Genomic DNA, 57,671 nt, shown 5'->3' with positions numbered 1-57,671 from the left:
TCATTCCGACCGTAACTACGGCGTTCCTGATCTTCTTTTTCCGTCAAAGCACCAAGATGTTTCCAAAGGATCTACTGGAAGCAGGTCGTATGGATGGATTATCCGAGCTGGGTCTGTTCTTCCGGGTGTATATGCCTACGATGAAAACAACCTATGCCGCTGCCGCAATCATCACATTCATGTCCAGCTGGAACAACTACCTCTGGCCTCTGATTGTGTTGCAAACGCCGGAGAATCAAACGATTCCGCTGTTGATCTCGAACCTTGGCTCCAGCTATGCACCGGATTACGGTGTCATCATGATCGCCATTGTCCTGTCCACACTGCCGACTGCACTGGTATTCTTCCTGATGCAGAAACACTTTGTAGCGGGCATGGTTGGTTCGGTAAAATAACAAATTACTGTGTAATATCTTCATTTCATTTTAAAAATAAGGAGTGTTCGCCTTGACCATCCATACCCCTAGTCTGGACTGGCTGACCGACGTAACCAAATTTGCTGTACATCGGCTGCCCGCCTATTCCGATCACAAATATTACGCTACGCTTCAAGAAGCGGAGCAGCAAGCTGATATGGCTTGGCGTCATAGCCTGAATGGGAGCTGGAAGTTTAACTATGCAACGAATCCAGCCAGCCGTCCGGTAGAGTTCTATACTCCTGGCTTTGAGTATGGCGGCTGGAGCGATATTCAGTTGCCGGGTCACATTCAGACGCAAGGCTTTGGCCAAATGCAGTACGTGAATACGATGTATCCATGGGACGGACATTCGGACGTTCGTCCACCCCATATTCCGGAGGACCACAACCCGGTCGGGAGCTATATCAAAAGCTTTGTTTTGCCGGAAAATATGGCTTCGGGCGCGCAGCCTGTGTTCATTTCTTTCCAAGGCGTCGAGTCGGCTTTCTATGTATGGCTGAACGGACAATTTGTCGGTTACAGCGAGGACAGCTTTACACCATCTGATTTTGAACTGACACCGTTCCTGCAAGCAGGCGAAAACAAGCTGGCAGTAGAGGTATATCAAAGAAGTACGGGAGCGTGGCTGGAGGATCAGGACTTTTGGCGTTTTTCCGGTATTTTCAGAGACGTATATCTCTATACCATCCCTACTCTTCACGTACGTGACCTACATGCCAAAGCGGATCTGGATGCTTCCTACACGCAGGGCCTTCTGGAGCTGAAATTGACCTTGGAAAAGCCGGCAACGGCCTATGCAACTGTCGATGTGAAAGATGCTGCCGGCCATGTTGTAGCTTCTTTGAAAGCTAACTTTACTGATGGCACAGCTTCGCTGTCAGCAGCCTTGGAGCAAGTGCAGCGCTGGAGCGCGGAGAAACCTTATTTGTACACGTTGTTCATTCAAATTTATGATGCCAGTGGATCGCTCGTGGAAGTCATTCCACAAAAAATCGGCTTCCGTAAATTTGAGCTGATCAACAAGGTCATGCATTTGAACGGCAAACGCATCGTCTTTAAAGGTGTGAACCGCCATGAATTTAACGCTCGCACCGGACGTGCGATTTCCCGTGAAGATATGCTGTGGGATATCCGGACGCTCAAGCAGAACAATATGAACGCTGTTCGCACCTCTCATTATCCAAATCAGACTCTGTGGTATGAGCTATGCGATGAGTACGGGGTCTATGTAATTGATGAAATGAACTTGGAAACACACGGTTCCTGGCAAAAACTCGGCGCCGTCGAGCCATCGTGGAATATTCCCGCCAATCTGCCTGAGTGGCAGGATATCGTCATGGATCGCGCCATTTCCATGCTGGAACGGGACAAAAACCATGCGTCCATTCTGATTTGGTCCTGCGGCAATGAGTCATATGCAGGTGAAGTGCTGCGCAATGTAGCCAACTATTTCCGAGCCACCGACCCGAGCCGTTTGGTACACTACGAAGGCGTGTTTCACAACCGTACGTACGATGATACCAGCGATATGGAGAGCCGGATGTACGCCAAACCCGCAGATATCGAGCAATATCTAAACGACAATCCGCAAAAGCCGTATATCAGTTGCGAATACATGCATGCGATGGGCAATTCCGTAGGCGGCATGCACAAGTATACAGAGCTGGAGAACAAATACGAGCTGTATCAGGGCGGTTTTATATGGGATTATATTGATCAGGCTGTTATGAAAAAAGATCGCTACGGACGCGAGTACCTCGCGATCGGCGGCGACTTTGACGACCGTGCCACAGACTATGGCTTCTGTACGGACGGAATTGTCTATGCGGACCGGAAGGTTTCGCCGAAGATGCAGGAGGTCAAATTCCTGTATCAAAATCTGAAGCTCACCCCGAATCGCAGCGGTGTAACCCTGCGCAATGAAAACCTGTTCGAGGGAACGGGCGACTATGAGCTAGTATACAGTCTACTGCATGAAGGCCAAGAAATCGTACGTAATGCCATTCATGTAGATGTGGCGGCTCAGACCGAAGCGTATATTCCATTGACGTTCCCAAGCACAGACAAGAAGCCTGGGGAATATGTCATTCACACGGCGCTCGTATTGAAGGAAGCGACGCTCTGGGCTGAGGCTGGGCATGAAGTAGCCTTCGGACAACATATTTTCATTGTGGAAGATCCAAATCCGCTGAAGATCCCTACGGGCGGTGCCTTACGAGTGGTGCATGGTGATGTTAACATTGGCGTTCACGGTGCAGATTTCAGTATGATGTTCTCCAAAGGAGCAGGCAGCCTGACTTCACTTCGCTACGCCGGACGTGAGATGATTGCCATGCCTCCTGCCCCATTGTTCTGGCGGGCGACCACAGACAATGATCGGGGAACTGCTCTGGGCTTCGAAGCCGGTGGCTGGTTCGCTGCAAGTCTGACACGTAAATGCGTGGACATTCAGGTCACGGAAGAGCAGACAGACCGTGTAACCGTTACATTCCGCTACACGCTTAGCATCCATGCAGACGTACAGGTAACGGTAGCCTACACCGTCTTAGCGGATGGCAGTCTGAACGTAAAATCGACTTATGAAGGCGTCTCAGGACTGCCTAATCTGCCGATCTTTGCCCTTTCGTTCAAGGTTCCGGCAGACTACCGCCATCTGGACTGGTACGCGATGGGACCGGAAGAGAATTACATCGACCGTGCCTTTGGCGCGAGACTAGGCGTATTCCGTAACGAAGCTGCGGATAACGTATCCGGGTATGTCGTACCGCAGGAATCCGGCAACCGTACAGGCGTGCGCCGTGTCGATATTACCGACGATTCTCAGCGTGGTATTCGCATTACTGCTCCTGCCACCGCACCTGTGGAATGCAATATTTCACCGTACACAGCGTTCGAGCTGGAAAGCGCCTACCATCAGTATGAGCTGCCAAACGTCTACTACACCGTTGTTACCGTAGCCGGCAAGCAAATGGGCGTAGGCGGCGACGATAGCTGGGGAGCTCCGGTACATGAAGAATACCAAATTACAGCCGATCAAAAGCTGGAATTCGAATTTACCGTGCAACGAGTATAAATAAGCACGCTCACTGTATAGACAAGTAGATATAACAAAAGCCCTTCCGCTGCTTCCCTCATGAGAAGCTAAAGCTGGAAGGGCTTTTGTATTTACGTATCTGCAGAATAGGCAGCGATGGCCATATCTATTTCAAAAAAACTTCAATATCACGTCCAGGATCGCTGTACTTGTAGATGCCAGGATTTAGTTCCAATTTTCCGTCTAATTCAATGTTTTTGTAACGGTCAACATTAACTCCTGTGGATACCATGCCCTTCGCAATGATCTCAGGCACTACTTCTTTGCCGTTAATTCGCATCGTTGTTTGGTTGACGCCTTTGAAGCCAGGGGAACCGGATTTCGATTCGACAATCAAGTCTTTTCCCTCTGTATAGTATGTGAAATCAATTTGATAACCGTCCGCATTAAGCTCAGCGAACTGTTTTTCTTCCTTAGGTTTATGAAGAGTGATCCAATTCTTAGACGTATCACGTTTCTCGATGACAGCATCTTTCAATATAAGTTTCATTGGAACATCAGACCAGTCCTTATACCACTCTGGAGATTCAAATTGATATAAGTGTTGATAATTTTCAGGACCAGCTCCTTTAATATTCCACCCTCCGTTAATTTTTTTATCACCTATAACCAGCTGAGCTGTTTTATAATGAACAATTCCCTTTTTAAGTAAATCACGCTCTGTTACTAGAATTTCAATATCCAAGGGGGTAATAACCAGTTGGTCTAAGGTAGTGCCTGTATTTTCTTGGAATTCAGCGCTGCTATGCAGTTTCTTGGAATAAATCGCTTCACTTGCTTTTTTTCCATCCGCTTCAAATTCGAACTTCCAAGTACCCTCAATTCTTTTTGCTTCCTCAATATAACAAAAATGAAGGTTTGCCTTTTTCCAATCTTGTGCAGTCATGTTGAATACCTGCTCAATATGCAAGTCTGGGCTGTCGCTAGGTAGAATGGTTGGGATTGCGTCTATCTCTTTGTCGCCCACTTTCATTACCAAATGCGGGTTCCCACGTCCTAAATCGGATGGAGCTGCAGCAACTCTAAAGCGGACAACAGTCTTGTTGTTGATTTGTCGAACGGATTCTATATAAATGTTAGGATACTGCTTGGTCCCGGTAACGAGGGTATCCCCGGGTTGATGATCCGTCTTTAAAGGAATATCCTGATTACGATAAAAAATTAGATTCTGAGCCTCAAGTGTGTAACCTTTTTTACGCTCCTTTAAAGTATCAATAGTTTCATAAATGCCAAGGAGTTTCTGGCTTTTAGGATCGTAATTTAAATATCCGTGTGCTTGTTCCTTGGTATCAGAATTGCTAGTTACCGTAGTTTTCTCTATAGCAAACCCAATATAACTGGTTGGATCGGTTCCTGGATCCAGAGAAATAAGCATTTTCATTTTTTCGCCATCCGTTACAACACCATTCAAATTCATCGTAATGCCTGCATTGGATGCTTTTAGATCATACCGTTGTCCAATACCGTTATTTAGCGCATTGGTTACACTACGTCCGCCTATTCTATCCCAATTGATAGTCACACTAGCGAATACAGGGATGGCGACGAGCAGAAAACATGAGAATACGATACTCGCTGGAACAATTTTTGCTCTATGCATAGGTGCTTCCTGTGACTGTTGCAGAGTTGCTTTTCGTTTGGTTGCTTCCTGTTCTATATTTACCCACATTGCATCATATTCAGGTTGAGGAATGTTCTGTTCTTTTTCAAAATACCGACTCACTGCTACTCATCTCCTTTACTTGGGATATCACCATTTTTTTTAGCAGTTTAAGCCCCCGATTTAATCTAGACTTAGCTGTTCCTTCGGGTATATTTATAACTCTAGATATCTCCGGCACAGTCAATTCGTTTACATAACGAAGGACCACGACCATTCGAATTTTATCTGGAAGCTTGTTATATAGCTTGTGTAGCTCTGTCTTAGTTTCTTGATGATATAAGCTCTCTTCCACCGGATTAAATGAATGAGGGCGTGACAATAAAAAAGTTCGTATTTCCTTCATCAGTCCAGTTTTCCGCCTTCTAAGCACATTGCTGCACTCATTAGAAGCAATTCGCAAAATCCATGATTTGAGATCTTGTACTCTGGACCTGTCGGCCAAAAGTGCTTTGACAAACACTTCCTGGCAAACATCTTCTGCATCTGCTTGATTTTGCATCAAATAATAACAAAAATAATATATCTGCTCCTTATATAGTTCAAACAGCTCTCGATCAGTCATATACGTGCACCTCCCTTGTTGTGGTCTCATCTATTAAGACTAATAACGGAGTACAATCGTTCATTTACATCGAAAAAAGGCGGCCCTGTATAGGACCACCTACAAACCTACTGTGCCATATGCTCAATTCACTGCTTTTATCAATCAAAAAACCACCCTGCTCTAACCGCCATCATTTGCCCTAAATCAGCATGAGTCTGCCGCACCGGGCTAGCTCGTAGCAAGATTGACATATGTCTTCGAGAAATCAAGGTTCTTCAAGTCTCTTTGATCGATCAAAAATTCCAAATACCCTGCGTCCCACCAGCACATACCAACCTCGTCCAAAGAAGAGACCGAGAGCAGAACATGCCAATTTTCCGAAGCTCGATCGTGCTTCTCTCGATTCGTCTGATATTCTTGCAGCTGAGGCAACACCTCGGATCGTAAATGCTCCGCATAATCCGTACTTCCCCTATGCAGAGCTTGCTCGATTTCCTTATGAATCTGACTCTCACTCTTATGCCAGTTAAACAGAAGACCCTCTAGCCCGTTTCGGCGTAGGTAAGCATCCCGCAGGGTGTTCCCGGCAAAAGATTGATGCTGACCCCACACCGTGTCACTTTGTTCACAAACAAGCTCATACAGCTCTTCATACTGATCTACAAGAACATCTCCTAGTTCACCCTCCGACCGCAGGGTAACAATCGGCTGAAAAGAAATTGCATAAGATGTGAAACCCCTGTTCTCAGCACATACTTCAACCTTCCCGGTCGGTGGCAAGGTTTTCTTCAAAGCGCTGCTGTCACCGTTATAGTAAAAGATTTTATGGTCAATATCATAGGCGGGCTCATCCAGCCCAAGAAAAAAGTAAAGTATGCCCTGATGAGGCAATCCCTCAAATGGTGAAAAAGGTAGCTCGCCCAAATTGATTTGAGCAATAAACGTATAATATTCTCCGTCTGAATCACACGGCCACTCGATCGAGGGCGGCAAATCCGGGTAGCCGGCGATCCGACTATTTCCAATGTGTTCGTAATTTTCCTCATGCTCCACATGGAATTGTATAGCAGCTTGAGCTTCCTGATGAATCTCTTCTTTTAATTCTTCATCCAGTGAATGCCCTTCCAGTATTCGAGTCAGTTCATCCTTTAATGGTGGTTGTAGCATCTCGCTCGCCCCTTTTTCATGAAGTAATAAAATAGCCTGCAACCATTTAAACCCTTACCTCAGATTACCAAATAAAAGCCTGACTATCTATTTTTCTAGCAGATATAAGTTGAATTAAAAAGTATATGTTTATATACCCTGAAACCATGTATAATTGTTATAACAGTTGAATAGTATAATAAGGAGGATAAAGAGATGGGTAAGGTGATTGGAATGGAACGTAAAATTACTAAATTCGGAAATAGCTTAGGGATTACTATGACAGAAGCCATTAAGCAGCTCGGACTGGGCCAAGGAGATACAGTTCAGGTTGAAGTAGATCACAAGAGCGGACAAATCATTATACAAAAATCGAACAAAATAACTCTGCCCTCAGGGTTAAGTGATGATTTTCTTGAAAATCTTTCTCAAGTAATGGATTCATATGACGAAACCCTTAAAGGACTTAAGGATAGATGAGCAGCATTCGTTTCTTAACCATTCAAGAAGTTATAGCTATTAATGTCGCTATGATTGAAAGATACAGCAAAGGCGAACAAATCGGCGTCAAAGATACCAGTCTACTTGAGTCTGCTGTTCTACGTCCTCAATTATCAGCTTTTAGTGAAGATGCGTACCCCACAATATTCAGCAAAGCCGCTGCATTATTCGAATCCCTAGGGCAAAACCATCCTTTTCACAATGCAAACAAGCGAACAGCTTTTACTGCATTACTCATTTTTTTGCGCTACAATGGCTTTCAATTTAAAATGGATCAGAAAGCAGCCGAAGACCTTACTGTAGATATGGTTAATCATAAATTTTCGTTGAATCAGCTGGCTTTATTAATCGAGCTCCACTCTTCCAAACTACATGTGTGAACCTAAAAAAGAGATCACGAATGATCTCTTTTTTAGGTTCAATGGTAATCATTGCTCTTGACTGCAAGCACCTGACGGGCGATTAGCATAAAGGCATCAAAGGAGTGGCAATGCTTTAATCGTTCCAGCGTCTCTTCCTGGCGGATCAGTTCTACAAACAAATCATAAATCCCCATGGCCTGTTCGTAGTCCTCTTTGCAGATTGAAAGCAGGAATACCACATGAACCTCATGGTTGGCATCCCAAGGAATCGGATTTTCCAGCAAGCACACGCTTACGACCGTTCGGTTAGAGCTTAGCTCCAGGGGATGGGGAATGGCCATCCCTCGATCTAGGGCAGTAGAGCCCAACTTCTCTCTTTCTTTGACTGCTGGCAAAAACTTGTCGGTCACCACTCCTTTTTGCTTTAAAATACCACTCATTTCTTCAATTAGTGTATCTTTGCTCGGCTGATCGGATCGGGTCATAAACCATTGCTTGTCAAAATACCGTAGCAGTGAAGTTTCCTGTTCCTCATCGCTGGCCCGTACCATCCGCGTCATTGTCTCCATATCCCGTTCCGAAGGAATCGGGCTAATCACCGCGGACGGTTTATCCTTACGCTGCTGTAAGTGAATGGTCGAAACGACGAGGTCCTCCTCGACGGTGGACATCTCCTCGTATTCCCGAAGTGAAACCACTCGGGATACATCCAGCTCAGCGAACAGCGAACGCAGCCTGGATTCTAGAATCCGGGCGGTTCCGTAGCCGGAGCCGCACACCAGCAACACGGTTTTGCGACGCCGATGAGGGATATTGTATTTGCGTTCCAATGCAGCCCCGATATGAAGTGCCAAATAACCGATTTCGTTATCGTTGATGTCGTACGGAAACGATTTTTGTAGTTCTTTTACCGCACCAACTGTGATTTCATAGGCAAGCGGATAATACTTGCGAATATGTCCAAGCAGTGGATTACGCATGTTCATACCATGCTCCAGCCGGGTCAGCATTGGCTTCAAATGTACAAATAAATCCTTGGACAGCCGTTCATCGTCACGCAAGTCATAGGTAAAGCGTTCGTAGACGAATGCCAACATCCCGCGCACTGCCAAAAAGAGACGGTCAGATTGGAGGCGCTCCCACTCGGTTTCGGCCATCTTTTTGCTGACGACATGCAGCAGAACATAATCGAACTCTCCTTCTGGACAGGTGATGCCAAAGGCCTCTTCCATCTCCCTCAGCATGGCGCTAGCCAATTCAATATCCCGCGGACTGCCCACCACCGCCTCAAAGCGTTCTAAACCATGTCCTTCCTTCACTCGCAGCACCATGACCGCCAAATGAGTGATGAGATCTTTCAGCGCCAAATCAGCCATTTTGGTCCCAACGCTCCGCAAATGCTTTAGAATAATTGTCCGGATCTGCGGTAGATCCAATCCTTGAAACAGCTGTTGTTGTTCCAAGGGCATGTCGCTGCGTTGTCCCTCTTCATCGCGGACGTCAGCATATTCAGCCAGGCAGTAACGAATACTCTTTTCTTCCCCAATCACCTTTACACCATGTCCCGGCTTGGTGCGCAGAGTAAGGCTATAATCCTCCAGAATCCGACGGATGATTTTAGAATCATTATTCATCGTGGCCCGGCTAATATATAGCTCATCGGCGAGATCTTCCATCTTCACGTATTCCCTCGCATTCAGCAGCTTGAACAGCTCATACCGTATGCGCTCTTCTGGAGCCCCCGGTAGCTGCTGACTTACTTCTGTTTCTTCCTGACTTTCATCCGCAAAAAAATGGTATTTCTCACGGTCATCAACCCTAATCGTATAGCCGCTACCCCTCTTGGATTCCAGATATGCTCCATATTCATTCAGCATACTGTCCAGCTTCTTAAGATCATCGCGGATGGTCCGCTCTGTTACCTCCAGCCGCTCAGCGAGCGCTTTGGTGGTCCAAGACCAGCCTTGATCATTTCCACTGACGAGCTGGTACAGCTTTTTCAAGCGTTTGTAGGGAAAAATCATGTAGATATAAGACCTCCTTTCCGATAAACCGTATTTTACTTCCACGTTAGTTCAATTCCGGGGTTACCAGTACCGTTAACAGCTTGCAATGCTGCAATTCCGGCAATTGTGCACCTTTCGTATCGGACGAAACCAATGTTTCTCCCTTCGAACGCTCATCCAGCGAAACCAACTCGTAATGGGCCGATTCGCTGTATGTGATATGTGCAGTCGCATTTTTCTCTAAATAAGGATTAAATACACGGACGATATAACCATCACTATGCTCTGCTTTCTTGAATGCACTCAAGATTACATTGGAATCCTTGCTAAAAGATAACAGGCTATAGTTTTGCTCAAATATTCTTTCTTCGTCTCGGAAGGCAAAAATTAAACGGCCGTTCAGAAAATCAGACAGCTGGTAGCTGGACAATGGTGTTAAATATTCCTTGGCCGCTTGAGCAATGCCCGCCTCATCAAACCCGGACTCGTGGACATGTAGAGCAAACGTAAATGTAAGCTCACCGAGCAGCTGTGCATCTGGCGTTTCTACGATCTTTTCTCCTGAGGCACGACCCGGGCGGTATAGCAGATTCTCCTTGCCCATATAACCAAAAGTGCGGAATAACGTCAGCGCTATTGTATCATGTTCATGCCCAATGACTTCATATTCCCTTACTCCTTCAGTCATCACGGCTACTCCACGGGAGCCATCATTTAACGCAACATAGCTTTGCATAGCTTCAATGGTGATTGGCTTTTCCGTCCACTGCTCCCGTTCCCATACCTTTACTTCCTCCAGCGTAGTTGGACGGGCAATGACTCCGAACGGCTGATCTGCAATAGATAGCTTAGAGGCAATCCCAGTATCAAATAGCACCCGCAGACGGTGACTCAGCACTCGGTTGTCCACATCCACCGAGAAGCGTATCAGCCGTTCACCTTTCCGCAAGGACACCGATGCCTGGAGTGGCAACTCAGCTGAAGTCCCAGCAGCGGAACGCTCATTTAAATCATACGGAACCTTCAGTTTCATCCGAAGGGACAATTCTTCGGATACCGTACTTTTGGATGTTATTGTCTCCACATCAGCACCCAGCGAAGAAACTGTAAGATCACGTTCCGGTGGAGAATAGTTGTAGGAATCTCCGTCATCTCCGTTTTCCTCGAACACCATCTGATCTGAGTACACACGTCCCGAAATTTTATCCGTGATGCTTAATGCCCCGTTCTCCTGTACGGCTATGCTATAGAATTCATTTTCAATATGTTTTCCGTTGCTACGTTCTACTGTTGTATCCCCTGTTGCACTAAAATCAAATATAATTTGTGTGTACCCCATAGCAGGTACTTCCTGAAGCTCCACCAACAGCTTGGCACGGAATACACGCTCAGGCAGGTACACCTTTTTGCTCGGATTCAGATCAATATGCTGACCGAGCACGTAGTCTGTTTGTTCCACTTTCTCGGTAATCGTATACAAAAGCTGCTGACCGTTCGTATCCCGAATGACAAAGCTTCCTTCCGGCAAGTAAGCATCAATTTCTGTCACTCCCTTGCGCGGGTAAGGCAACGTATTAAAGATGGTGAAGGCAAAAGTCTCCTCCTGCTTAATCTTCGACGCGATCAGTCGCTTGTGCAGCTCCAATACATTCTCCGCGATATCCCGCGCCTGTTTATAACGAAAAGCCACATCCCGATTCGTCGTATCACTATTGCATCCACCAATGCTGTCGTGGGCTGCATTTTCAAACAAGAGCTTCCATATATCCTTCACGATATAATGTGGATATTCATGCCCAAGTGCATGGCTGATCGACAGTACAGGCTCCAGCGTGTTCACGATTAAATGTTCAATCTCGTTATTTTGCTGCTTAAGGTCAGCTCGTGTGGAAAAAATCGACTTATGAATACGCATATGCTTGGCTTCCATAAGCTCTCCTTCCAGTACAGGAAGGTCGTTGCTGTCCTTTTCAATCTCTTCAAGGAAACGTTCCGGCTCATTCATCACATATTCCCGTTCCGGGTCCAGCTCGTTGAATGTGCGAATCAATTCTGGCAAGTTCAGGCGGATAGGTGCTTGGTCGAAGCCGTTGGGAAAATAAACATGGCGGGTAGACGCTTTTTCTTCCAGCGCACCGATCTGGCTGTCGAGATACGCCTCAAGTTCTCCCGCTTCCTCTGGAATATTCCCACCATAGTAGTAGCCAAACGGCATCTGTACCGCAAACACCTGACTGCCATCCGACCCCTTCCACAAAAACTCGGTTTTAGGATTCGTATTATCGGCTACCCCGCGCCAGAATAGAAAATGCCGAATACCGAACTCCTGATAAATCTGCGGCATCTGCGCCGACTGGCCGAAGGCATCCGGCACATAACCGACCTTCATGGCATGACCATATTTCTGCGCCGTTTCCATACCGTAATACAGATTACGGACCATCGATTCACCGGAAATCACCAATTGATCCGTCTGCGTATACCACGGCCCGGTCATCAGGCGTTTATCGCTTACCAGACGGCGAATGCGCTCTTCATCCTCCGGGCACCAGCGGGTATAATCGTCAAGCAAGGACCCTTGGGCATCCAAAAGATAGTATTTAAAACCGTCCCCATTCTCCAACGCATCCAATACTTCTTTCACATGCTTCACCAAGTAGACTTTGGATCTGGAAGTGGTAAAATACCATTCTCGATCCCAGTGAGTATGTGGTATGACATGCACTTTCGTACGGCTCATATCTCGTTCTCCCTCCATGCTGTCTATTCTTTATCTAGTGATATTTAGTCAAATACAAGCTCAATGTCTTCTCCATTTTTCTTAACAGAGGCCTCTTTCGTTTCAGCCTGCTGCTGTTCTTCCTCACGGAAATTGACGAGCAAGGTTCCTGCCACAATGATTAATGCGCCTGTAACCCCTCCAGCCAGATATGCAAACGGAGTACCTACGGAGATGGCGCCATACAAACCGCCAATTGGAGGCATGATGACATGTGCGCCCAGCAAAGCCGTCAATGCTGCACCTGCTGCGCAGGCAATCATATTCAATGGAATCAGCTTGGCAGGGTTACGCAGTGTAAACGGGATAGCCCCTTCCGTAATTCCGATAATGCCCATGATCACGGAGCCTTTTCCAGCTTCCCGATATGTTTTGGAAAAGCGATGTTTCAGAATTAGGGTTGCAATTCCATAGCCTAGCGGTGGAATACAGATGGCAATGTTTACGAAAATATTGGGTAAATACACACCCGACAGGAATAACGCATTTCCCGCCATCCAGGCAGCTTTATTGACGGGACCCCCAAGATCGAACCCAATCATGGCTCCCAAAATTAAGGCTAGCGCCAAGGTGCTGGTTCCGCTCTCACTCATATGCTTAATCCAGTTGACCAGTCCTTCATTAATCGCGCTCAACGGCCCACCCAGGATGACGGACATGAGAATCCCGGTTAAGCCTACCGTAATGAGCGGCAAAATAATTAGCGGAACAGAACCTGCGGCCGGACCTGTGATTTTCACTTTGTTTTTCACCCAGAGGGTGACATACCCCGCGAAAAAACCTGCAACAAGAGCGCCCAAGAATCCCGCATTCGTCTCCTGTGCCAGCACGCCGCCAATCAGCCCTGCAGCAAGTGCAGGCTTGTCGGCAATTGAATAGGCGATATACCCAGCCAGAACCATGTTTAGCAGTCCAATTCCGCGCCAGCCTACATTTTCGACTAAGTATAAAATATGAAGAAATCCACTTTTGTCAGCATATGGACCAAAGTCAGTGACACCCATTGTCAGACCGATAATTTTACACACGGCAACAATCAAGGAGCCTGCAATAATAACCGGAAGCAGGTAAGAAATACCTGTCATCAGATGCTTTTTAGCTTCACTCAGCCATTTTTTCATCATGTTCTCCCCCATCATGAATACTACTGTTATTCAAAGGCTCATCGGATATCATTCAGATCATCTACGCTGCTGATTGTCCGTGTTGCCTCCCTAATCTTATTTTTGAGCAGAGATGGCCTCCACCGCTTTGGTAAGAACCGCTTCCGCATTGTTGACCGCATGACCGATTTTAACGCGAACGATTCTTTTATCTTCAAAACGCTCTGCATCCTTCACTGTCTGATCCGAGGCAATCAGTACAAAATCCGCCGCTGCAATGTCTTCCTCCGTAAGTTTGTTCACTTGGCCTAGTGCGCCTTGCTGCTCCACTTTAATATGGTGACCGAGCTGTGCCGCTGCTTTTTCCAGTGCTTTTGCCGCCATTGGAGTATGAGCCAACCCTGCGATACAGGATGTAACGCTTACAATTTTCATTATGACACCAACCCTTCTGTATACTGTTCCAGCAAATGATACACGTCGCCGCTGCTATTGGCACCCGCTACCGCCTCTTTAAAGGAATCCTCTAAGAGCAGGGTTGCGAGCGAGGAAATAATTTGTAAATGGGATACATCCACGGACCCTTTAGGCACCAAAATACTAAAAATATACTGGACAGGCTTGCCATCATGAGAGGCCCAGTCAATGCTATGTTCCAATCGGATCACGAGGACTGCTGGTCTGGTGACCACTTCGCTCTGCGTATGAGGTATGGCAAACTGATCCTGAAGCCCTGTCGAATATACTTTTTCCCTCTCCCACAAATCCTGCACCAGTTGCTCCCTATGGACGGTGACACCCAGCTTTTCAGCCTCTTGGGCAATAAACTCAAACACAGCCGATTTGGTCTCCAGCTTCTCATCCAAATAAATCTGTTCTCTAGTAATCATGGTGGATGTCTCTCCTCCCTTCTATCTATAGGTGAAACGCTTACAAGTTTATTTTAGCCGACTCTTCCTCCATGTTTTATCTATAAAATTTCCCTATCCAAGCGGAAATGCACTAGACATTGTTCATAAATGTTTTGTGATAGGCATTCCGGTATTGGGAAGGAGTCATATGGACTCTCTTTTTGAACAAACGCATAAAATATTTCTCATCGGTATATCCTGCCTCTTCGGCAACCTGCTTAATGCTCATATCTGTACGGGAAATCAACTCTTTGGCTTTGTTGATACGAATACTATGAATGAACTCCAGGGGACGCATGCCTGTATTTTGCTTAAACAAACGAGAGATATAATCCTTGTTGTAATTGAATTTTCGAGCTAAATCCGTCACGGTCAGCGGCTCTTCAGCATGAATTCGGGTCCACTCGATAATTTTGTTAAAACTCACATTCCCCTGTGAACTGACAGGATTGGAAAGCAAGCGGCTAAGTGCCAGTTCCGATATTTCGATCAGCAGCGAGGTGAACAAATAATTTGCACTGTGATACGTAAGGTAATGTGAGTTGGCTACATGCAAAATCTGATTGACGATAATATGAATCCGATCTCCGTTGTCTGCCTGTACACATTGCGGTAAATAGATATCACGCATCACACCGTGACGCTGCAAAAGCCCATCCATAGCACTTGTTTCCTGCTTCATTTCTTCATTAGATAATACATTCGGGGTCGTGGGAACATCGAAATGAAACCAATAAAATTTCACGCCTGGCAATGACTCCCGATATCCTTTATGCGTACGACCGGGGTAAAGCAATAGAATATCTCCCTCGCCTACTTCAAAATCTTCCCGTTCCTCCCGTATATATACCGTCTCTTGGACACCCAGGATCAGTTCAAAATTCTCAATGGAACGACTCATATGCTTCCAAGGTACCTCGTTAACAAACTCGCCTGCCGAGATCAGTTGAATCGGAGCATCTACATTTACTTTTAGATAGGTCATGTTATCGCCTCTTTAGGTTCATGTTCGGATTTGTCCACCCATTGTATGGTTAAGCTACTGACATACCGCGATTCCAATGCTAATGTAGTGGAGAAATATACACTTTCATCTTAGCTAAGGAGCGATGATTTTGAAAGCTAAAGCTTTTGACTTGCATAAAGTAAGAATTGATTCCGGCCCACTTTTACATGCGATGGAACTGAATACGGCCTATCTGCTGAGTTTGGAACCCGACCGTTTATTATCACGCTTTCGTGAATATGCGGGACTGGAGCCCAAAGCGGCTCACTATGAAGGCTGGGAAGCGCGTGGCATCAGCGGACATACACTCGGTCACTACCTGTCCGGCTGTGCACTGATGTTTGCCTCCACAGGCGACGAAAGACTGTTGGAACGCGTGAACTATGTAGTCGACGAACTGGAAATATGCCAAAACAGTCATGGAAACGGATACATTTCCGGCATTCCACGTGGGAAAGAGATTTTTGAGGAAGTAAAAGCCGGAGATATCCGCTCCCAGGGCTTCGATCTAAACGGCGGCTGGGTGCCGCTATATACCATGCACAAACTTTTTGCTGGCTTGCGTGATGCACATCTGCTGGCGCATCATCCCAAGGCCCTGTCTATAGAAATCAAACTCGGCAACTGGCTGGAGGATGTACTTCAAGGGCTGGACGATGATCAGGTGCAGCAGGTGCTGCATTGCGAGTTTGGCGGTATGAACGAGGTGCTGACCGATCTGGCGGAACATTCGGGAGAAGAACGCTTTTTGAGCCTTGCGGAACGCTTTTATCACGGAGAGGTGCTCAATGATCTCGCAGATAGCCAAGATACGCTGGCAGGGCGACATGCCAATACGCAAATTCCCAAAATCATTGGCGCTGCACGGCAATTTGAAATGACGGGCAAACCGCAATATGCGGACCTGTCTCGCTTTTTCTGGGATCGGGTTGTTCACAAGCATTCCTACGTGATCGGCGGCAATAGCTATAATGAACATTTTGGTGAACCCGGGAAGCTGAATGACCGCTTGGGCGAAGGTACCTGTGAAACTTGTAACACCTACAATATGCTGAAATTAACAAGACATATGTTCGAGTGGGACGCCTATGCAGCCTATGCCGACTACTATGAACGAGCGATGTTCAATCATATCCTGGCTTCACAGCAGCCTGTAGATGGACGTGTGTGCTATTTTGTATCGCTGGAAATGGGAGGACACAAGTCCTTTAATTCTCAATATGAGGATTTTACATGCTGTGTCGGTTCCGGTATGGAAAGCCACTCCATGTACGGCACTGCGATTTATTTTCACACGCCAGAAACGATCTATGTCAATCAATATGTCCCTTCTACCGTGATATGGAACGAGATGGGCGTACAGCTCAAACAAGATACTCTCTTTCCGCAAAATGGACGGGGAACGCTGCGCGTCATCAGCAAGGAGCCCAAATCCTTCGCGATCAAGCTAAGATGCCCGCATTGGGCGGAGCAAGGGATGATGATTAAAATCAACGGGGAAGAGTACGTCACAGAGGCTTGTCCTACCAGCTACGTTGTAATTGAACGGGAATGGAACAATGGGGATACGATCGAGTACGACATTCCAATGACCGTGAGAGTCGAGGAAATGCCGGATAATCCACGCCGAATTGCTTTTATGTATGGGCCGCTAGTGCTGGCTGGGGACCTTGGTCCTGTTGAGCAGGAATCCAACGAAGAACGTCTGCTTGCGTCTGTTCTGATCGGATCGGCCGACTCATTAACAACGAAGCTGATTGCTGACCGGAACGAGCCCAATACATTCCATACGACCGACTTAGGCTATATCGGAGACTTGAAGCTTCGTCCGTTTTATCAGATGTATGATCGTTCATATACCGTCTATTGGGATCTCTTTTCCCAGGAGGAATGGGCAGCAACAGAAGCAGAATATCGTACCGCGTTAGCGTATCAGCTAGAGCTGGAACGACTTACAGTGGACGTTGTGCAGCCTGCCGAAATGCAGCCTGAACGGGATCATGCCTTTACTGGAGAGCATGTAGGTCTGGGGTCCATCTATAACCGCAAATATCGCGACACCTGGCCTGGGGGCTGGTTCTCTTTTGTCATGAAGGTGCTTTCGGATGAGCCTGTCCAATTGGCCGTCACTTATTTGAAGGACTTGAGCCGTCCTCATAGTGACTTTGACATCACTGCGGATGGTCAGATTTTAGGAGAAGGCAAGCTGGAGTCTGAGGAAATGAATAAATTCGAAACGTTCGCCTATGAGCTTCCTCTATCTGTGACGAACCACAAGAATGAAGTGACGATTCAATTCAAAGCCCACCCACAAGGTAAAGTGGCGAAAGTCGCCGGATTACGAGTGATCAGACATTCTATTGTATGATCAAATTATCTATATAAATCTACTATTCCGCCTACTCCGTTTTAATTGTTGATTTTTTAAAATAAGCCTATAAAACAACAAGCAGACGCTTCTATAAGCTGTCTGCTTGTTCTGCTTACTGCCTTATAACTTCGATTCATCGTTATTGCTCCATGTTCACTTCACAGCATGTTCATTTCACGGAAGCTGTCTCTAATCTTGCGTAGCTCTTGCTGTGCCCTGCTGTATCGGGAAGCGTAGGTCCAGGCAAGCACCTGATGATAATGTGAAGGCGTTTCAATCGTAGTCACGTTATACATGATCGGAGTCCCGTCTATTTCTCCTTTTAGGGTAAACTCAATGGCTGGGTATCCATTCACCACCAAGTCGGAGGCAATCCCCAATTCAGGGTCCGTAATTCCTGACACCAAATGTTCCTCAATGATTCCTTTATATTCTTGAAGAGTCATACTGCTGTCAAAATCGCTTTTCGGTTCAGATAATACAATCAAATATCTTTCGGTCAATTCATTTTTAATGGAAATATCCGCTTCCTCATTAATCATATTATCTCGTGACCAATTCCACGGAGCCGTAACCGCAAACTGGCTATCCTTACTGGTAAATACCTCAGGCTTCACGATTTGAGTAATGAGCGTAGTAATTAAAGATACAGCAAAGACAATCGAAATGATCGTCATCAGGATGATTGCTCCTACAAAAATCCCGGTTTTCTTTCTGCCGGCCTTTCCCAAATCCCTTACCTTAACCACATATGTACTCGCAGCCATATCGCCAATCCGTTGTTTCCGAGGTGTCACCAGCACACATAACCCCGCGGGCAGTCCCAGAAAAAACAGCGGATTCGTATCTACCAGCTGTATGAGGGTGCGGATCAAGGATTTAACCATGCCTGGCGGCCTTCCTTCTCCATTCACGACCTGAATACGAAGTACAAACTTGCCCAGCGTATAGCCCGTAAGTCCTTCCAGTAACAGATAATAGCAGAAGGAGCCAATCAGGAAAAGCATCACTACCAGGCCCATATTTGGGGTTTCCGCTTCAGATACTTTTTTCGCTGTAAAATAAACCAGCCCTCCATACCCGAAGACGATAAGAATGAAGTCGATCATCCAAGCCGCCCATCTTCTGAAAAAAATAGAGGCTCCGTATGTTTCTGATAATACTGCCATCCTATCCGGTTCTCGTCGATGATAGCCGCCATTCGTCGCATATGGTCCCGGAGCGACTGTAGATGGATTGTTCGTTACACCATGTTCCTCCAAATGATACACCTCTGCTGTCAATTTAATCCCGGTTAAGTATAGCATCCTTTTTCATCCAGTGAAGCAAGCCTGACAGTGCACTGGAGTAAACCGAATCCCGCCGATGAACAAACCACACCTCTAATTTGCGATATTTTTTGGGCAAACGATGAGAAACAATACTTCCTGCCTCCTCTGCCTTTGCAATCGACGATTGTGTCAACATGGACACCCCCAGACCAGAGGCTACACCACCCAAAATGACTTCCAATGTTCCGAACTCCATAACCTGATAAGCATCCACACCTTCTTCGCTCAGAAAGCTTTCTGCTCTTGTACGATGCGTGCAGCCTACGTCGAAGAACAGCATAGGCTTGGCAAGCAACTCACCCATGTCCCTTTTCCCTGGTTCCGAGATGAGCACCAACTCCTCCTCAAAAGCTGCAACATACTCTATATGCGGATCATCGACGGGGCCATAGACGAACGCTCCATCTAATTCGTAATTTAATACCTTTTGTACGAGATCATGGGTGCTGCCTGTCATAAGCGATAGATGGACATCAGGATATTGAGCGTGATATTCCGTCAATAAAGAAGTCAGATGCGTAACCGCCGCCGTCTCAATCGACCCCAGTCGCAAAGGTCCCGCAGGCTGGTCTGAATATTGAGTGGACTTTTCAGCCTCGTCCAGCAAGGTCAGTATGGTATCCGCATATTCCAGCAGATTCTCTCCTGCTGGCGTTAGCGCCATTCCCCGGTTAGATCGGCGAAATAGCGGTACGTTCAATTGTGCCTCAAGCTGCTGAATCCGCGAGGTCACATTGGACTGTACATAGTTCAAGGCTTGCGCAGCCTTCGTGATACTGCCCTCGCGAGCGACGGCCCGAAAAATTTTCAAATCACTGCTTTCCATGTATACGTCACCTGCTTGGTATGATCATTTGTGATACTCACGTTCGATTTTGTTCATTTTACCGGATGCTTGCCGCTCTGTACAATTCAATATACATGCAATTGCATCTAAATTCGCACCACGGGAGGTTTTAAAATGAAAGCCATAATACATGCCAGCAAAAATGGCCCTGAGGGTCTGATGTATACAGACGTTACGGACAGACAGCCAGGGCACGATGAGGTGAGAGTAAAACTCAAAGCCGCAGGCTTGAACCATCGGGACCTATTCCTCATGGCAGATCGAGCTGCCAACGATGCTCCACTCATTCTCGGATCGGATGGAGCAGGTGTGATTGAGGCTGTGGGTGCTAGTGTCCCAACCTCGCTGGTAGGCACTGATGTAATTATCAATCCCTGTATCGGATGGGAGAATACGCATCATGTTCCCTTGGTTCCAGCCATTCTGGGCGGACCTTCGGACGGGACATTCGCTGAATCGGTTATCATCCCCGTCCAAAATGCCGTCAGCAAGCCAGCATACCTTTCATGGGAAGAAGCAGGGGTACTGCCTTTGTCTGCTTTGACCGCTTATCGCGCGCTCTTCACAAGAGGCCAGTTACAGCAGGGTGAGCACGTCCTCATTCCCGGTATTGGCGGTGGTGTAGCCACGTATGCCATGCTTATGGCTTTAGCGGCAGGTGCACGGGTCACCGTCACATCACGCAGCGAAGCCAAGAGTCAGGCTGCCCTCGCCCATGGCGCTAATCATGCATTCGACAGCCATAGTGAATGGAAAGAAAGTATGAACGGAGACACTGTGGATCTGGTTCTTGACAGTATCGGTCCTGCTACATTCGATAAATATTTTGATATCCTCAAGCCGAACGGTCGGATCGTTACATTTGGCGCAAGCTCAGGAGATCGAGTAGAGATTCCGCTGCGGTCTATATTTTTCCCTCAAATCAGCATCATCGGCACCTCTATGGGCAGTGGCGAAGAATTCGCAGCTATGCTTCAGTTTATGGAGCGCCATGCACTCCATCCGATTATAGATAGCGTATTTCCTCTACAAGACACACCGCAAGCCTTCCACCGTATGCAGCAGGGAGCGCAGTTAGGCAATATAGGAATCAGGATAGGGTAAGGGGTCTGAACGAAGTATAGGAATAGAAAAAAATCCACTACCGTAAAATGCCTTCATCCAGAAGTCAATTTTATGGTAGTGGACCTATTCAGTCGATCAAACGATGCTGGACCCATTTGTTGCCGCGGAAGCGCCAAAGGAAAACGATCCCTCGCACGCCCCATTCAATATCCATAGCCAACCAGACACCAACAATCCCCAGATTGAACACTATGCCCAAAATATATCCAAGCACCACCCGACATAACCACATGGACAGCATCGAGGTGAGGGACGTAAATTTTGAATCACCTGCTGCCCTTAGTGCAGAGGGTGTAATAAAGGCAATGGACCAGAGCGGAATCTGGGCCAACGTATTAATCAGAATGACAACAAAAATGTCATCTACGATTTCGGCAGGCGGATGAAATAGCCCCACCATCGGCTCAAACAAAGGCATCAGGATTAATCCCATTACAATAAATGAACAAGACGACAGCCAAATAAACGATTTGGTAAACTTCCGGGCATCCGCGACATTTCGACGCCCCATGCATTGACCGACCACAGTTACAATCGTAAGAGCCAAAGCATTTGCAGGGATTTGGAACACATTAGCTAGGGATGAGCAAATGGCATTCGTCGCCAACGCATTTGTCCCCAGGCTCACAATGAAAATTTGGGTTAAAATTTTGCCCCCATTAAAAAACATCTGTTCCGCTGCAAAGGGAAGCCCGATAAACAGAATCTTTTTAAGCATAGCCAGATTAAAATAAAGCATATCTCTAAGCTGAACACGCAAGTCATCATCTACCCTGACCAAATAGATCAGCGCGCATACTGCTCCTGCATATCTGGACACATTGACGGCAATCGTCATGCCCAGCACACCCATATCCAATACATTAATGAATACCACATTAAGAAGCACATACGAGAGGTTCATGATGAGCGAAAGAGCCAGCGATGCCCTCGTCTTCCCAATGCCCCTCAGCGCCCCACACACTGCCTCAACGATTGCAATCCCCACAAAAGACATACAGCTTCCCAGCAGATATACCTTACCGTTAGCTAATACATCAGGCGAGGCCGAACCAAACAGAACACTTAAAATCGGATTGTACAAAACCATCATAAACAAACTGATACATAAGGCCAGCAAGGAAACGGAGGAAATGGTGCCGGAAGCAGCTTTAGAGACCATGAGGTCGTTACCGCTCCCCTTATACTGTGCCACGACAACCGTTCCCCCGGTAGACACTGCAACAAACACATTAATCAGAAAAATATTCAAAGAATCGATCATATTTACAGCACTGACTGCCGCCATCCCCGACGAGCTAATCATTGCCGTGTTTACCAAATTAAGACCCACAATAAAAGCCTGATCAATCAGAAGCGGGATAAACAGCGCAATAATCTGTCGATAATCGATAGACTCTCCTGAAAAATGCTTATTCAGAAAGCCATGTGTTCTCATCCTTACACTCAGTTGACTCATATCATCACATTCTTTTTCTCAAATTGAAAAAAACCCTTCAACAGAAGAGCCTTCATGGCGAAAAAATGTATAAAGTTGCAAGGCTAGATGTGTCTAGTTCTTGATTCTGTACACTTTTCTCTACATAGAAGTATTGCTCCAAAAGAAAATCCTGTCAATGGCTTTACTCACATTTGAATAGAAAAAAACAAAAAAACCTGCTCAGCTCAGCGAACAGGTTTTGGAGCAGCATTATAATGTTTTAATATATCATTAAACCCTTGTTAAAAGAATGTCTATGATCTTCTCGCAATTAAATCTTGTTGAATAGAAGCTTCATTCTTTTCGAATTTTTTATAAAAAAACATAGGAATGATTCCGATCAAGAAGACGATAAATGGCAGCCAGATAAAGCTAAACTGAATGCCGGACAACGCCGTAGGGGTTTGAACTTTCCCAGCGATGTAACCAGTGCTGCCCATGATCCATGCTGGCAATAATCCGCCGATTCCGCTACCTGCTTTAATACAGAATGCGCTTCCAATCGAGGTCAGGAAACCACTTGCCCGAATACCATTTTTCCATTCCCCATAATCGACTGTATCTGACAACATCGCAAACGGCATAGAACATGCAAAGCCTGATCCTAACGCACCAATAATCCAGCCGATAATAATGAGGGTTAAGTCTGTACTGCCCATTAAAATCACGACTTGACCCAGCGCAGCTAATATCAATCCGATAATCATAATCGCATTTTTACTTAATTTTCTGGCGAAAAACGGAATCAGAACCATCGAGATCAACTGCAGGGAGGTCAGTCCATTGATTAAAGGTACTAAGTCCTTACTGTCCAGATTGTACTGCAGATAAAAGATTAGCGTTGCTGAACGAATATTCAAACCAATCCAGTAACACAAGTTGGCAGCTACAACGAGCATCCAGGGCCAGTTTCGTTTGATGGCTGTAAAGCTTTTAGCAATGGGAACGGATTTCGTTTTCACTGCTGCATTTTCTCGCAAATCGGCAAACGCTATGAAAAACATAATAATCGCCATGATTCCAAATAAAACGAGCGTTAAGGAAAATCCTTTTTGATCATTCCCCTGTCCAAAGAAAGCGACCAAAGGTAACGTAAACGTCGTGGCGATGAAGAAACCCACATTCCCCCCGACCATGCGGAAGGAGTTCAAGACTACGCGTTCATTAGAATTGGTGCTCAGATTAGGCAGAATAGACGTAATCGGCGTACTGATTCCGGTATAAAGGATACCTGCTATGATATACGTAATGGCGGCATATGCAATTTTGCCCGACTCACTCCAATTGGGTGTCGTAAACGTAAGGACCATGAACACAGCGAACGGAATAGCTAACCATAGAAAATAGGGTCTGCTCTGGCCGTATTTCGACTTGGTTCGGTCAATCAGGATGCCCCAAATCGGGGCATCAATGGCATCGATAAAACGGGTGATAAATAGTAATGTCCCGGCAATCCCGATAGAAAGTCCGAATACATCTGTATAAAAATACAATAGATAACTGGAAATAACACAGTATAGTAAATTGCCTGCCGTATCCGTTAATGAATAGCTGATTTTACGATGAAAAGGAACGGTACTTGCTGCCTTTTCCGGTGGTTCCGTACTCACAATTCTCGTACTCATGATCTTTCCTCTCCCCATGCGAATGAATTATGATTCATAAACCCATACACGCATTTCCCCTTTTGCCCGATTGCACCAGGCATAGTAAGGAATGGCGGTAATTTGTTGAGGAACAAATTCAGGAGGCTCCGAGCTATATAATGCGTTCGAATTTTTTACCCGGTATCCCTCTATAGTCAACTTTACAATGCCACCCAGCAGGTTTTCGCTAAACTCTTCCGTAATGAGGCTATCCTTCGTCAATCTTAATCCTGCCAAATTCGCTCCATTATCCACTTCTTCCAGACAGAACACGACTGGGCCGCGTTGGAGAGCAATTTGCTGCTGGTTCATGGAGACAAGTGGATTGCTCCGAATGCGCTCAACTGGCATAGCCAAATGCAGAGTTACCACATCTCCGTCCTTCCAAGTACGCTGAATCTCGATATAGCCATTTTCCAGATGGTCTAATGATATAGCTTCTCCATTCACCTTCACCTCTGCCTGCTTGCACCAACCCGGAATCCGTAGTGCCCATTTGAAGGAAGTCGGCTCTGTTACGTGGATCGAAAAGGTTAGATCCGCATCCCATGGATAATGATGAGTTTGTGTAATTTCAACCTCATGACCAGATAAAGTCATGTTCACCTTGCTGGCAATATACAGATGCGTATACAACGTATCATCCGTTTGGGTGTACATATTGTCCTCAACCGATGCAATCATTCGTGCCAAATTGGGCGGACAGCAGGCGCAGAAGAACCATTTTTGCCGTTCTGTTTTTACATGCTCCTGATCTTTTCTGGATTTTTGAAAAGGATTAACCTCCAGCGGATTCACGTAGAAAAACCGTTTTCCGTCCAGGTCCATCCCACTAATCGTTCCGTTGTATAGCGCACGCTCCAAAACATCGGCATATTTCCGGTCTGGCGCTAAGCGCAGCATACGATTGGCCCAAAAGGCCAGCCCTACAGAGGCGCAGGTCTCACAGTACATGCTGTCATTGGGAAGATCGTGATGGCAAGTGAACGCTTCCGCGTTTACAGTAGAACCGATCCCTGCGGTGATGTACATTTTATGATTCGTTACATCATCCCACAGCGTTTCACAGGCTTGTAACAGGGAAGCATCCCCTGTTTTCGCGGCCAAGTCCGCCATCGCAATATACAGATACACCGCTCTCACCGCATGGCCGACTGCCTCTTTTTGTTCCCGCACAGGTTGGTGTGCTTGCTGGTATTCGAAGCCTAAGCCAAAATTAATGTTGTTATCATCATTCCAGGTGGGCTCTGTTTGAATATGTTTTCTCTTTTCTTGTTCCTCTGCAAAGTAAATAGGATGCTGTCCCCGCTGTTCAATAAAATATTGCGCTAATTTGAGATATTGATCCTTTGCAGTTACGTCGTATAATTTGATCAAGGCTAACTCAATTTCTTCATGTCCCGGGTAGCCTTTCCGTTTCCCTTCTTCCGTACCAAAAACCTGCTGAATCAGGTCTACGTATTTCTCCATAATGTGAAGAAACTTCGTTTTGCCCGTCGTTTCATAATAAGCAACAGCCGCTTCTATAAAATGCCCTGCACAATACAGCTCATGATTATCTCTTAAGTTGGTCCAGCGATTATTGGGTTCCTTCAGCAGATAGTACGTATTCAGATACCCATCCTCAGCTTGAGCTCTTCCCAACAATTCAATTACTTCATCAGCCCGCTCTTCAAGCGCAGGATTCGGATGATCCCTTAAGCTAAAGGCAACTGTCTCCAGCCATTTGGCAATGTCACTGTCCTGGAAAACGGTTCCATAATACTCCCCACTGGATTCCCCGGCTGCAATCCTAAAGTTCTCAATCGCATGACTGGGTTCTGTATCTGGTAATTCATCATTTAATGCTTTCCACTGATAAGGAATAACCTCTTCCGCCACAACCTGCTTATACTTTTTCCAAAATAAATCATCAACGATGACATGCTTAACTGGCTTTGCCGTTTTCATTGGATAAACATCCCTTCCTGGAAATAGAACGCTTTCATTTTTGAAAAAATAAGGATAAAGTAATGATAATATCGTACAAGCTAACCTGAGTTCCCCTTGCTACGTCCTTATTTTATCAACCTGAATTTATAAAAAAAATCGCGATCTTTAACTAAAACTTATACGATTTCACACACAAAGGAGCTGGCTTCCATGAGCAAAACAGACTTTCTATCATTCCTTGTCCCTCCGCTGCCTTATTTCATTGAGGGGAATTTTACTACATATCAAAAAGGGGATTGGCACCCGAATAGGTATAATCTGGGTTATTTTGACGTAATAATCATTAAAGAAGGATTGCTGCACATTGGCGAAGAGGACGAAGTGTGGAAGGTAACTGAAAATTACGCTCTCATTCTTGAACCGGATAAACATCATTTTCCCATTGAGGCATGTACAGAACAAACCTCCTTTTACTGGTTCCATTTTCAAACCAATAGCATGTGGTGCGCACAATCCTCGCCCAATCCTATTATACCCAGCACCCCCATTCCCGAGCTGCATTTTCATTCAGAACATACGACCATTCATTTGCCCAAAATTCAAAAAGTGGTGAATCCGCATGAGCTATTTTCGAAATTAGACTATTTACTAGCCTCTACTTTAAAACCTAGAAAGCTGGCACTATGGGAGGCCCAACAGACGTTTGTGAATGTTTTTCAGAGTTTGGAGTATGATCAGAATAATAAAGACAGCTCCTCTAAGTTGGCGGAACAGATCGAAATATACCTAAAACAGAATTACAAAAATACAATCACCAATAAGGATTTGGAGACCCATTTTCACGTACATCAGAACTATCTCGCCAGATGCATGAAGGTCGCCTTCCAGTGCACACCACTTGAGTATTTAATGGATTATCGACTGGATCAAGGGCGTAGTCTTTTGCTGCAAACCGACTGGTCCGTCCAACAAATTACCGAGGAAACAGGATTCTCCCAAGCAAGCTATTTCTCCAAATGCTTTAAAGAAAAGTTCGGAATGTCTCCAAAGAATTACAGACAACAATACTGGAAGCCAGTCCATTGAATGCTTACACCGCCTTTACATTCCTTTTACATTTTCATTGTATCCTTTTGATATTCTCGCTTTATACTGAGTCGGTTATATCATTTTCACTTCAGAAAAGGGGCATACATATGAAGTCAACTAAACTAGCATTATTAGCCATTTTAACGGGGGTTCTGGTATCACCAGAACTGACCCATGCGGCAGACATTCAGCCATCCGGGTATGCATCACTACGAACACAGGCAGATAAAATGGGGGCCACAATTACATGGGACAGTGATGACCACTCTGTTTTGGTCAAACTGAAAAATGGCATTGTCGGGACCTTTACAGTGGGTGAGAAGCAATATCGTCTAGCTGGACTAAGCGGAAAAGCGGACCGGGAAATTAAGATGATGAATGGAAATGTATATCTTCCTACAAAACTTCTTACAGCGCTTGAAGCAGAGAACAGCAAATATGCAGATCCAAAGGATGCAGTCCCCACCTATAAAGTGATCCCTTCTGCTGAAACAGAAGCTGTGGAGGATGGAGAAGACGCAGCCGACGACCCTGCAATCTGGCTCAACCCGGTCGAGCCAGAGAAAAGTAGAATTTTAGCAACCAATAAAGGCGGCGGGATTTTAGTCTATGATCTGGAAGGCAAGCAACTGCAAAACATGAAGGTCGGAAAAATGAATAACGTGGACCTTCGTTACGGTTTCACATTGGGCGGCAAAAAAATTGATATCGCAGGGGCAACCAATCGAACCAACAACACGATTGATATCTTTGCCATTGACGGTGCATCAGGAAAGCTGACCAACGTGGTTGGCAAACCCATTAAAGCATCTATGAAAGAAGTGTACGGATTCAGCTTATACCATAGCCTCAAGACAGATAAATTTTACGCGCTCGTGTTGGGCAAAGAGGGTGAATTTGAGCAATATGAGCTGACTGACGACGGAAGCGGCAAAATTGCAGGTAAGCTTGTCCGCCAGTTCAAGCTGAATACGCAATCCGAAGGCATGGTTGCTGATGATGAATATGGTACGATCTACATCGCTGAAGAGGATTACGCCATTTGGAAGTATAGTGCCGAGCCAGACGGTTCATCCGAGCCGCTGCGACGTGTTGATATTGCAGATGGGCGCAGACTTCACGATGACATAGAAGGACTTACATTGTATTACGGTAAAGATGGCAAGGGGTATCTCATGGCCTCCAGTCAAGGAAACAGTAGCTATGCGATCTATGAACGACAAGGCGACAATGCATATATAAGCAACTTTACGATCAGCGCGAGCCCTACCGTTGACGGTACGTCTGTCACAGACGGTATTGATGTTCTTGGCTACGGATTAGGCAAGAATTTCCCTCATGGTATCTTCGTTGCACAAGATGACGAAAATCTTCAAAACGGCAAAAAGTTAAATCAGAACTTTAAAATGGTGCCTTGGGAGCGAATCGCTACGGGAGCCCCTACTCCGCTAACGATAGACGATGGCATCAACCCGCGTGAATTGGTAAACAGAAGCACGCAGTAATGCCCTTCGGGGAAATCAACTCAACATTCCGACTCTATTCATAGAAAAAAGGGGTGTCCCAAAAGCCATAAAACAGCTGCTTGGGACACCCCTTGTTGCTTTTAAGCAGGATCGACTTGGGTACTCCGTATGGACGCTCCGTCCTCTCCGCTAATTTTAGTGTGAGTTATAACATCAAATGAGACTAAAACGTGCTTAGAAATGGTTGTTTTTATATCAATAATCGAAGATATTTATAACATCCAGTAAGATAAAAGTATTTTTTCTATAAGATACAGTGAGATAATATTATTAGCTGGTAGTTTCGTCGGAATTCCTTGCTTCACTCCTTAAGAGACAGAAAGATCCCAACACACCTATATGAGCAACACCGGAAAGCAATAAAGCTAAGGAACTTAACGACAGAACATGAACGTTTTATAAAGCTGTCCAAAGAATTCATCCAATGTAAAAGAAGAATATACCCGTTCTCAGTTTGATAGGAAACAATCGTCCGGGCACATCTCATGGCCTGTTCCCCAGCTTCCTTCGCCAATTCTGTAAGGCCGCTTGACTTAAAAAGTTTTTCAAGGGCAACGTATGCCGCCCAACATTTGCTTGCCAAGTACAGATTGGGACGGGTCTGGCACAGACACGACAGGCGAGTAGATGGAAACCATAAGGTCGCCCTCTTTACAAGTATCCGTAGACAACTTAAATTTACGCTGGATGCGATCTTTGGAAATTCGGCCAATTAAATTCATCATGTCTTGAATCATTTGGGCGTGTTCAATATCATAACGCTTAGCTTCATCTTCGCTATGTCCGAAAACGGGAGCGCTTCATACTTTCCTGGTACTTCCGTCTCCATAACAATAAAAATGTTCTTTGCCGGCGATTGACCAAGCTCCAAATCCAAACCGCCATTTGCACCTGGAAAGCCCAACGTGAAACTCGCGAATGCTCCGATCGGAGAGTGATGTGCGTTAAAAAACGCGTTATGGTTCATTTAGATTTCCCAAAAAATTTATTTCATGTTCAATTGCCACCCTAGCCTTCAAAATAACATTGCAGACTGCATGCTCCTTTTGGGGAGACGACTTTAGAAGAAATCCCGCTCTTTTCCCAACTACGATGATGGTGTGTCATCCCATCATACTCGCGAAACAATTGATAAAAATAGTTCATATCATGGCATTTATCCCCGATCACCAAATCAAACTTGTCCTTAAAATAGCGTTTGAACTAGTCACTTGCGAAACTCAAAGGAAACAGAGCTGTTGGATCTTAGGGACTCACCAGAATAGCTGTTTTTGTCCTTTTTTTAGCCCGTCACAGCGGGGCAGCACATATACCCGGTTTCATCTTTGTCCAGACTAGCCACCCCTTATATTGTCCCCCGAACAACACGATTTTCGTTCTGCATTTCCTCCAGAAAATTTGGTTGACCCAATCCGTGCTTTGAAAAATCGGGCGTTCAGGGAAATACTAGTTCTATTTTGACACAACGATTATTCAGGAACTTCTTCCCGTCTTTTCTTTAAGTCATCCAGAATGCCAACGTACTGCTTCTCTAGTGAGTAGAAAAACAACAAAATAGCCATGCAAATATAAGTGAATAATGGCAAATAAATATTCATAACGATGATCATCGATTTTGCAGTATCTGTCTGTATTAATGCGCCCTCCTGATAATGCCCGAAAGCAAGCAACCAGCCAATGAGTGCCGTTCCAAGCGCCGTACCGATTTTACCACCGAAGGAGTTCACACTATTCGTCAACCCAATAATCCGTTGCCCATGCTTCCATTCGCCGTATTCAATCGTACTCGTCATAAGCGGTCCCAGCACAATCATCAGAGGAATCACACCAAACCCTTGCAGTACGGAGCCAGCCAGGCCAATCGGGATGCTGTTAAGATCAATGAATCGAATGAGAGAGCCCAGGATCCCAACTGCCAATCCAAAGATGGCAGTATTTCGCTGGCCCCATCGCTTGATGACAGGCCCGGAGACAGCAAAAACGAGTACCATCGGGATAAAAGAGAGCGCTCCCATGATCCCTACCAAATTAAGATTGCCCCAGATATACTTGGCGTAATACATCCCGGCTGAAGCGGATACAGCAAAATTAATATTCGAGATTAGTGCGATAAAAAAAATAATAAGCCAATATTTGTTCGTAAAAAGCAATTTAAGACCTTTTCTCATCGTATAGTTTTTCTTTATCTCACCAACATCTTTCAATTGTTGGGTATTATATCTTTCTTTAGAATAACGGAAGGTCAAAAAGATTCCAAGAGAAGCGATTAACCCCAGGATTGCTGTTAAAAGCGTCCATTCTTTCTTGCCTCCTCCAAGAGCATTGACAGCCGGAATGAAAGCCATGACGATGATGGCTCCTGTGAAATAATTAGAAGAGGCTCGTAATATCCCCATTAAGGTTCGATCCTGCTGGCTTCTTGTCGTTAAAGCCATTAGGCTCTGATAAGGAATCGATGTAGGAGTAAACACAAAAATATAAAATATGATGTTAGTTATAACAGCGTAAGTTATTTTTGCCCCTGGGCTTAGATCGGGAACGCTGAACAGCAGCAAAATGGATACAAATATCGGGATGATCATTCTTAGCAGCCAAGGGCGGGCTTGACCGTGCTTAGAACGAGTTCGGTCTAGAAGTACCCCCATTCCGATATCTGCGCCAGCGTCTAGAAGCTTGGTAAATAACAAGGCTGTACCTACAACACCAGCCGAAACTCCAACAATGTCGGTGTAGTAGAATGTCATCAGACCTAATAGGGCTGTCATGATACTTAAAGCAATTGAACCTGCCGAATCACCGATTAATTCTTTAGTCGTAAGTTCCCGTTCCATCCAAAATTCAACTCCTTCGGTTAACATCCAAATATACGACAAAAGATTCAGAGAAGAAACTCTTCTCACGCACCACAGTCGCCTTGTCTCATGCTGTCATATTGAATTTGGAGCTCGCGCGGATACCGAGGAGGAATCGATGAATCACTTACCTCACCGAGTTATTTTCTTCGACATCTCACAGTATCCAAGCGGAACGGGATATTTATCCGCAACATTCTAATTGAAAGTCATCCAGTATAGATTCAACACCCTGGTTCTGGTGGTATCCACCGGGCCATTCACAAGACGGGCACAGTTAAGCTACCTTCTCTTTCAATGTCATGCTTGCCAATAAATCTTCCATTCTTTAATCCACGTTCAATTCGGCGTTCTTACATGCAATCAACATATTTCATCCCTGAACCTACTCATGCAACTTGTAAACATCATTCGGTATCCGCATACAACTAGCTATCGAACGGGTTCCAGAAGTCAGCTTGGCCCATTCTGAGTGATATGGATTAACTGCGATTACAACGTCAGCCCACCGTCAACCACGACGACCGAGCCGGTCATATAGCTGGATTTGCCTGAGGCTAGAAACACGACCATCTCGGCAACTTCAGCCGGATCGGAGAATCGTCCCATCCTCATGGAAGGGAATTCCTCCGGCATATAGCCACTCTCTTGCATCATGGCTGGGACTGTCTGTGTCAGCGCCGTATCGACGCCGCCAGGGCAAATAGCGTTGACCCGAACGCCTTTTCTTACGTATTCTATCGCTGCAGATTTCGTCAAGCCAATCACAGCATGCTTGCTTGCGGAATAGACGGCCATACTGTGTTCGGAGCGAATACCCGCGGTCGAAGCAGTATTGATGATCGAGCCATAACCCTGCTTGCCCATAACCTTCAGCACATGCTTCAAGCCAAGGAAGACGCCACGGACGTTGACGTTGATGACTCGCTCGAACTCGGACAGTTCGATGTTCTCCAGCAAATTGAATTGTTGCAGAACTCCTGCGTTATTAAAGAAAGCGTCGATTCGTCCGTATTCGTCGATGGTTGCCTTCACGTACCGTTCGACATCTTCGTTTTTTGAGACGTCGGCTTGCACAAAAAGACCCTCACCGCCTTGTTCACGAACAAGGCGTAACGTTTCTCCACCCGTCTCCGCATTGAAGTCGACGACAACAACGTTGAATCCAGCCTTGGAAAGCTGAAGCGAGGCGGCACGACCAATGCCACTGCCTCCCCCAGTGATGATGGCGACGGAACCAATCAGTACGGTTCTATCAAGAAGTTCATCAGTTTTAGTCTCGTTTGCCGGGCTTCTCTCATGAGGCTTCGTTTGAACGCCTTCTTCTCCGATGCCAGTCAGATCGGAAACGATAGCCGTGATCAACTCTTGGGGCATATTGGCTTGCGGGATGGCGGCCAGTTGCTTAAGCGACATGCCCTTCCCCATGCTCGCCATCGGATTGGTCGAGATTCCGGGCAAATGCTTCTCCAGCACCGTGGTCGCAGCTTTGTTCGCCAGCAATTCGCTTAATTTCGAGTTTTCGTTAAAGGCCATTTGTGATTCCTCCACTCTTTGTTTTTTTCAGCGTCTGCGTCTGTCATCGAACGCAGCCCAACCTTGCATTGATTCGTAAACGGCATGGAACGAAGCGATGAGCTACGGTTCATTACAATAAATGAAATTAAAGCAGATCATTTTTCCAGTTTAGCGGTATTAATACTGATTTGGCAGCCACCCCTGCTCAATGCTTTTTCCCATATCCTGTTCCAATTTGGTAACATACCACCCTTTATAATTCTGTCTGGAAACCCAAACCACTGCATGAAAAATGCTCCATACAGAATCCGGTGTATAAATGCATACGTCCGTCATCATCCACTAATACGCTTGGATCAAATTGAAAGGTATCTCCCTCTTTATCGCCCAGCAATGTGCCATCGACATAATGGACATGTCCGTAAAATTCATACTTGCCAGCAGGAGTATCACTTACAGCAACGGCAATTACTCCTAGTAAATCAAAAGCATAATAAAAATAATATCTTCCATCCGGTCCCACTTGAACGTCTGCTGCATATAACATCCGCTTCTCGGGATCATTGCACATCGGATCTTGCGTTTTCTCGTAAATGACTCCTTCGTACTTCCAGTTCCCCAAGTCATTACATCCGCAGACCAACATATATAATTGTTCTCAAAAAACGCTATACCATTAAACTTATCATGACTGCCATATATAAACTCTGTCACCAAAGACATATGGCTCACCATCCGGTACATATTCATATCTGGGCAAAAATGGATTTATTGCTTGTTTCGTCATTCTGCTGTCTCCCTGATAGCTTCCCTTTGAGTAGAGTCATATATTACATTGAAAAATCTCGTACCCAAAGAGTTAACTCACATCCTGATGGAAAGTCCGAATTCCACTATAGTGCGTTAATTGTAACGGATTGCGGAGTACAGCCTTCAGCAGTGACTGTCAAGGTGATGACGCCTGCGCCGGTTGGACGCACAACCGCCAATGCTTTGCCGTCGAAGGTGGTATTCTCCTTCTCGAAGTAATTCTCTTCGGTTGCGGGGTTGGCACTGCCAAAGCCCTGAATCAAGCCAGGCCCATCAATCATCACAGAAACCTTCCGGTCCATGGTGTTAAACAGATTACCTTGCTCGTCTTCCAGGCTAATCATTACGAAAGCCAGGTCACTGTCGGATGCGGCAATCTCTGTTCGGTCCGCTTCTACTGTGAGCATGACGGCACCGCTTGCCGAATGGAGTGCCATCCTGCCGGTTTCTTGTCCGCTAACGTAAGCCACCGCCGTAATTTCGCCCGCTTCATAGATGGTGTCGAATTCCGCTATAAAGCGTTGTCCTTCGCCCGCTTCAGCTCTTCCGACCGAACGCCCGTTTACCAGCAACTCGACTTCTTCTGCATCGGCATAAACTTCTACTTTAATTGGCTTACTCTCATATCCGCACCATGACCAGCTAGAGACAGAATCGCTCCAGCTCCATTTCGACAGAGAGGCTTTTTTAGAATAATGTTCAGGCCGCTGTACAGCGATATACGGAGCCGTGCGAAGACTGAATACGATCTCACGGTAATAGGATACGGGTCTCCGGTTGCCAAGAATATCAATGTCGCCGCACCAGCCTGTAATCCACGGGTACATGCCTTGATTTGAGGGGGATGAGCTATCCACATCATATTGGACTCTTCCTATCCCCGCTTCCCCCAGGTAATCCCATCCCGTCCAGGTAAAATCTCCAATGATCTGGCTAAGCTCTTTCACGAATTTCCAGTTAACATCGATTTTTTTCGGAAAAGTCTCGCTCCCGACGATAATCCGGTTAGGAAACTGTTCTATATCCTTAAGGTATCGTGATTCTGCATAATTGTAGCCCGCAATATCCACACATGCGAACGATTCTGCCGTTTGCGTCGTGCATAATTCGCTATTAACAATCGCCGAGAGGATGTCACCTAAATTGTTCATCGTTGTATTGATGCCGGAGTCTTCACTGATGTTAAAGTGTCCAGCAGTAGCCATTTTAGGCAATTCCTTCATTACGGCCAGCAAGAAATTAACCGAGTTCGTGGTAAAGCGGGTAGGATCAAGGGAGTGAATCTTCTCCGCGATCTTGCGTCCCCACATTGAACCGATGGAGCTGCCCGTTTCCGGAATTTCGTTACCGATGGAATACATAATTACGCTTGGGTGGTTAAAATCTTTATCCACCATCGCTTGTACATCCTTTTCCCACCAAACGGGGAAGCTCAGCGCATAATCATATTCGGTTTTGGTAGAACTCCACATATCAAAGCTCTCGTCCATAACCAGCATGCCAAGACGGTCGCATGCATCGAGCAGCGCTTTGCTCATCGGATGATGCGCGCTACGCAGCGCATTGAATCCTGCCTGTTTCAGAATCTCGACTCGCCGCTCCTCGGCTCGATCAATGGTAGCAGCACCAATCACGCCATTATCGTGATGAATACACGCACCGCGCAGCTTGACGACCTTCCCGTTTATGCATAACCCTTGATCCGCATCCAATGTTAGCGAACGAATGCCGAAGGTCGTTGACTCCTGGTCCACTTCTTCCTCGTCGGCCTTAACCGTCGTTCTGCACGTATATAGATTTGGCTCGTCTACATTCCAAAGTTTGGGGGCCTTTACCAGAATGGACTGACGAAGCGTTGCCGGCTCGCCCGCAAAGGTCGTGACCGGAGCAAGATCAGAGGCAACAACCGTTCCATCCGCATCGATAATCTCAGTCAACACCTGCACCGTCAAAGTGCTTAAGCCTTCATTTTCAATCACTGTCGCTACTTTTACGACTGCTCGGCCGTCAGATATCTCAGGCGTGGTAATCTTCACACCATCCAAGGCAATATGCGTGAGATTCCCTACGATCAGCTTGGTATTCCGGTAGATGCCAGCCCCTGTATACCAACGGGAGTCTTTGTAATTATTAGTGATAACACGGATCTCATTTTCTTGGCCATATTTGAGGAAGCGGTCAGTCTTTACATAGAAATTGCTGTATCCAAAGGGATGCTGACACGCAAAATCTCCGTTAATGTATACCATCGCTTGATTGTATACGCCTTCAAACTCGATGGTGACCCGCTTGTTCCGGTACTCCTCGGGTACAAAAAATGACTTTTTGTACTCATATTCTCCTTCCGGATAACAAGCGATACTCGGGCTGCCGTCTTTCAGTCTCTCCTTCTCCCACATCGCATCATGCGGCAAAGTAACAAGCTTATGCGGCTTTTTATCCGTATCGATCTCACCAAAGTAGCTAGGTTTTGGGCCAACCAGCCAATCAGCATTAAAAGATGTTTTAATCATTTCTAAGTCATCCCCTTCTTTTATATCAGAGCTTGAAGTTTTCTTTATTGTTCGTTCTTGGATTTACAGGGCCACACTAGTCTGTATCTCAAGTTTATATTGGTTACGTGAAGACATCTTCGACGTTGTAGGACCCTGGAAATAATTTAGTACATCCATTTCTCCTTCACCTTCCATAAAGGAAACCTCTTCCTGAAGAAGTCTTGTTCGTGGATATGCATTTTCCTTCTTAAGATTCAGATCGTGCCAAGCTTCAGTGAAATGGGCAAAGTAAGAACCAAACAGGACAATTTTCTTGACTCCCGCCTGCTTAGCCAAGCGCGCCAGCCGCTGAGTCGGGAGCACATCCGATGCCTCCTAAAATAAATATTTTTTTCATACTCGTACACTCTCCCTAGCTGTCGATTTCAGTTTTAAATCAGAAAAAATATGCTTTCTGCTGAACACTGAAAAAGATATTTTAAAATCTTGGATTGTGCATTTATTGGCGAACTGCCACGTTCAAATGCTCCAGAAGCATGGAGAGCGTCTCCTCCGTAAGTGCTCCACCTGTAAACGGAATTAAAGCCCGCAGCGACATATAGCGCATGGATGCCTGAATCATCTCCGCAGATACAGCATCTGAATGTGCATTTTCGGCTCCCTGGGGAGCCAGCCCCTGCATTTGGGCCAACACCGCCGTCGTTTTCGGATTCGAAAGCAATTCGCCTAGAGCTGTATTTCGATCGTATACCGGCACGATTTCTCTCGTAGTAGATTCCACCATAACTTTCGTTTGCAAAGCGATATGCCGTGAAGAGGACCCTAGTAAGATATCAAATTCCCCACTCTCCACGTGCCAGTCCTTGTGCTCGACACTGTAGTGTGCAAAGCTTCGTTTATCCAACGTGAAAGAGATGGTTTTCTCTTCTCCGGGTTTGAGCGCAACTTTGGCAAAGCCTTTCAGCTCTTTCTCAGGACGGCTTACCGTGGATTCACAATCATGGACATACAGCTGGACCACTTCCTTGCCAAATACGGGACCTGTGTTTTTTACATTCACGGTTACAGAGAACGTTTCGTTATCCTTCATTTCGGTCTGACTCACGGTTAAGTGGGAGTATTCAAACAGGGTGTAGCTGAGACCATAACCGAAAGGAAACAAAGGCTCGATATCTTTCATGTCATAATAACGGTAACCTACGTAAATCCCTTCCCGGTATTCGACGCGGTCGCCATCGCCAGGGAAGAACAAATAGGATGGATTGTGCTTCAAGGATTGAGGGAAGGTTTCCGCCAATTTACCGCTAGGGTTGGCATCGCCGAACAACAAGTCAGCGATAGCTCCACCCGCAGCCTGACCACCCAGATATCCCTCCAGAACAGCCTTAACATCTTGGAGCCACGGCATGAGAATCGGTGATCCATTGCACAGCACCACAACTACATTGGGCTGAACGGCTGCAACGGCAGAGATGAGCTGTTGTTGATTGAGCGGCATATCCAGATGAGAACGGTCATACCCTTCTGATTCATAGCGGTCGGGCAGACCCACTACGAGTACAGCTATATCTGAGGCAGCTGCAGCCTTTATCGCTTCATCAAGCATAGACTGATCGGATTCGTCCGAGTCCTGACCGTAGCCCTGCTTGTAAGTAATGGACGCGGTTTCCCCTGCGGATATCTTCATTTGTTCATAAATGCTGTCCAGCCGTGTAGGCTTGATATGGGAGCTTCCTCCACCTTGATATCTAACCTTTTCAGCCATTTGCCCGATAATTGCGATTTTTCCTTCTTTCTTCAAAGGAAGGATTTGATTCTCATTTTTCAGCAGAACCATCGTTTCTCTCGCAACTTCTCTGGCCAATTGATGATGGGCTGTCTGATCATAGCTGGCATTTTCACGCTTGGAATCGGCTGCTTTAAAAATGACATGCAGCAGCCTTTCTACCGCTTGGTCCAGCTTTTCTTCGGATAATTCACCGTGGTTCACGGCTTCAACAATTTGCTTGGGCCCTTCTCCGTTCGAAGAAGGCATTTCCAGCTCCATACCGCCGGCAATGCTGGCCACAATTTCACTTACCGCAGCCCAGTCGGAGACCACGAATCCTTCATGGCCCCATTCTTCTTTCAGAATGGTTGTCAGCAAGTATTCATTCTCAGAGACATAAGACCCATTGACCTTATTATAGGCTGACATGACGGTCCATGGCTGAGATTGCTTTACAGCCTTCTCAAAACCGGTCAAATAAATTTCTCTTAATGTACGCTCATCTACTATGGCATCTGTTGTCATCCGCCGATGCTCCTGGTTATTAACGGCAAAATGCTTCAAAGAAGTCCCGACACCTTGACTTTGCACACCTGCGATATGCGCTGCAGCTAATTCCCCGGTCAAATAAGGGTCTTCCGAGAAATATTCGAAGTTGCGTCCGCACAGCGGCGAACGCTTGATATTGGCGGCAGGTCCAAGGACGATAGCTACATCTTCTGCCTGTGCTTCCTTGCCAATGGTTTCACCCACAAGCTGTACCAGCTCGCGATTCCAGGAGCTCGCCAAACCAACAGCTGAAGGGAAACAGGTGGATGTTACACTCTCATTGAGACCTAGATGATCCGATTCCCCGTCCTGCTTTCGAAGACCATGCGGGCCGTCAGTCAATATAATGGACGGAATACCCAATCTGTCTACGGCTTGGGTTGACCAGAAGCTGGCTCCAGAACAAAGTTCTGCTTTTTCGTTCAACGTCATCTGTCTTACCATATTTTTAATATCACGATTCATTCTTCTCAACACTCCTCGGTTATGAAGCTCTGCAAGCAGGCAGGCTTTAACTATTGTTCCAGAACGATCGCCTAGAGCTGAAGGTCCAGTTCATTCAACAGCTCTTCCGGTGCCTCAAAGGAAGGATAACTGGCAAGGTCACGGATTGAGGCTTCTCCCCCAGCCAACCATGTTTTGTCCCATATCAATTACTGTTTCACCCGCTGGTGTAGTCATAATCTCCAACTTCAGTGATGCTGACTTTTACTTCCTTGCTTTCTCCCGGTTGCAAGCTCACATTTTCGAATGCTAGTGGAACAATGCTGTTACCAGCCTCATGTGTAGTAAATTGAAAACTATTCCGATGAATTGTTATTTAATGTTTATTTATCTTTTTTTAGTTTAATTTAAATAATATGACATACAATCTTTTCTAATCTGCTACGGTCAATTTTCCCTTCACTTACCCCAATGATGGGCTTCTTGTTTAGCTAAATTCATGTGATCACTGAAATAGTATTTAAATTCGTAAGCGCTTACCACAATGTATTAAAATTTTCTACTCTGTCCTATTATTCAGTGAGTCTTAACCCCTTTCGTTTTCTTAAAAGTAAGATAAGTCTTATTATAAGGAATAAGCGTTTTGATTGTGGTATGATTATTATATAAATCATACAAATCATCACTGAAAATGAGGTGAAAATGATGAATGTGGCTTTTCATCAACTTGCATTTTTAAGCAGGTTGATTTATGAATCCATACAACTTCCGGTTTTTTATCCAGTTTCAAATACTGATAATAGCATTAATGTAGAATCCAGTGATGATGCTAAAAACAGCATGTACTTTAGTCATCAGATCGAAATTGCTCGTTTACTTATGGAGCAGTCGATTCACACCAGGATTCCAAGTATTCATAAAACCATCTTTGATGAGTCTTACATCACGATTCCATTCTCAGCAGAAGAACAAACAGTTTCTGCAATCATTATTGGCCCTGTTTATTCATATCCCAGATCTGCGGAAGAAAACAAAAATTCATACCATGAGCCTGACTTAGAAGACAAATTACAGCAGTACGTACAACAATTATCTCATGTAAATAACAAGCGTCTTTATCATATTTGTATCCTTGCTTTCTATCTTTTGAATGGTGTATGGTTAGACATTTCCGATGTAATAAGTAGTGATTTCCTTATTGTGGATGAAAATAATTCGATCAGAAATAAAGTGGATTTAATTATATCCAAACAACGTGAGCTATCTGAGTATAAGGATGGGCGTGACCTGGAGGAACGTGTTCTTCAAATTATCAGAGATGGAGATAAAACTAAATTGCTTAGTATGTCTTTTTTTTCAGCTGCATCTCATTTTGAAGAAGGAGGGCTGTTAGCCAAGTACAGCCAACTCCGAAACAGGAAAAATTTGAGTATTTGTACGATTACATTAGCTTGCCGTGCTGCAGTAGAGGGAGGACTATATGCGGAGATTGCATACATGATAAGCGATCATCATATTCAACACATTGAGCAATTGTCTGATATAAAAGCGGTAGAATATGCAACTTTTAATGCATTGGTCGATTTTGTAGAACGAGTGTCTAAAGCAAAACGGAAGCACCTCTCCAAAGCTATATCCTTATGCCAGGAATATATTAACAAACATATTTATCAAAATGTGAATCTTACTATTTTGGCGGATTTAACCCACCTAAAGCCAAACTACTTAAGTCAAAAATTCAAAAAAGAGACAGGCATCACGATAAGTAATTTCATTCAGATGGAAAAGGTCGAAGAGTCAAAAAAATTACTGCTATTAACAACTGATTCTATTCACAGCATTGCTTTGCGACTGAGTTTCTATGATCAGACCCATTTCATTAAAATATTCCAAAAACATACCGGGGCAACGCCTGGTCGATATCGCAGAGAGAATAAGCTAAGATAGAGCACACTGCTTGAGCACTGAAAAGCTGCTTGATTTCCTGTCCATTAGTTAAAAAGCAGCCGAACGTACTGCTGTAGTGCTCCGTTTTCCTGTTGGCATAATTTATCTTACCTTGAAATCATCCCTCTTGGCGAAGTCTGAGCAGGCGGTCAATTTGTTCTATGACCTTCTGAAACGAGCCTTTGCCCCGGATTAAATCATGCTCCTGTTCAAAGCCTTCAATGGCGATCAGAAGTCAATATTTGCAACGCCTAATGGGATTGGCAGATTCACCAAAGTAAAACTGATTAATTTCATCGGTGTAAGTTCCCCCAGATTCCCCATACAAGCAGTATCTCATACTCACAGAACACAAATTAAAAGCATCCTGATATCTTTCGCAAAATAGTACATTTATGCTCTATTTCTGTACCGCTTTAACTTCAAATTCAAAATCCCCTCAATTTCCCGTTTATCATCTAGATTTAGCTTTCGAAAGCCTGAGATTAAATTTGATTCAAGATCATCTATCTGTACACGAAATATCCCGCTATTAGAAACTACCGCCTCTTCAATTAGCAGCCAATCTAAATCAACACCGAAATTTAGTTTAAGAGCAATTACGGTTTCTAATGATGGTTTGTATTTATCTTTTTCCAATTCACTCAATGTTCCTTGTGATACACCAATAATCTGTGAGAATTCAATTTGATTAAGCTTGTTCAATTTTCGGATGTTTTTTATCCCCAGCGGGAAAAGGTTCCACCATCATTACCCTAACCATCTCGTACCCTATGCTTTAAGATCCAGCACCAGCACATTCACCGAGTTAGCTGGTAAGTACAAAAGGACAGAATTCGTATCAAGCGTGATCTGCTGTTCGGTAGGCACTACCTTCTCGTCATTCTTCTTGTTCACGTTAGGTACATGAACAAGCGAGGAATCGCCGGTTAGTGTAACCAGCTTAGCGATGGACTCAACATTCAAATCTTGTAGATTCAGCTGTATTACCTTATCTACGTTGTCAGCATTCACCAGCTTCACGTATACATGCTCAGCATCTTGGGTTACCGAGTTGAACACGTCTCTGTTGTAAGCCTCCAGCTTGTAGTCCAGCACTTTGCTGGTTGTCTCGCCGTCGGTGTATGAGCAAATCAGATTGCTGCCCGTTTCACCGCCGTAGTTCACTGTTATGGTGTAGTCCGTGTTGTCAGCCAACTCTTCATAGCTAGCTGCTCTCAAGTTACCTGCCGCTGTACTGGAAGAGTAGTCACCCAATGTGTAGCCTTCTATGCCTTGCTTGTAAACCTTCACGCCGGTAGCCTTGCCGCCATAACCGATCGCGTATTCGACAACGTCCTTTTTCTCCGCAGAAATATCCGTGAGACCCGCACCCACATAAAAACCGTCCGTGCCGGAAATACGGGAAGCGACCACCTCTACCTTGTAATTGCTCCAGCTGTCGTTCAAGATGTACAGACCATTCAAACCGCTATCCTGAGCTTTGAGGACAAGCCCCTTGCCTTCCTCCACTGTAGAGCCCCCGGAACCGGGAATGACCTGCCAGGCCGAATTCAATTCCTGGGTAAAGTCTTGATCCAGCAAAACACTGCCGTCCTGGTTGGAAGTAACAGTCACACGCTTAATCATAACTTCGGCGTTGCCTGTCGCGATTTCAATTCCACCCTGAGGAATGAGATCCGTTGGCTTGCCGTTTTTGTAAGTAGAGAAAGAAGTGCTCAATACTTTATTCCCCAAATATTTAGCATACATTTGCTGTACATAGTAGTTCGGCGTAAACCACACCGTTTCGTCATCGAACCAGATGCAGTCTGGTGTCCATCTGTAGGTTCCATCTGTCAGCACCTTGTTAAACAGCGGTGCATAGGCAGCCAACCGAACGACATCGGCATTATTTTCGAAGCCCGTCATCACCGCTGCCTCTGCTACAGCGCCTGCTAATGTATTTTTATCCGTTGAGGCGTACTCTCCGACAAAAACCTTTGATGTTGCTTTCCAATTTATTCTGCCGTCCACGTTATAAGCTCTGTAGTAGTAGTTATAGCGGTCCACGTTATTCAGCAGGTACTCGTTAGAACGATAATAATGCTCGTCTGCAATAGTGTCCATATAGTCTTTTTGCTTCTCATACCAGGTTACAGTTTCTTCCGTCACCTGGTTACCATCTGCAAAAGCAACCTTAGCCGAACCGGTCATATTACCGCTTAAGAACTTCCAGCCCTGTTGATATGCATCGTCGTCTGCTTGAGCGCCAACCGTGGAGATGATATGCAGTTCATAACCCGGATAGTTTTTCTCCATGTACTCATCAATCGACGTCTTGAACACTTCAAAGTTGGCAAAGAACTCTGTGCCCCAGTTCTCGTTACCCACACCCAAATAACGCAGATCGAACGGAGCTTCATGGCCCATTTTTTTACGCATAGCAGCCCATTCATTATGTTCAAAATCCACACTGATCGCAAAGTCGATCAGATCTGTAAAGTTCTTAATATAGTATTCTCTTAATGCGCCTCCAGCCGGATGAGCGTAATCGGAACGGGCTTGGCAGAGAACGCCACAGGCCATAACCGGAAGCGGTGCTGCATTCAGGTCTTCTGCCAACTGGAAATACTCCATATAACCAAGGCCCATGGTCATCATATAGCCCCATACATTAAAGTTTTCCTTGCGCAGCTCGATATCCCCAATCGATTCCTTCCAATCGTATACGTTTTCCCATATAAACGAACCCTCGGAAATACAACCACCTGGAAACCGCAAAAACTTCGGATGCATGCCAACCAGTGCGTTCACCAAATCTTTTCTCAGTCGGTAGTTAGGATTTCCCTGGAAGTTAGCATGTGCCGATGGGGATTGCGCTTCCTCTCCTGCGCCCCATACATCTTGTGGGAATAAAGAAACCATATCAACCGAAATGTCCCCTTCAAATGTAAGCGCCAGCTGCCCGAGAACCGTAGCTGAGCCTGTCAGCACAAGTTTGGAATCGATGCCGTACTTCTTCCACCTGTTGCCACCTTCCACCTGTATCGTAACCGAATCACTAATAGCCTTTTCATTCGAGCCTTGCAGTTGCAGTGTGATTGCGCCAGCTGAATCGGCCTTCGCCCAGATGGTAAACTCATACTTGGCACCCTCTTGGATGGACATGGCACAATTCTGGTTAGAATCGGAAAAGCCCTTGTTCCGAATCGTTGCACCATCCGCTACCGTCACATAATAAGAGTTCACTTCTTTGTCTTTTGCGCCTAAAAACTCATTTAATCCACCGCTATGTTGTGGAGTCATCTTGTCCGTATCACCAGACCAGGCAAACAACGGGTTGCGGTTCCGTCCTGTAGAGCAGCCGCATTCACCGGAAGCATGGGAATACGTATCAAACTCGAAAGATTCAAAGGAGCGATTCTGAACGAGTTCTGCATAAATCCCGCCATCTGCCGCGTTATTGATATCTTCATAGAACAAGCCGTACATCACTTCGCTGACATCCAGTACTTCCTTATTTCCATGAATGGTCAGCGTGTACGGAGGCAGCTGTTCAGGAAGAACGGATACTTCAAAGCTTTCTTCAATCTGGCTTAAGCCCTTCGTTAATAAAGCTGTGACGGTAACCCCTTGTGCGGAGGTAATCGCCTGCACCTGCCCATTGTCAGAGAGTATACTAGGTTGGCTGGATTTCCAGGTCACTTCTACTCTACCGCCCATCAGAACGGTTGGCAGAGATAAGTCCTTGGTCACAATCGTCGTTGGAAAGGACAAATATTTATCTCTAGCAAGCTTCACGATCTCTTCATCTGTCAACGAATCGCACATGACCTCAATGACTTCATCTGCCGACAAGCCTGCTTTATAAATTCTAAAGTCTGAAACGGAGCCGGCAAAGTCTACATCCGCCGCATGCTGGGAGCGACCGATAAAATTGTTGCTGTAGTTGGACGAGTCTGTAAACGTTTCGAACCATTTACGCAGCTTGGCATAGTTACCGCTGGAAGTTTGGCTGATGGAACCATCCGCTACCACTTCACCATTGACATATATCACCGGACCGGCACTGCTTAATGTGCCGCCTTCCGTGCCGATCACAGACAGGGCTATGTGCATCCACTCATCCCTGACAAAGCCTCTTCCCGGGTCTACGGACAAATCCGCCTCAGTGAAAAGGGTTCCGCGCAGATTCCGTGTCATGAACATATAGGGTCCTGTATGGGCTTTACCAAAGTCAAAGACACGTTCCCACATATCTGTGAATCTGCCGAAGTTGACCCACGCAGTAACCGTCACACCGGTGTTATCGCTTACATCTTTGAATAGATCGGAAGGAAGCTGGATATACGATGTACCGTTGGGGCCACCCTCAAGCGTCAAAGCTGCTCTACCGGTAGCATGGGAAATCGTAGGTGTTACTGTGCCTGAAGCAACCCCATCGTTACCTTGCCCTGAGCTATCTTTGCCGACGTTCTCTGCATCATCAAACTTGTAACGCGCAATGATTTGATCTTGGAATTTGGTCATCTTCGTTGCTCCTATACCCATAGTTTATTAATGTAATAACTAATTAGTTAATATAAATACATACTATATAGCTATAGTACCTTATCCTGAGTACCTTTTTCAATCCAATAAATCGGATTTATGAAGAAAATACTTGAACGAACTACATAAAAAAGCAGCCATCACAGAAGATACTCTGCGATAACTGCCTTTTGGCTTACAGGATTACTTGACCCAGTCGGAGCTTTTCTGAAATAAAGAAGTTTGACCGTAGCTATGTTATCCGTTCAATTTTTGTCCACAATTCGGACAGAAGTTAGCTCCTTCGTTTTTTGTACCGCAATTCGGACAAAAATTGGGCTTATTACCGTCTCCAGATGGAGCGGGGGCAGCAGGTGCAGGCTGAGTCTCAGCCGAAGGCTTTGGGTTCGGGTTCAAATTTTTCATCATTTCATTTGCTATATTCATCCCCATCATCATACTCGCCATATCCGAAGCAGCACCGCCGCCTTTTACATTACCCGATGCAATCCCGTCCGTCATCGTCACTTGTTGGTACTTTTGCAGATTACCGATCATTTCATGAGAGGCTGTCTTCGTGATCATATCTTGGATTTCTTGAGGATAATTGAAGCTCATCACATGAAAGCCAGTAATCGTCATACCGTTGTCCATCACTTGCATATCCAGATCTTCTTGAATACCTTTTGAAATGTCAGAGGCATTCGCCTGCAGATTGAACATGTCCTTTCCTTCTCTGCTAATCCACTTCATCAATAACTGATCCAACACCGAAGTAATCCGTATTTTCACATCCTCAACTAGATAACTGTCCTTCACTCCGGCAATCTTATCGATGAGCGTAACATAATCGTTCACTTTAAAATTAAATGTGCCATTGGCACGAATCGGCATACCGCCTGGCAGCTGAGGGGTCGGGATCAGCACTGGATTCTGCGTACCCCATTTGACCGTAAACTCCTTCGTATTAACGAATAAGACTTCTACCCTCATACCACTGTTAAAACCAAATTTAAACCCTTTTAATGTGGATAGAAATGGAATAATGTCAGAGTCCATGTTATACGACCCTTCATTCTCGAAAATACCCTCTATTTTGCCGTTATTTACAAAAATCGCATCTTGACCGGAGCGGATGATTAATTTACTGCCTTTTTTAATTTCACGGTTGCTCCACTTCCAGAAAATCATATCATCTCTAAATTCTTCCCATTCTACAACATTTGCAAATTGATTTCTGAAGAACCCCATACTGTATCCATCCTTTCAGTTTAGGATTTTGCAAAATTCGATTCCAGTCGCTCCAAAGTGCAATATATAGACGAACTAGACCATTTCGATCTATATATTGTTCATTGAAAGTCGCTTATTGGATTTTTACAAAATCCTCAGTTAAAATGATCCTCTGCTGCCGCTATGCGAATGACCGCCGCTGGTAGTTCCGCCACTACCGCCTGAGCTGCTGCTACTGCTGCTCTTTTCAATCTTCCGTTTCGTTGTCGTTGTGTGAAGATACTGATCTCGATGCTCCAGAACTCCTGAAGCGTTCGCATCCTCGTAGGTCTGCCGATTTACCGTAACCCGACCGCCAGAATTGGAAACCATCTTGCCCACGATCATCGCCGCCAATCCCAGGGCAACCGCCAAATGAAGCCAGCCTTTAAAAAATATACTGTCTGGATTCACCCCTGGACGGATGGCCAAATATTTGTGCGCACTCAGAATATACTTTTGAAATGCAAGCCCATAGTTGCCGTTCGTCAGGTCCGGGCTAATCTCATGGCGTATTTTAGTAAGCCTGTCATCATCCAGATACCGTTCTGCCTTATAAAATCCGGCCAAGTACACCTCTCTATTTCTCATATCCATCGTTAAAATGACCGCGTTCCCATGAGATCTGTCATACCCAGGGCCATGGTCATCATAAAAGTCCTGCGTTATTTTCATAACATCCATATTGTCGGGATTGAGAGTAGTATAAATAATAATGTCCGTTTCTCTTTCCGCTCCGTATTGATTAGCCATAGCGTTCAACACATCATACTCTTCCTGATTGAGCAGACCCGCTTCATCATAAATCAATGGCTTCATTTCTGTCGTTGCTGGTTCGCCCTTCATTTCCATAGGAACTGCCAGAAAAGCAGCAAAGAACAACAAGACGGCTATAATCGCTCTATGCTTTTTCAATAAAATCCCCCTCCCATCATCAACCAAGTGATTAACCTCAATGAAAAGAGAGTAATGCCGAAAATGCCTGCAAACCAAGCCGTCACTTTGAACTTGCTAATCGGAGGCTTACCGACTACCTTGCCCGTCTGTCCGTTCATAGCAAACGTATGCTCCAATTGATTATAGTCATAGTGTATGACCCACACCGGGAGCAGGACATAATCCGCTTGTTTTAATGTAGTATCAATTTGCTTTTCCGTATAACTCACGGCCGTATACTCTGACACCGTAGAATGAATATAAGCATCAATATATTCCTTCACTTTTTCTTTAACTCGCGGGAAAAGCTCTTCTTCGTTATAACTGTACTTCTCCGCAATATAACCTGCTAGATATGGCGTTTTAAAGGGTTTTAGCTGATCGTATGGAAAAGGCTCCAATTTATCCATCAGCTCATCGTTCATTTTCTCCGCAGCATCAATTGGAACCTTTACATAATTCAAACGAATTTTCCGATATACATCGAAATGCTTCGTTTCCGTATATTCGTAGTCTCCGCTCGTATAGGTTCTCACTTGGGTACCTTCACCTTGAACCTCAATTTTATTATGTAATTCATATAACCAGAAGGGCACATACATCCCGGTTATTCCCTTGATTCGGTCTGCTATCATGAACCGATTCGGCGTAAGACGGCCATTCTTGCACCATTTTTTGAAAGCAGCTATGGCTTCTTCCTTACTGATTGAAAAAGGAATAACCTGCGCTGGAGCCAGCTTGCCAGTCAGTCGATCCCCGAGAACCACGGCAGAACCACAAAAGCTGCACACCGTTGCACTCGTCTCCACTTCGGTCATAATCACTGCTCCGCAGTTATTACAATGATACTCATGGGCCTCATCTTCTGAAAAAATACGATTTATCAGAGGATCAGGAATAGATTCGATATTGTCCTCTCTTCCGCAACTATGACAGGATAACATCCCTGTCTCACCGTCAAAGACCATGCCGCTGCCGCAGTTTGGGCATTTGTATTCGATAACCGGCATCTGCTCACCTCTTCATGTAGATACTGTTATGATTCCTTATGGTTGATTTTTTCTTTGATCGCAGCCAGTTCATCCTCTGCATTCGTACTCTTCTCGTATTGTGCAAATAAAGCATCCAGGTCGTCCTTCGTTCCTGCCCGAAGCTCGGCTATAGCCATCGCTTCATCATACGCTCTGTTCACCTGTTCTTCCATAACTTCGAAAGCAGAATTCTTGCTGCCCATAGAGTTCAAGGTTTGCTGTGCTTTGGCAACCGCCATCTTCCCTTTAAGTTCAGCGCGCCGCGCTTCTAGTTGTCCCATATCGGACACCAACTTCTCCTGCATTTGTTTCATATTTACGGCGTTTGTCGAAGCTAAATCATAGGACGTTTGTAATTGTTCCAATTTCTCCGCCTGCAAACCTTTTCTCTCCAGAAACTTTCGAGCTTCCTCTTCATTACCAGCTTCCACAGACTTACTGGCATAATGCTGGAGCTTTTTGATTTCGGCTTTGCATTCATCCAGTGCTCTTTTTGCCCTTCTCTCATCAGCCAACACTGAGGCCGTCTCCGCTTTCACCTTGCCTAGATCACTGTTTAAATTCCGCATATAATCGTCAATGGTTCTCTCCGGGTCTCCCACCTTATCCACTAAGGCGTTAACATTCATTTTCATAATATCCCTAAACCTCGACAAAATTCCCATGATGACCTCCTTCGAAAGGACTACATTCCACCATATCATACATCAAATCCGGTAAAAAATGTTCATCATAGCTCTATATACTGGCCCACTGATCACTTTCGGATGTGTGTTCGTTTTATTATAAAAGCAAAGGGTCCAAAAACCCGCGACAGATTTTTGAACCCTTCTATTTATTGTTCCTGATTATAGTTCTTCATAGGACTTGGGGTCCTGACCCCATATCCGCCCATCCTCACTGCTAAATGCCGAAATCACGTTCATTTCCTCTGGAGACAACTCAAAATCAAAAATATCCAAATTCTCCGTTTGGTGTTTTAAAGAAGAGGCCTTAGGGATCGGGATCGCTCCAAGTTGGATATGCCAACGTAAAATCGCTTGTGTAGTCGTTTTACCATGAGCAGCAGCAATTTCCCCAATCTTTTCATTCTCCAGTATGCTGTGACCACGCCCCAAGGGGCTCCACGATTCGGTCACGATGCCCTGTTCAGCATCTTTTGCACGCTGGTGCTCCTGATTAAACAATGGATGCAATTCAACTTGATTGATGCTCGGGGCGACACCTGTTTCCCGAATTAAACGTTCATTATGCTCGGGCAGAAAATTGCAGACCCCGATGGAACGAATATAGCCCCTTTTCTTCGCCTCAATCAACGCCTGCCAGGCTTCAACATATCGATCAATTTGGGGATTCGGCCAATGGATCAGATAAAGATCATAATAGTCCAGACCTCCTCTATATAATGACTCTTCGATCGTTACAATGGCTTCTTGGTAAGCATGTCGGCGACCCGGTAGTTTGGAGCAAATCAACAATTCTTCTCTGGGCACAGAGCTCTGCCGGACCGCTTTCCCGACAGCCCCCTCATTTTCATAGTTGAACGCTGTGTCGATCAGACGGTAACCTGCATCAACTGCGCCGGTAATCGCCTGTACTCCATCTGCACCCTTAAATCCAACAGTCCCAAATCCAATGACGGGCACTTTAGTGCCATCATTCAATACCTTCTCCGGAATTTGATGGTTCATATTAACAGCCTCCTTTACTATTCTCATATACCATAACACCTCTTTAATCGTCAGGCAAAATATAGAAATTCATTTCGTTCCCTATATATGTATATACCCACTAGCTTGTAACTTCTCTACCAAGTTCTCTGTGTGCTAAATCAAAAAGCGCCTGATCCCCATTGAAATCATACTTGAAGTCAAAGGGGTCAGGCACTTGTATACCACTACCAGATCATATATTCCACTTCATGCTTGATGGCTTGGTTGTCCAACATAAAGTTGAAGTGTCTGTGTTTTTATTTCAAGCCTTTCCATACCCAGTTCTCTACCTCTGGTAAATCAATACCCTCTTCGCGAATGAATTGATGATGTTTCTTAACCGTAGCATCCATTTCATCCACAATGTTGGTATACTTCTCAGCGTCAGGTAAGCTTAGAACAGCTTCCTTCACTAGATCGAAGCGATCCATCTGATTCAATACGCGCATATCAAATGGTGTCGTAATATCGCCATTCTCACGGTAACCATGTACATGCAAGTTATGGTTGTGACGATCAAAGAACAGATCTTTGATCAGACCTTCGTAACCATGGAAAGCGAAAACAACTGGCTTGTCTTTTGTGAAAAAATGATCAAACTCGGCGTCGGATAATCCACGCGGGTCTAGTTTTTGACTTCTCAGTTTCAGCAAATCTACCACGTTGATGTACCGAATCTTCAAGTCAGGCAGTTTTTCATGCAAAATGGAAATCGCAGCTAAACTTTCAATCGTTGGCTCTGTACCAGCAGAAGCAATGACAAGGTCAGGTTCTCCACCTTGATCTGTACTTGCCCAATCAATAATCTTCAACCCTTTGTCCACCAATTCTTTCGCTTCATCAGCACTAAACCATTGTGGACGTGGGTGTTTAGACGAAACAATCAAATTGATCTTTTGACGGTCATTTAAAATGGTGTCGAAAACAGCCAACAATGAATTGGCATCAGCTGGCAGATACTCCCGAATAAATTCTGGTTTTTTATCAGCCAAATGACCTAACAAGCCTGGATCTTGGTGTGTATACCCATTATGATCCTGTTGGAACACCGTTGAGGTTGCTACGACATTCAATGATGGGATATCTGCACGCCATCCTTGATCCGTTGCTTTACGCAGCCACTTAAAGTGTTGGGTGATCATCGAGTCAACCACACGCAGGAAGGCTTCGTAACTTGCAAAGAAACCATGACGACCTGTTAATACATAACCTTCCAGCAATCCTTCAGCTTGGTGTTCGGATAATTGAGAATCAATTACGCGGCCATAGGATGATAAGAATTCATCATTAGGTTCAATAATTTGGTCCATCCATTGGCGTTTGGTTACTTCAAAAACAGGAGCCAAGCGGTTAGACATCGTTTCATCCGGTCCGAAGATTCTGAAATTACGATTTTCTTCATTTAAAAGAACCACATCTTTAACGTATTTCCCTAAAACCGACATATCTTGCGCAATCACTTTACCAGGTACGGAATTATCCAGCGCATAGTTACGGAAATCCGGTAATTTCAAGTCTTTAATGAGGTTACCCGCATTCGCAACAGGGTTCATTCCCATACGTTTATCGCCTGTAGGCAGAATTTCAGCAAGCTCAGAGTTTAAACGACCGTTTTCGTCGAACAATTCCTCTGGTCTATAGCTATTCAGCCATTCTAACAAAGCAGGTGCGTGTTGCATATTCTTTTGATCAACCGGAATTGGAACCTGATGGGCACGGAATGAATTTTCATTCGGCACGTTGTCCCATTCCTTCGGACCTGTCCAGCCTTTAGGTGAACGGAATACAATCATCGGCCACGCCGGACGAGTAAGGTCATTATTTTCACGTGCATTCTTTTGAATAGCTTCAATCTTCTCGATGGCCGTATCCAATACTTTCGCCATTTCTGGATGCATGTGATCCGGATTTTCACCTTCAACAAAGAACGGCTCCCAACCCAAACCTTTAAAGTAGGAGGTCAATTCTTCTTTCGATTGACGAGACATAATCGTTGGGTTACTAATCTTAAAGCCATTCAAGTGCAAGATTGGCAGCACTGCACCATCCGTGATGGGGTTGATAAATCGGTTAGAGAACCACGAAGCGGCTAATGGGCCCGTTTCAGCTTCGCCATCACCAATAACAACAGCCGAAATCAGATCAGGATTATCCAGAATGGCACCTACACCATGAGAAAGGGAGTAACCTAATTCTCCACCTTCATGGATAGATCCAGGTGTTTCAGGAGCAGCATGTGAAGCAATACCGCCAGGGAAAGAGAATTGTTTGAACAATTTCTTCATACCTGGGATATCTTGCGTAATTTGTGGATAGATTTCAGTGTAACTACCATCCAGATAAGAATTTGAAACCATAACCTGGCCGCCGTGACCAGGACCTTCAATGTAAAGCATGCTCAAATCATATTTATTAATAACACGATTTAGATGTGCATAAATAAAGTTTTGACCCGGAATTGTGCCCCAGTGTCCAATTGGCTTAACCTTCACATCTGAATCTTTTAAAGGCTCTCTCAACAAAGGATTATCTTTTAAATACAGCTGACCTACCGAAATGTAGTTCGTTGCACGCCAATATGCATCAAGTTTTTCCAAATATGTTTTAGATGAATAATCTGCTAACACGGGTGATAATGACATTGTGTCCACTCCCTAAGTAGTTTTGTTTGTAATTTATTTCCGGAAATTTCATCTACATGTCCATCATAACGCTACGCCAATTTAATTCAACCTTTTTCACAAGTGATACGGTCCAATTTTGTGAAATTTTGAACATACTATGAAATATAAATTAAAAAGACAGTAAAAAAGCTCTTACATTAAAATATATAGAAGTATAAACCAATAAAATTTGTAATAAACGAGGTAATTGCAGGCTTCAATCCTTTTTTCAAAACCATAAAAAAAAGACCGGAGAATTCTCCAGTCTTATCATTAGTGAACCGATACAAAGGTATTAAATTTCAAATATTTGTAATGAAATCGCATATGAGAAAACTCAAATGGCGTACCGTTATCTAAAAAGAACACACCTTCCATAATACCTACAGGCTCATTTTCATTTAAATGTAGCAGCTTTTGATCATTCTCTTGAGACGGTTCTGCAAAAATGGATAAAAAAGATTTGGTGACGGCCAAGTTCCGCGAGTCTTCCAAATAATTAAAAATGGACCCCTCGATAATTGTCTGATTTAAATTCTGGACAATTTTAATGGGGATATAGCCCGTTTCAATCATAAAAGGATCATCATCAAACAGACGTAAGCGAACAATTTTGTAAACAAAATCATGAGTCTCCAAGAACAAATCGCGCTGTAATTCTTCCGTTGGCGGAATGACCTCAAAACTCAATACTTTGATCTTAGGCTTTTTACCATGCATTTGAAAATTATCAGTGACCCCTAGATTAGAGCCTTCGTAGTTAAAGATAGATTCATTTCTTATGTATAATGGATTAATAAATGTCCCGGAACCTTGTTTTTTGAAAATAATTCCGACATTCTCCATTTTAGTCAGAGCACGTTTAATTGAACTACGACTAACCTGGTACGTCTCACTAAGACTACGTTCATCTGGCAATCTCATATCCGCAAACTTTCCCGCAAAAATTTTCATCTTGAGATCGTCAATAATTTGCTTATAGACAAATTGTGTCATAAAGTACTCCTCTTTCAGGTCTTCTATAACTCTATATAGTTTACCATAACTTGCCCATTTCATCTCATGTTTGTTTCTGTTTGCTGAGCGGGCTTTCAGCGGATAGGAAGCGCCGTCGCTTTTACTTTACATCTCTATGCATAATACCATGATTACACATATATAACACCACTGAACGTACCTGCAAAACAGCAGAAAATACAGAACCCCCACCTTAGCATCAGTAATAAGACCAAGCCTGTTTCGAACCTTGAGGGATGTTTGACTAGACCAGGCTAAAATCCTTGAATACATTGTTATTATTCATCTTGTTCAAACGTTTTCTAATAAGAATGGTGGGGGGGAGATCATATTGGCTATCCGCTACAGCGTCATCATTCCAACCTATAATCGAGCCCAGCAATTGTTGCTCACACTCGCTTCATTTGAGACACAAACCTATCCAAAGCAACTATTCGAAGTCATTGTAGCTGATGACGGTTCTACAGACGGAACGAAAGAAATGGTCGAAGGCTTCAAAGCATCCTATCCTCTTATCTATGTGTCACATCAGGAACAACGCGGTCGATCTGCCGTTCGAAATTTGGGACTGCGCCGTGCAAAAGGGCTATACATCATCTTCTGCGACGCTGACTTTGTAGTATTACCGGAATTCATTAGGATCGTGAGCCGTTATCACCGTAAATATCCCAAGTCTGTGCTCTCAGGCATTCCTCACTCATGGGACGATGCTTTTACCCATTATTACCCTGACTTTTCTCCTGAAGAAAAAGAACAATGTCGCAACATACTTACGCAGTCCAACTTATGGAATGCTGACTATGAAGCAGCGAACGAAATTACTCCAATCATAACCCCTGAAGATATCCTTCACCAAACGGGTGCACTGTCTAAAGTAGTTAGTCCCACAAGAGTCCCCCCCAATACGCAGAAACAATTTGCCACAACGGATGTCGCCCCCTGGATGCTGCTGGTTACTCGTTGTGTAGCCATCAGACGCAGCCACTTGATTCGTATTGGAGGTTTTAATGAACGGTTTGTGCTGTATGGACTCGAAGACTGGGACCTTGGCTATAGACTGCATCGCTTGAAGATCCCTTTTTATTGCATCAAAGAGGTGGTCGGATATCATCAGGAACATCCAACCTATCTCAGAGGTAACGTTTTAAATACAGAAAATCTGAGAATCATGTATGAAACTTACGGATTCAATGACTCCTCGTTAAATTTATTTGCCCTTATCCCTCCATCCGAGGATTTTGAGACCTACAAAAATACGTTGCGGGTATTGCGCAGGGGATTCCGCTCTAGGTTAACACGCTCATCAGCACTGTTATTAAGAAGAACATTACGCATTGCAGCCAAACAGTTCTACGATCAAAGCCATACTCATGCATACAAAAAATCATTACACTTGATAAAAAAGAAAGCAGAGAACCGGAAAAGTCGAGTCGCTCACGTGTTACGAGAAATGCTGGTGAAGTCTGAAAAGCTGGTGGAATAATAGTTACTCATTTACAGCGTACAAAATCGTGTGTATTGCATCCTCCTTACGGGATAAAAAAACTCCTCCATAAAGGTGCGAGCCCAACTTGGCAAGCAGCTTTATGGAGGAGGAGTCGCCATGTCCGGAGATAACGACAAGAATTGTCGTTACTAGTTTACTATTCCTCTGATAGTCCAGCATGCTTTCTGATTATTCATTACATATGAGTTTTACCAACTGCTAAGAACTCAATATTTTAATGCTATCATCGCACCAGCTAATTAAACTGCTAAACTGACTTTTACCATAGCTCATTGTGATCATCCAATATTTGTGATTATGGTCTTTATGCTCTACGTTGATAAGCCAACGTTCAAGTTCTTCAAAAATATGCAAGCTTTCCACTAGCTTTTCTTTATACTCCTGTATGTGCTTTATAATCGTTTCAGGCGAAGAATTCCCGCCAAAAAACACCCTCAACAGCAGCTCATTTTTTTTAAGCATCACCACATGCTCCATGGGCTGAGAAAGCCAGTCTGACAACGTCTGCCTTCCCTGATCGGTAATGCTGTAGAGTTTCTTGTCAGGCTTTCCTTTCTGTCGAATAACCTCGACTGCAATATCTTTTCGATCCAGTAGCTCTGCCAGGCTGGGATAGATCTGACCATAGTTCTCATTCCAAAAGTAACTAGTGCTTTGCTCCATATGTTGCTTTATATCATAACCGGTATGAGGACCCAGACTCAGAATGCCTAATACCGCAAACATTGTATTGGTTTTTCCCGACTGTCTCGCCATTATATATTGTGCCTCCTGTTACCTCTAGCAAATCTCCGTAGTATGTCATGCTTTCATTAGACTAGACATAATTATAGCCCATTTAAACTAGCTTCACATCTCTCTATATATTATTTAAATATATATTATTATAATAATTAGTGTTGACAGGGGTTTATCATCGTTTTATATTAACGATATCAACAAAATACCAATGAGCTTGCCAAGCTGAAGCCTTGGATACAGATATCATAAAGAATTCCAAGACATCGCTTGGTTAAATCTTAATAAGGAGATATCAGACCATGACCATGATCAGTGTAAATTATCCCGCAGGCCGCATAACGCTTGAACAGCGCCGTCTTTTGGCAGAAGGTTTGACGGATGCAGTTCTCGTTCCAGAGGTAGGTCAATATTGTCCGCCAGCAAGAGAAGGGTTTCAGGTCCATTTCACCGAACGTCCAATAGATTACATGGCAATTGGCGGGCAATTGCTGTCGGATCAGCCAGAACGTGATGTAATTACTGTCAATGTTCTGGTGATGGATGGTGACTGGCCTAACGACGTTCGCAAAAAAGTGCTTGAGAATATTCTTGGCAGTTTGACTAAAGTACTTGGTGTACCGGAACCATCCCCAACTTGGTGGGTATCCTTCCAGGTCATTGAAGAAGGCAGCTGGGGTTCTCGCGGCAGCGTGCTCTCCATTCTAGACCTGCTGGATTCAGGAGTCTTTACTGAGGAGAAAATTAAGGCTATCAAGCAAAATATTACACGGTAATGCGTGGAATTTGGCATTTCTAAAGATTGGAGGAGCATTCATATCTTGTCGGCTAGAGGATACGGGAAACACCGGGAAATCTCCTGACGTGGTGGCTAAGGCAAGTTACAAACCGGCAACTGACGTCTTAAACCTTCTGCGGTATCCAGTAGGAGAACCATCCAAAAGGTTATATCTTTAGCAGTAACAAGCTTATAACTTAGCACAGTGTAATATGTCCATATGTCCAAACGAAAGAACACC

General features: G+C 44.9%; 41 protein-coding genes and 1 pseudogene (1 of these 42 only partly in view). 11 read left to right on the top strand and 31 right to left on the bottom strand.

The annotated features are described in order from the left end of the window. Positions 1-395: the 3' portion of a carbohydrate ABC transporter permease gene (locus ACM1ND_RS01000; RefSeq protein WP_028541902.1), read on the top strand. 430 nt of this gene lie to the left of the window's left edge; only the last 395 of its 825 coding nucleotides appear in the window; its start codon lies beyond the left edge, outside the window; its stop codon occupies positions 393-395. Between the two features lie 52 nt (positions 396-447). After that, positions 448-3,492 (top strand): glycoside hydrolase family 2 TIM barrel-domain containing protein, encoded by a 3,045-nt coding sequence (locus ACM1ND_RS00995; protein WP_418026936.1) that lies wholly within the window; start codon positions 448-450, stop codon positions 3,490-3,492. A gap of 127 nt (positions 3,493-3,619) precedes the next feature. Here the strand turns inward: ACM1ND_RS00995 and ACM1ND_RS00990 are convergent, their stop codons facing one another. The 3 genes from ACM1ND_RS00990 to ACM1ND_RS00980 form a co-directional block, all read right to left on the bottom strand. Beyond that, positions 3,620-5,236, bottom strand: a complete 1,617-nt coding sequence (locus ACM1ND_RS00990; protein ID WP_418026935.1) for a DUF4179 domain-containing protein — start codon at positions 5,234-5,236, stop codon at positions 3,620-3,622. Continuing rightward, on the bottom strand, positions 5,220-5,738 hold the full coding sequence (locus ACM1ND_RS00985) for an RNA polymerase sigma factor (RefSeq protein ID WP_160788531.1): 519 nt from the start codon (positions 5,736-5,738) through the stop codon (positions 5,220-5,222). Before ACM1ND_RS00985 ends, ACM1ND_RS00990 begins: the two co-directional genes overlap by 17 nt. A gap of 210 nt (positions 5,739-5,948) precedes the next feature. Further along, positions 5,949-6,887, bottom strand: a complete 939-nt coding sequence (locus ACM1ND_RS00980; RefSeq protein ID WP_418026934.1) for a YwqG family protein — start codon at positions 6,885-6,887, stop codon at positions 5,949-5,951. A gap of 195 nt (positions 6,888-7,082) precedes the next feature. Between ACM1ND_RS00980 and ACM1ND_RS00975 the strand changes: the two genes are divergently transcribed. Beyond that, positions 7,083-7,346, top strand: a complete 264-nt coding sequence (locus ACM1ND_RS00975; protein ID WP_013308294.1) for an AbrB family transcriptional regulator — start codon at positions 7,083-7,085, stop codon at positions 7,344-7,346. After that, positions 7,343-7,747, top strand: a complete 405-nt coding sequence (locus ACM1ND_RS00970; RefSeq protein ID WP_418026933.1) for a type II toxin-antitoxin system death-on-curing family toxin — start codon at positions 7,343-7,345, stop codon at positions 7,745-7,747. The genes ACM1ND_RS00975 and ACM1ND_RS00970 overlap by 4 nt, the downstream gene beginning before the upstream one ends. A 38-nt stretch (positions 7,748-7,785) precedes the next feature. Here ACM1ND_RS00970 and ACM1ND_RS00965 read toward each other — a convergent pair whose 3' ends face one another. The 6 genes from ACM1ND_RS00965 to ACM1ND_RS00940 form a co-directional block, all read right to left on the bottom strand. Continuing rightward, entirely contained in the window at positions 7,786-9,753 is a 1,968-nt protein-coding gene (locus ACM1ND_RS00965) for a BglG family transcription antiterminator (protein WP_418026932.1), read from the bottom strand. A gap of 46 nt (positions 9,754-9,799) precedes the next feature. Continuing rightward, positions 9,800-12,475: a mannosylglycerate hydrolase gene (mngB, locus tag ACM1ND_RS00960; RefSeq protein WP_418026931.1), complete on the bottom strand. Its 2,676-nt coding sequence runs from the start codon at positions 12,473-12,475 to the stop codon at positions 9,800-9,802. A 44-nt stretch (positions 12,476-12,519) separates the two neighbouring features. Beyond that, entirely contained in the window at positions 12,520-13,635 is a 1,116-nt protein-coding gene (locus ACM1ND_RS00955; protein WP_023986531.1) for a PTS fructose transporter subunit IIC, read from the bottom strand. A 99-nt stretch (positions 13,636-13,734) separates the two neighbouring features. After that, entirely contained in the window at positions 13,735-14,052 is a 318-nt protein-coding gene (locus tag ACM1ND_RS00950; protein WP_023986530.1) for a PTS fructose transporter subunit IIB, read from the bottom strand. Continuing rightward, positions 14,052-14,507, bottom strand: a complete 456-nt coding sequence (locus ACM1ND_RS00945) for a PTS sugar transporter subunit IIA (protein WP_025718799.1) — start codon at positions 14,505-14,507, stop codon at positions 14,052-14,054. Before ACM1ND_RS00945 ends, ACM1ND_RS00950 begins: the two co-directional genes overlap by 1 nt. A 112-nt stretch (positions 14,508-14,619) precedes the next feature. Beyond that, positions 14,620-15,513 carry an AraC family transcriptional regulator gene (locus tag ACM1ND_RS00940; RefSeq protein WP_069080993.1) on the bottom strand — a complete coding sequence of 298 codons (894 nt, stop codon included), beginning with the start codon at positions 15,511-15,513 and terminating at the stop codon, positions 14,620-14,622. Between the two features lie 130 nt (positions 15,514-15,643). Between ACM1ND_RS00940 and ACM1ND_RS00935 the strand changes: the two genes are divergently transcribed. Further along, positions 15,644-17,902: a beta-L-arabinofuranosidase domain-containing protein gene (locus tag ACM1ND_RS00935; protein ID WP_418026930.1), complete on the top strand. Its 2,259-nt coding sequence runs from the start codon at positions 15,644-15,646 to the stop codon at positions 17,900-17,902. A 161-nt stretch (positions 17,903-18,063) separates the two neighbouring features. Here ACM1ND_RS00935 and ACM1ND_RS00930 read toward each other — a convergent pair whose 3' ends face one another. Together ACM1ND_RS00930 and ACM1ND_RS00925 are read right to left on the bottom strand one after the other, a co-directional pair. Continuing rightward, a complete protein-coding gene (locus ACM1ND_RS00930) occupies positions 18,064-19,212 on the bottom strand; it encodes an RDD family protein (protein WP_418026929.1) in 1,149 nt (382 codons plus the stop codon). Continuing rightward, a complete protein-coding gene (locus ACM1ND_RS00925; RefSeq protein WP_418026928.1) occupies positions 19,190-20,062 on the bottom strand; it encodes a LysR family transcriptional regulator in 873 nt (290 codons plus the stop codon). The genes ACM1ND_RS00930 and ACM1ND_RS00925 overlap by 23 nt, the downstream gene beginning before the upstream one ends. A gap of 135 nt (positions 20,063-20,197) precedes the next feature. On the opposite strand from ACM1ND_RS00925, the gene ACM1ND_RS00920 reads away from it, so the two are divergent. Further along, on the top strand, positions 20,198-21,187 hold the full coding sequence (locus ACM1ND_RS00920; protein ID WP_069080990.1) for a zinc-binding dehydrogenase: 990 nt from the start codon (positions 20,198-20,200) through the stop codon (positions 21,185-21,187). 88 nt (positions 21,188-21,275) lie between these two features. Here the strand turns inward: ACM1ND_RS00920 and ACM1ND_RS00915 are convergent, their stop codons facing one another. From ACM1ND_RS00915 to ACM1ND_RS00905, 3 genes are all read right to left on the bottom strand, one after another. Beyond that, positions 21,276-22,667 carry an MATE family efflux transporter gene (locus ACM1ND_RS00915; protein ID WP_053324395.1) on the bottom strand — a complete coding sequence of 464 codons (1,392 nt, stop codon included), beginning with the start codon at positions 22,665-22,667 and terminating at the stop codon, positions 21,276-21,278. Between the two features lie 275 nt (positions 22,668-22,942). Beyond that, the gene (locus ACM1ND_RS00910) at positions 22,943-24,313 is read right to left on the bottom strand and encodes an MFS transporter (protein WP_076295711.1); all 1,371 of its coding nucleotides are present in this window, start codon (positions 24,311-24,313) and stop codon (positions 22,943-22,945) included. Positions 24,314-24,340: 27 nt separating this feature from the next. After that, entirely contained in the window at positions 24,341-26,284 is a 1,944-nt protein-coding gene (locus ACM1ND_RS00905) for a glycoside hydrolase family 127 protein (RefSeq protein ID WP_071559487.1), read from the bottom strand. Between the two features lie 192 nt (positions 26,285-26,476). On the opposite strand from ACM1ND_RS00905, the gene ACM1ND_RS00900 reads away from it, so the two are divergent. Continuing rightward, positions 26,477-27,352: a helix-turn-helix transcriptional regulator gene (locus tag ACM1ND_RS00900; protein ID WP_071559488.1), complete on the top strand. Its 876-nt coding sequence runs from the start codon at positions 26,477-26,479 to the stop codon at positions 27,350-27,352. A gap of 110 nt (positions 27,353-27,462) precedes the next feature. After that, entirely contained in the window at positions 27,463-28,860 is a 1,398-nt protein-coding gene (locus ACM1ND_RS00895; RefSeq protein ID WP_071559489.1) for a phytase, read from the top strand. A gap of 566 nt (positions 28,861-29,426) precedes the next feature. Here ACM1ND_RS00895 and ACM1ND_RS00890 read toward each other — a convergent pair. From ACM1ND_RS00890 to ACM1ND_RS00860, 7 genes and pseudogenes are all read right to left on the bottom strand, one after another. Beyond that, positions 29,427-29,848: pseudogene (locus ACM1ND_RS00890) on the bottom strand (glycoside hydrolase family 52 protein). Positions 29,849-30,350: 502 nt separating this feature from the next. After that, entirely contained in the window at positions 30,351-31,712 is a 1,362-nt protein-coding gene (locus tag ACM1ND_RS00885) for an MFS transporter (protein WP_023986517.1), read from the bottom strand. A gap of 513 nt (positions 31,713-32,225) precedes the next feature. Then, the gene (locus tag ACM1ND_RS00880) at positions 32,226-32,978 is read right to left on the bottom strand and encodes an SDR family NAD(P)-dependent oxidoreductase (protein ID WP_071559709.1); all 753 of its coding nucleotides are present in this window, start codon (positions 32,976-32,978) and stop codon (positions 32,226-32,228) included. A gap of 526 nt (positions 32,979-33,504) precedes the next feature. Further along, the gene (locus tag ACM1ND_RS00875) at positions 33,505-33,873 is read right to left on the bottom strand and encodes a family 43 glycosylhydrolase (RefSeq protein WP_418026927.1); all 369 of its coding nucleotides are present in this window, start codon (positions 33,871-33,873) and stop codon (positions 33,505-33,507) included. A 271-nt stretch (positions 33,874-34,144) separates the two neighbouring features. Beyond that, positions 34,145-36,574: a glycoside hydrolase family 2 protein gene (locus ACM1ND_RS00870; RefSeq protein WP_418026926.1), complete on the bottom strand. Its 2,430-nt coding sequence runs from the start codon at positions 36,572-36,574 to the stop codon at positions 34,145-34,147. Positions 36,575-36,637: 63 nt separating this feature from the next. Beyond that, entirely contained in the window at positions 36,638-36,919 is a 282-nt protein-coding gene (locus ACM1ND_RS00865; RefSeq protein WP_418026925.1) for a hypothetical protein, read from the bottom strand. A 136-nt stretch (positions 36,920-37,055) separates the two neighbouring features. Continuing rightward, positions 37,056-39,338, bottom strand: coding sequence for a glycoside hydrolase family 3 C-terminal domain-containing protein (locus ACM1ND_RS00860; RefSeq protein WP_418026924.1), 2,283 nt, complete (start codon positions 39,336-39,338; stop codon positions 37,056-37,058). Positions 39,339-40,019: 681 nt separating this feature from the next. Between ACM1ND_RS00860 and ACM1ND_RS00855 the strand changes: the two genes are divergently transcribed. Next, complete coding sequence (locus ACM1ND_RS00855) at positions 40,020-41,264, top strand: helix-turn-helix domain-containing protein (protein ID WP_418026923.1); 1,245 nt, start codon at positions 40,020-40,022, stop codon at positions 41,262-41,264. 393 nt (positions 41,265-41,657) lie between these two features. Here ACM1ND_RS00855 and ACM1ND_RS00850 read toward each other — a convergent pair whose 3' ends face one another. From ACM1ND_RS00850 to ACM1ND_RS00810, 9 genes are all read right to left on the bottom strand, one after another. Beyond that, entirely contained in the window at positions 41,658-41,978 is a 321-nt protein-coding gene (locus tag ACM1ND_RS00850) for a helix-turn-helix transcriptional regulator (protein ID WP_256704520.1), read from the bottom strand. Between the two features lie 57 nt (positions 41,979-42,035). Then, positions 42,036-45,776, bottom strand: a complete 3,741-nt coding sequence (locus ACM1ND_RS00845) for an alpha-L-arabinofuranosidase C-terminal domain-containing protein (RefSeq protein WP_418026922.1) — start codon at positions 45,774-45,776, stop codon at positions 42,036-42,038. A 258-nt stretch (positions 45,777-46,034) separates the two neighbouring features. Further along, positions 46,035-47,027 (bottom strand): SPFH domain-containing protein, encoded by a 993-nt coding sequence (locus ACM1ND_RS00840; RefSeq protein ID WP_053324391.1) that lies wholly within the window; start codon positions 47,025-47,027, stop codon positions 46,035-46,037. Positions 47,028-47,168: 141 nt separating this feature from the next. Beyond that, positions 47,169-47,963: a TPM domain-containing protein gene (locus tag ACM1ND_RS00835; protein ID WP_418026921.1), complete on the bottom strand. Its 795-nt coding sequence runs from the start codon at positions 47,961-47,963 to the stop codon at positions 47,169-47,171. Beyond that, positions 47,960-48,994, bottom strand: a complete 1,035-nt coding sequence (locus ACM1ND_RS00830) for a hypothetical protein (protein ID WP_023986506.1) — start codon at positions 48,992-48,994, stop codon at positions 47,960-47,962. The genes ACM1ND_RS00835 and ACM1ND_RS00830 overlap by 4 nt, the downstream gene beginning before the upstream one ends. A gap of 26 nt (positions 48,995-49,020) precedes the next feature. Continuing rightward, the gene (locus ACM1ND_RS00825) at positions 49,021-49,680 is read right to left on the bottom strand and encodes a PspA/IM30 family protein (protein ID WP_023986505.1); all 660 of its coding nucleotides are present in this window, start codon (positions 49,678-49,680) and stop codon (positions 49,021-49,023) included. Positions 49,681-49,863: 183 nt separating this feature from the next. After that, positions 49,864-50,706, bottom strand: coding sequence for an aldo/keto reductase (locus tag ACM1ND_RS00820; protein ID WP_023986504.1), 843 nt, complete (start codon positions 50,704-50,706; stop codon positions 49,864-49,866). A 278-nt stretch (positions 50,707-50,984) separates the two neighbouring features. After that, positions 50,985-53,369, bottom strand: a complete 2,385-nt coding sequence (locus tag ACM1ND_RS00815; protein ID WP_053324386.1) for a phosphoketolase — start codon at positions 53,367-53,369, stop codon at positions 50,985-50,987. 294 nt (positions 53,370-53,663) lie between these two features. Next, positions 53,664-54,386 (bottom strand): GntR family transcriptional regulator, encoded by a 723-nt coding sequence (locus ACM1ND_RS00810; RefSeq protein WP_023986502.1) that lies wholly within the window; start codon positions 54,384-54,386, stop codon positions 53,664-53,666. 352 nt (positions 54,387-54,738) lie between these two features. Between ACM1ND_RS00810 and ACM1ND_RS00805 the strand changes: the two genes are divergently transcribed. Further along, positions 54,739-55,890, top strand: coding sequence for a glycosyltransferase family 2 protein (locus tag ACM1ND_RS00805; RefSeq protein WP_023986501.1), 1,152 nt, complete (start codon positions 54,739-54,741; stop codon positions 55,888-55,890). A 222-nt stretch (positions 55,891-56,112) separates the two neighbouring features. On the opposite strand, the gene ACM1ND_RS00800 is transcribed toward ACM1ND_RS00805, so the two are convergent. Continuing rightward, the gene (locus ACM1ND_RS00800; RefSeq protein WP_023986500.1) at positions 56,113-56,670 is read right to left on the bottom strand and encodes a PadR family transcriptional regulator; all 558 of its coding nucleotides are present in this window, start codon (positions 56,668-56,670) and stop codon (positions 56,113-56,115) included. 284 nt (positions 56,671-56,954) lie between these two features. Here ACM1ND_RS00800 and ACM1ND_RS00795 point away from each other — a divergent pair, with 284 nt between their 5' ends. Further along, complete coding sequence (locus tag ACM1ND_RS00795; RefSeq protein WP_340859431.1) at positions 56,955-57,428, top strand: tautomerase enzyme; 474 nt, start codon at positions 56,955-56,957, stop codon at positions 57,426-57,428. Positions 57,429-57,671 lie beyond the last annotated feature (243 nt).

Source organism: Paenibacillus sp. JJ1722, assembly GCF_048282685.1.
GTDB classification, from domain to species: Bacteria; Bacillota; Bacilli; order Paenibacillales; family Paenibacillaceae; genus Paenibacillus; species Paenibacillus polymyxa_B.
The sequence above is the reverse complement of the archived record's forward strand: the minus strand, read 5'-3'. Positions and strand labels throughout refer to the sequence as shown.

Excerpts from the sequence above, each read along its gene's own strand:
- ACM1ND_RS00955 (WP_023986531.1), bottom strand. The coding sequence starts at position 13,635 with ATGAAAAAATGGCTGAGTGAAGCTAAAAAGCATCTGATGACAGGTATT.
- ACM1ND_RS00840 (WP_053324391.1), bottom strand. The coding sequence starts at position 47,027 with ATGGGGTTCTTCAGAAATCAATTTGCAAATGTTGTAGAATGGGAAGAA.
- ACM1ND_RS00910 (WP_076295711.1), bottom strand. The coding sequence starts at position 24,313 with ATGAGTACGAGAATTGTGAGTACGGAACCACCGGAAAAGGCAGCAAGT.
- ACM1ND_RS00945 (WP_025718799.1), bottom strand. The coding sequence starts at position 14,507 with ATGATTACTAGAGAACAGATTTATTTGGATGAGAAGCTGGAGACCAAA.
- ACM1ND_RS00795 (WP_340859431.1), top strand. The coding sequence starts at position 56,955 with ATGACCATGATCAGTGTAAATTATCCCGCAGGCCGCATAACGCTTGAA.
- ACM1ND_RS00905 (WP_071559487.1), bottom strand. The coding sequence starts at position 26,284 with ATGAAAACGGCAAAGCCAGTTAAGCATGTCATCGTTGATGATTTATTT.
- ACM1ND_RS00915 (WP_053324395.1), bottom strand. The coding sequence starts at position 22,667 with ATGAGTCAACTGAGTGTAAGGATGAGAACACATGGCTTTCTGAATAAG.
- ACM1ND_RS00975 (WP_013308294.1), top strand. The coding sequence starts at position 7,083 with ATGGGTAAGGTGATTGGAATGGAACGTAAAATTACTAAATTCGGAAAT.
- ACM1ND_RS00815 (WP_053324386.1), bottom strand. The coding sequence starts at position 53,369 with ATGTCATTATCACCCGTGTTAGCAGATTATTCATCTAAAACATATTTG.
- ACM1ND_RS00970 (WP_418026933.1), top strand. The coding sequence starts at position 7,343 with ATGAGCAGCATTCGTTTCTTAACCATTCAAGAAGTTATAGCTATTAAT.
- ACM1ND_RS00900 (WP_071559488.1), top strand. The coding sequence starts at position 26,477 with ATGAGCAAAACAGACTTTCTATCATTCCTTGTCCCTCCGCTGCCTTAT.
- ACM1ND_RS00895 (WP_071559489.1), top strand. The coding sequence starts at position 27,463 with ATGAAGTCAACTAAACTAGCATTATTAGCCATTTTAACGGGGGTTCTG.
- ACM1ND_RS00870 (WP_418026926.1), bottom strand. The coding sequence starts at position 36,574 with ATGATTAAAACATCTTTTAATGCTGATTGGCTGGTTGGCCCAAAACCT.
- ACM1ND_RS00885 (WP_023986517.1), bottom strand. The coding sequence starts at position 31,712 with ATGGAACGGGAACTTACGACTAAAGAATTAATCGGTGATTCGGCAGGT.
- mngB (WP_418026931.1), bottom strand. The coding sequence starts at position 12,475 with ATGAGCCGTACGAAAGTGCATGTCATACCACATACTCACTGGGATCGA.
- ACM1ND_RS00965 (WP_418026932.1), bottom strand. The coding sequence starts at position 9,753 with ATGATTTTTCCCTACAAACGCTTGAAAAAGCTGTACCAGCTCGTCAGT.
- ACM1ND_RS00800 (WP_023986500.1), bottom strand. The coding sequence starts at position 56,670 with ATGGCGAGACAGTCGGGAAAAACCAATACAATGTTTGCGGTATTAGGC.
- ACM1ND_RS00930 (WP_418026929.1), bottom strand. The coding sequence starts at position 19,212 with ATGCTATACTTAACCGGGATTAAATTGACAGCAGAGGTGTATCATTTG.
- ACM1ND_RS00855 (WP_418026923.1), top strand. The coding sequence starts at position 40,020 with ATGATGAATGTGGCTTTTCATCAACTTGCATTTTTAAGCAGGTTGATT.
- ACM1ND_RS00980 (WP_418026934.1), bottom strand. The coding sequence starts at position 6,887 with ATGCTACAACCACCATTAAAGGATGAACTGACTCGAATACTGGAAGGG.
- ACM1ND_RS00845 (WP_418026922.1), bottom strand. The coding sequence starts at position 45,776 with ATGACCAAATTCCAAGATCAAATCATTGCGCGTTACAAGTTTGATGAT.
- ACM1ND_RS00950 (WP_023986530.1), bottom strand. The coding sequence starts at position 14,052 with ATGAAAATTGTAAGCGTTACATCCTGTATCGCAGGGTTGGCTCATACT.
- ACM1ND_RS00920 (WP_069080990.1), top strand. The coding sequence starts at position 20,198 with ATGAAAGCCATAATACATGCCAGCAAAAATGGCCCTGAGGGTCTGATG.
- ACM1ND_RS00830 (WP_023986506.1), bottom strand. The coding sequence starts at position 48,994 with ATGCCGGTTATCGAATACAAATGCCCAAACTGCGGCAGCGGCATGGTC.
- ACM1ND_RS00820 (WP_023986504.1), bottom strand. The coding sequence starts at position 50,706 with ATGAACCATCAAATTCCGGAGAAGGTATTGAATGATGGCACTAAAGTG.
- ACM1ND_RS00860 (WP_418026924.1), bottom strand. The coding sequence starts at position 39,338 with ATGAATCGTGATATTAAAAATATGGTAAGACAGATGACGTTGAACGAA.
- ACM1ND_RS00925 (WP_418026928.1), bottom strand. The coding sequence starts at position 20,062 with ATGGAAAGCAGTGATTTGAAAATTTTTCGGGCCGTCGCTCGCGAGGGC.
- ACM1ND_RS00825 (WP_023986505.1), bottom strand. The coding sequence starts at position 49,680 with ATGGGAATTTTGTCGAGGTTTAGGGATATTATGAAAATGAATGTTAAC.
- ACM1ND_RS00985 (WP_160788531.1), bottom strand. The coding sequence starts at position 5,738 with ATGACTGATCGAGAGCTGTTTGAACTATATAAGGAGCAGATATATTAT.
- ACM1ND_RS00940 (WP_069080993.1), bottom strand. The coding sequence starts at position 15,513 with ATGACCTATCTAAAAGTAAATGTAGATGCTCCGATTCAACTGATCTCG.
- ACM1ND_RS00810 (WP_023986502.1), bottom strand. The coding sequence starts at position 54,386 with ATGACACAATTTGTCTATAAGCAAATTATTGACGATCTCAAGATGAAA.